Here is a 57,671-nt window from a genome sequence, read left to right on the forward strand (position 1 = left end):
CGGGCTAAATAGCGCCGCTTTTACTTCTCTACCTTTTTAAAGAACTGTGGAAGATACTCTTTATGTGCTTCCAACATTTCATCTAAAATTTGTTTTGCAACTTTATCTGATGGTACAAGTGGATTGATTGTCATAGCAAGCAGCGCCTTATGATAATCCCCTGTAACAGCAGCTTCAATTGTTGTGCGCTCGAATGATTTAATTTGTTGTACTAAACCGCGAACTGGTACTGGAAGGTCTCCAACTGCAATTGGTTTTGGGCCTTCTTTCGTAATAATACAGTTCACTTCAACAGCTGAATCATGTGGTAAGCTTGCAATTGTTCCGTTGTTTCGTGTATTAACAGGCTGGATATCACCTTTATTATTGTAAATAGACGTAATTAAGCTACATGCTGCATCACTATAATAAGCTCCGCCACGTTTTTCTAATTGTGGTGGTTTAATATCTAAGTTCGGGTCTTTATATAACTCAAATAAATCATTTTCTAATTGTTTTACTACTTCTGCACGTGTACCTTTTTCAACAGAAGCTTCTTTCTCTTCTTCTAACATTTCACGTGTTTTGTAGTAATAACGATGGTATGGACATGGAATCGCACGAAGTCCTCGAATAAAGTCTGGCTCCCAGTTAAGCGCTGCGATATTTTCCATCGTAATTTGTTTTTCTGGATCTGTCACAAGCTCTAACACACGGTCCATTACACTTACACCATCTAAGTATACATCTAGTCCGTATACCATATGATTTAAACCTGCGAAATCAACGTGAACACGACTCGCATCTACTTCAAGTAATCTTGCAAGACCCATACGAATTCCGATTGGAACGTTACATAGACCAACTACTCTTTGAATATTTGTATAACGAAGGACAGCCTCTGTTACCATACCAGCTGGATTTGCAAAGTTAATTAACCATGCATTCGGACAGAGCTCCTCCATATCCTTACAAATATCTAAAATAACAGGAATCGTTCTCAACGCTTTGAATAAACCACCAGGACCATTCGTTTCCTGACCGATTACATCATACTTTAACGGAATTGCTTCATCTTTTGCACGTGCTTCTAATAAACCAACGCGAAGTTGTGTTGTTACGAAGTCAGCATCTTTTAATGCTTCACGGCGATCAAGTGTTAAATGTACCTCGATTGGTAAGCCTGATTTTTTCACCATACGTTTCGCTAAGTTACCAACAATTTCTAACTTTTCTTTTCCTGCCTCAATATCTACTAACCAAATTTCACGAACAGGAAGCTCATCATAACGCTTAATAAATCCTTCAATTAACTCTGGTGTATAACTAGATCCACCGCCGATTGTAGCAATTTTAATTCCAGTCATGCTTTATTCCCCTTTCGCTTCAAGCTTTTTATAAAGATCGATAAACTCTGCTGCTAATTCTTTCACTGTAATCGCATTCATTAAATGATCTTGTGCGTGAATTAAAAGAACACTAACCTCTGTTTTTTCTCCTCTTGCTTCTGATTGTATGAGCTCTGTTTGGAAATGATGCGCTTCATTAATCGCTTCTTTTGCCTTTACCATCGCTTCATCTGCTTCTGCCATTTTCCCCTGTTTGGCAAATTGAAGTGCCTCCATCGCAAAGCTTCGTGCGTTACCACTATTTAAAATCAATTGGAATGGAATTTGTTCTGCTGTAGTCATCATAATTACCGCCCTCTCTATAAGGTTCAACCGATTTAAATACCCCTTCAGTTTGAACATGTCTATTAAAGTATGAATTTATTAATGATAGTTTAGTGTTCATATAGATGTTTTTCATCTTTTTGAACATGATATAAAGGTAATTATTCTGACGAGCTATAGGAACTCGCCAGAATAATATTTTTTAAAGTGATACTGAATTGTCGCTTCCTTTTGTTTCAGCTTTTGCAGCCTGTACATAAGTACGGTCACACATTAATACGAATGGATAGTAAATTACTACCGCGATTGCAAAGTTCACCACTTGTAGTGCTGCACCAGCGATGCTTCCGCCCGATACAAGATAACCACTAAAGATTGGTGGCATTGTCCATGGAACTAACGCAACTGTTTTTGGTACCCATCCTAAAGTGATTGCTGTATAAGAAGTAATAACTAATACAACCGGTGTAAGTACGAATGGGATAATTAACGTTGGGTTTAATACAATTGGCGTACCAAAAATAACTGGTTCGTTAATATTAAAGAAACCAGGACCGATAGATACACGGCCTACACCGCGAAGCTGCGCACTTTTCGCTACAAGCATTACTGCCACTAAGAACGCTAACGTTGCACCCGATCCCCCGATATATACGTATACATCAAAGAATGGTTTTGTGAAGATATGCGGTACGTCATATGCAGACATACCATCATTAAATAATTTCATATTTTTCTCTAATGCTGGTAAATAGATTGGGTCAATAATCCCCCCAATAATATTTGGACCATGTAATCCGAAGAACCATAATACGTGAATAAGTAACGCGATAATAATTGCACTTGGTAATGTACCCGCTAAACCTTGTAATGGTAATTGAATTGTTTCAAATACCATTTTATGAATGCTTGTTCCCGCAAGTTTCACAGCTAATTGAATACCTGCTGTTACAATCAAAATAACGAATGCTGGAACTAACGCTGCGAATGATTTCATTACTGCCGGTGGAACACCATCTGGCATTTTAATTGTAATATCCCTTTGAACAAAGAATCTAAACACTTCTGTTACAAGAAGAGCCACTATAATGGAAACGAATAGACCTTGTGCCCCTGTCCACGCTAAATCAATACCGCCTTCTTTTGGCGTTGTCGGAGAAATAATAATTAATGCACCGAATGTAATGATTGCTGCTGACAACGCATCGACGCCGTAAGATTTCGCTAAATTGTAACTTATCCCAACTGCGACTATGAGGGCGAGTATAGCAAAGGAACCAGTCCACATACCGCCACCGACATCTTTCCAAGCGTCACCAAATGTGCCCTTCATAAAGTTTTGGAAAGCATCAATTGGTAAGTTATTTATAAGTACTGCAAATGATCCAACTAAAATAAGAGGCATAACTGCGATAAATCCGTCACGGATTGCAACTAAGTGGCGCTGCGATCCAATTCTACCTGCGACTGGAACTAAATATTTCTCCATAAATGCAATAAACTTTTGCATTTCGCTTCCCCCCTAATTATTTTTTAAGTGTTAATGCGTGATCTAAAACTGCTTCTCCATTCATCATGCCGTAGTGCATTGGATTGATAACGTCGATTCCAACGTTTTTCTCATCAGCAAGCGTTTTCATTGAAGAAAGCATGTAACGAACTTGTGGTCCTAGTAATAATACATCTGCTTGATCGATATTCGTTTTTACTGCATCCCCAGATACAGCCCAAATCTTGCCTTCTAAACCGCGAGCTTTTGCAGCCGCTTCCATTTTTGTAACTAGTAAACTTGTAGACATCCCCGCTGAGCAACATAATAAAATATTCATTTGAAAATCCCCCTTGTGTAGTATAAAAAATTTATATTTATTTATTTTTCTTTACGCTATTTATTAATGCAATTAGCGTGCCAACTTTTTAAAACCACTAAAATCAGTGCTTTTCCGAGCATTTTCTTTGTGTGTTAACGCTTTCAATTAGTGTGTCGTCTAAAAAACACACAGTGTGTTATAAAACAACACGCTTTTAACACATAACTGTATGAAAATAGATTAGTGTTTAGTTGTCTAGTTATGTTTAATATGAAAAAACACTAAAAAAATTTTTTATCGTAAAAATCTAGTAAAAAACAACATTTTCTTGAGCTCAGTCTTCTATCTATTCTATTGTCCAAGCATACTCTACTAGATTACATAAAATAAAATAGAATAAAATAACACAATTCGAAAGGGGATTCCTATGCCAAAACATAGAAAACAAAGCAAAATAAAGATTTATAGAATAACAAGCTATAAAAAAGACAAGCGTTCTGAATTAGACTCTGACAAATTTGAACTAGAACAGCAGGACAAGCATGATATACAGGACAAACAAGATAAACAGGACAAACAAGATAAACAGGACAAACAGGATGAGCAGAATAAGCAAGATAAGCAAGTACAATCGGAAAATGTAATTATAGTACCTACAGATTCACACAGCTTAGATGTGTGGGATGAAATTTCTCTAAAGGAAATACAAGCTGGTGAACATACGAGCCTATTTGAAGAAAAGAGTAATTATCAAAATATTAATTTAGTCCAAGTAAACGATGTTCGCTTATACTTGGACAAGCAACTACAATTCAGTTCCGTTGATGAGCAAATTTATCATGAAGCACTTGTACATCCGATTATGGCAAAAGTAATTGATCCAAAACGTGTTCTCATATTAGGTGGTGGCGATGGCCTTGCCTTACGAGAAGTTTTGAAATATGAAGCTGTGCTACATGTAGACCTTGTTGATTTAGACGAGGCAATGATTAATATGGCACGTAATGTTCCAGAAATAGTATCTTTAAACAAAAATGCTTTTTTTGATAATCGTGTGAACGTGCACGTATGCGATGCAAAAGAATTTCTAAATTCACCTTCATCTTTATACGATGTAATCATTATTGATTTTCCAGACCCAGCGACAGAATTATTAAGTACTTTATATACAAGCGAACTATTTGCTCGTATAGCTACATTCTTAACAGAAGATGGTGCTTTCGTCTGTCAATCTAATTCACCTGCTGATGCACCTCTAGTATATTGGAGTATCGGTAGTACAATTGAACACGCTGGATTAACTGTAAAAAGCTATCATACAATCGTTCCTTCTTTCGGAACTGACTGGGGATTTCATCTTGCTACTAATTCTGCACATGTACTCGATCAAATTGAACAATTATATGTAGTACCAACTCCTCGAACATTGCCTGCTCTTCTTTTTCCTTTATTTCAATTTAAAGAAGAACATCTAGAACAACGTAACCTCGCTCTTTTAAATTCAGAATCAAATCTTATCTTACATCAATGCTACAAACAGGAAATGAAGTTTTGACAATATTATAGTAAGGAGTGCTACCCTATGGAATATTCTACTTTTGGCAAGCATATAATAGTAGATTTGTGGGGAGTGGACTTTTCCCTATTAGATGATATGCAATTTTTAGAATATCATCTAGTTACAGCTGCAGATTACTCTGGTGCCCATGTTTTAAACGTAAGTAAAAAAGAGTTCCAGCCATATGGTGTTACTGTATTAGTGTTATTATCAGAAAGCCATCTTTCCATTCACACTTACCCGGAACAAAATTTTGCAGCTATTGACTGTTTTACTTGCGGTACAACCGTTGAACCACAAATATCGATTGATTATATCGTAAATATATTAAAACCGGAGCGGATGCATATAAAAAGATTAATTCGTGGTATAGGAGAAATTGTTACTGCCGATTAATTATAACTCTTACTCATCCGAAAAAAGGAGGATTGTAAAATACCATCAGTGGGATGAACATTTCGCTGATGGTACAGGCACATACATAAAATGAAATTTTAATTAGTGGGTGTTTTACTGCCCGTTAATTCGAGATAAAAAAACCTTGCATAAGCAAGGTTCATTCATCCACCGACATCTTCCTATATAACTCTACAAACTCACTCGCTAATTCTTTCACCGTAATTGCATTCATTAAATGATCTTGCGCGTGTACCATTAAAAGAGTAACTTCGGTCTTCTCGCCACCAGCTTCTTTCTGGATAAGCTCCGTTTGTACACGGTGCGCCTCTTTTAATTCCTCTAGTGCTTCTTGTAATTTAGCTTCAGCTTCTGTAAACTCCCCACGCTTCGCACAATCAATTGCTTCCATTGAACAACTTCTCGCGTTTCCCCCATGCAAGATTAAATGAAAAGCTTTCGTCTCTATCGTATCCATTTTAGTTCTTTACTCCCCCTTTTCTTCCGCCAGTTTTTGTTTATCCCATATTTTTAAGAACGGTAAATAAATGAAGAATGCTAGCGCAAAGTTAACAAGTTGCAAAATAACACCTGAAATTTTCCCGCCCGATCCTAAATATCCACTAAAAAGAATAGGTGTCGTCCAAGGTACAGCGGCCCCACTCGGACGTGCGACCCATCCCCATTCCATTGCAAAGTAAGAAACAATTGTTAACACAACTGGAACTAATATGAATGGAATTAGTAAAAGTGGGTTCATTACAATCGGCATACCAAAAGTTACCATCTCATTAATATTAAATATACCAGGTGCAATTGACAATCTCCCTAAACTTTTTAATTGTTGACTTCGTGCAAATAGTAACATTCCGACAACTAGAGCAAGCGTTGCACCAGAACCGCCCATATAAATCCATAAGTCAAAAAACTGTGCCGTAATCGTATTTGGTACATCTTGCCCAGCTTGAAAAGCGACTCGGTTTTGATCCATTAACGACAACCAAACGGGGCTCATTACACCACCAACAATAGTAGCACCATGAATTCCACACGACCAAAGAACATGAACGAGAATAACTGCTATTATTGCGCCCCAAAGACTAGCACCAAGTACACTAAGTGGTTCCTGTAAAATTTGTCCTACAATATTATGGATACTGCCAAAAGAAGTATTTTCTATAATTAAGCGTAAAATCCAAATAACTGTTACAACAATAAATCCTGGAACAAGTGCCGCAAATGAACGCGTGACAGCTGGTGGAACTGTCTCTGGCATCTTTATAATTATCTTTTTTTGTACAATAAATCGATACAGTTCAGTAGATATAAGTGCAATAATCATTGCTACAAATAACCCTTGGCTTCCCATTAATGCAGCTGGGATAGCGCCTTCTACAAGTACACTTTCTTTTGTACTTGGTATAATATATGCAACTTGAAATGGCGTCGCAAGTAAAAACGTCACAAGCGACAATGCCCCGGATGCTAAAGCATCCACTTTATAATACTCTCCAAGCCTGTAAGCGATTCCAAAAACAGCTATTAAAGCCATTATATTAAAAGTTGCACTAACTGGATACCCTAAAGCTCTCTGCCAATTCTCACCAAACAAACCTGCCATAAACTCGTTATATCCGGGTATCGGCAGTGCACTAATAATGAGGAAAAACGATCCAATAATTAAGAAAGGCATCGTTAAAATAATTCCATCTCGAATTGCTTGTAAATGCCTCTGCTCTGCAACCTTCCCTGCTACCGGCATCACATACTTCTCTAAAAACCGTATCATCTATCCCACTCTCCTCATGGTTTCATTGACAAAGCTGCTTGCAAGATAGCTTCTCCATTACAAAGTCCGTAATGAACAGATTGAATGACATCAACAGGTATCCCTTTATCCTTACATAATTCTTTCATTTTCGGTAATAAATAACGTACTTGCGGTCCAAGTAAAAGGACATCAGCTTTATCAATATGACTATTCACTTCAGAACCTGATACTGCCCAGATTGTTACTTCTATCCCTCTTGTCTCTGCTGCTTTCTCCATCTTTGTAACAATCAAACTGGAAGACATTCCCGCTGCACAGCAAAGTAAAATATTCATTCTGCTTCCCTCCCCTTTTTTCTCTACCTAAATTATGGTGCACTCCTTGCCACCACTAGGTTACAAATATATATGTCTAGATTTCCTGCTGTATGCCGAGCTTAAAAACAAAAATTTCTTGGTTTTCGCGCTATTCCATCTATCCGTATTCTCCTAGTAAAGAGAACTCTAACTCGCTATAATGATTCAGTATGACTTTTTTTAATTGATAGGAGGATATATTTATGAAGGCATATCGCTTTCCACTTATTTTATTATCTTCTATCCTAATTGGTGGTTTCATTGGTTATTTCATGGGTGCCGATGCAGTTGCTTTAAAGCCGCTTGGTGACATTTTCTTAAACTTAATGTTTACGATTGTTGTACCTCTAGTGTTCTTTAGCATCGCATCGTCTATTGCTAATATGGATGGATTAAAACGTTTCGGTAAAATTATGTCTAGTATGGCTGGGACTTTCTTATTTACAAGTATTTTAGCTGCTATTTTTATGATTATTGTCGTGAAAGTATTCCCGCCAGCACAAGGTGTTGTACTAGAACTAACACAACCTGACAAAGCCGGCAAAGCTGTTAGTGTTGCAGATCAAATCGTCGGTATTTTAACAGTATCTGACTTCTCGAAGTTACTATCTCGTGAAAATATGTTAGCTCTTATTTTCTTCTCTATCTTAATGGGGATTGCAACTTCAGCAGTTGGCGAAAAAGGAAAGCCATTCGCTACATTCCTACAAGCTGGTGCAGAGATTTCAATGAAGGTTGTATCTTTCATTATGTACTACGCTCCAATCGGACTTGCTGCTTACTTCGCAGCATTAGTTGGCGAATTCGGACCACAACTTCTTGGAACTTACTTCCGAGCAGCAATGGTATACTATCCTGCTTCTCTAATTTATTTCTTTGTATTCTTCACATTCTATGCATACCTTGCAGGTCGCAAACAAGGTGTACAAGTATTTTGGAAGAACATGGTCTCTCCTACAGTTACATCACTTGCAACTTGTAGTAGTGCCGCAAGTATTCCAGCGAACTTAGAAGCAACGAAGAAAATGGGTATTTCTTCAGACGTTCGTGAAACAGTTGTCCTTCTTGGTTCTACACTTCATAAAGACGGCTCTGTTTTAGGTGGCGTATTAAAAATTGCTTTCTTATTCGGTATTTTCAACATGGAATTCGAAGGACCGAAAACATTAGCAATCGCACTTGTTGTTTCTCTATTAGTAGGAACAGTAATGGGTGCTATTCCCGGCGGCGGTATGATCGGTGAAATGTTAATTGTATCTCTATACGGTTTCCCGCCAGAAGCACTGCCAATTATCGCAGCAATTAGTACAATCATTGATCCACCTGCAACGATGTTAAACGTAACAGCAGATAACGCTTGTGCGGTAATGACAGCTCGCCTTGTAGAAGGTAAGAATTGGATCAAAAACAAATTTGCTTAATAGAAAGAGGATGCTCGTTTAGAGCATCCTCTTTCTTTCGTTATTTGTTGATAAGTTGATAGCTCCTCTCGCCACAAATTTGTTACAATCTTCACAAATATTCCACATCCATTATCCATTCTCCGTACTATAATCATGTATGGAAAAGGAGATGAACACGATGACACAAAGCGCACCTGAATTTAAAGTTTTGCAAAGCATTGCATTTCTCGCTGTCGTTTTGCAAAGTTCGTTATTATATACAATGAAGCAAGGAAATGTCTTACTTGAGCAATCCCTCATTATGGGCATGCTATTTAATCTTGCAAAATTCTCAGCACCAGCATTCATATTTATCGTTGGATTTCACTTAATTCGTCACTATACGAAGCAATTAGTATATAAAGAATATATTTCTGAAAAAGCGACACACTTACTCATTCCTTATTTCTTTTGGTCTATTCTTTACTTATTAACAACAAATGATCTTATTACGTTACAAAGTGGAATAAAAAGTTTATTACTCGGAACAGCCGCGCCCCATCTTTGGTACGTTATTATGATGTTCCAAATTCACTTATTGTTCCCTTTACTATGCACACTTTTTTATTGGTTTCAAAAACGAACAGAAAATAAAAAAGACATATATAAATATATGACCTTTTTCGCTTGCCTATATTTTCTATTAATGTGGTTCTCTTCTCACTATATTTTTAATGGAGAAAAATTAACAAGTTCAACAATTTTACATTATACAGATCGATCATTTCTATTCTACTCATTCTATTTCGTTATGGGCGGCATCGCCGCTGTAGCACTAAAAACTTGGCGGCTATTCGTCATGAAACATATCCCGCTTATAACAATATTATTTTTCATCTTATTTTTATTCATCAATTATGAGTTGTTTAGTTTTTACGGAGCAAACTCTATTCATTTAACTGTTTCTACCTATTTAAAACCATCTATGTTTTTATATATCGTATGCGAAATTATCATACTGTATGTGTTATCTATTATGATAGTACAGCGTCGTGGTTTCTTATATAAAACGTTACGTTTCATTGGAAATTACACGTATGGTGCTTATTTAGCTCATTTATTCTTCTTGCAACTATGTACAAAACTTCTTTCCTTATTCACGCTGCAAGAAAATACTATATTATATACCCTATTACTATTTGTGTTAACGGCCATTATCTCTATTTCAACAATGGTCATTTGTAGCACAATACCATTTCATATTTGGATTACAGGGCCTTCTCCTACAACAAAGGTGAAATGGACGAAGGTTGTATTCCGAAAAAATCATAAAAAACTATTCAAGCCATATATTTGATATAATAATACGCATATAAAAAGAAAGCGAGAGACACCTATGATTAATCAAGTTGGACAAATTATGCTATATGTAAATAACCAAGACGAAACAGTACAATTTTGGACAGAAAAAGTAGGGTTCCAAATCATTGCGGAAGAAAATAACGGAAACGGATTCCGCTGGATTGAAATTGCACCGGCGAAAGAAGCAGGAACAAGCATCGTCCTTCACGATAAAGCGTTAATCGCGAAGATGCAACCTGAACTAAACCTAAATACACCTTCACTTATGTTCTTCTCAAATGACTTAGACCGTCTATATAAAGATCTTTCTGAGAAAAATGTCACAGTTGGACAGGTTGTAGATTTACCTACTGGTAGAGCATTCAACTTTGCTGATAATGAAAATAATTACTTTGCAGTAATGGAACGTAAATAAAAAATAAGCTATCCGAAAAAATCGGATAGCTTATTTCATCTTAAGAAACTTGTTCTACATTCGTTTCTCTATGCTGTATATGACTCGTAATCCAAGCAATTCCACCGGCAACAACGAGATAACATAACAATATTAAAATTTGCATTTGTAATTGCGACCAATCTCCTAAAGAAATAACATCTTGTAATCCTCTAAGAGAATGAGACATTGGGAGAAATTGTCCAATTTTACTAAGAACAGCTATATTTAATTCTCCTGGGAAAGTACCTCCGCTCGTCGCTAATTGCAGGACAAGAAGGGTTACCGCTAAGAACTTTCCAACAAGACCAAATACTGTTACTAGCATAAGAATAAATGTCATGAACGTAAAGGAAATAACAATACTTGATAAAACAAAAAGTGGCACACTTGCGACTTCTAATTTCATAACACCTAGCACAACTACATCTACGAGTAGCGCTTGAATAAGTCCAATTAAATATACCAATCCTAGTTTATTAATAAAATGTACCGTTCCGCTTACCTTCATATTTTGTCTGCGACCAAGCGGTAAAATATTCGATGCCATAATTCCGCCAACATAAAATGCAAGCGATAAGAAATATGGTGCAATACCTGAACCGTAATTAGGCACGTCAGAAACTGTTGACTTCACTAACTGAACTGGCTCTGAGAACATCGTATTGCGTGCATCATCATTACGAATATCCGCTATCTTCTCTGCGCCCTCTCCTAATTTCCTAGAAAGTTCTTTCGCACCATCATCAAGTTTAACAAGTCCGTTCGTTAACTGATCAGCACCATGATTCAGCTCTGTTCCGCCACTCGCAAGTTGATTTACACCTTCTTGTAATGATGTAAATCCAGCTCCCCATTTCGTAAATCCACTAGCTAAATTTGTAGCACCATCTGCTATTTTTTTCGTTCCAGCAGTAGCTTCATTTAACTTAACTCCGAATGTATTCATACCTTCTTCAACCTTATGCTGACCATTTGCAAGCTTCTGCGCACCTTGTGTTAATTGTTGTTGGCTATTATTTAAAATACTTGTTGCTTTAGCTAGTCCATCAGACGTAGCAACAATTTTTTGAAAAGCGGGATCTTGCTGCACTTCTGGATGATTTTTCACGTACTCTTCTAATTGTTGTTTTATACTATTAGCTGCACCATCCGCTTTTACTTGGCCTTCAGCAAGCTTCTCACTTCCGCTCACCCATTCATTTGTACCAGCACTTAATTCACTAACCCCTGATTGTAACGTTTTTTCACCTTGTGCTAATAACTCCATACCGCTATGAAGTGAAGTTGCTCCTTGACTTAGCTCATTCGCTCCGTCAGTTAAGGCTGATTTGCTAGAAGCAAGTTTTTCACTTCCCTCTTTCACTTTTGATGTCCCGTCACTTAAACGATGAATACCATCTGCAAGCTGATCTGCCCCATTTCTTGCATCTGTCGTTCCTTCATGTAACTTCCCAGCACCATTACTTGCATCACTCAACCCTTGTGCTAAGTCTTGAAACTTTGAAAACACACCTTCTGTATAAGATTTCGTAATACTATTTGAAATTTTTGTTTTCATATTTTCAACAGCTGTCGTTCCAATTTGCGCTGCTACAAAGTTTTTACCCGGATTTACTTTGTACTGCAATTGTGCTGGTTCTGGTTTCTCATCCATAAGTGTACTTACCTTTTTAGAGAAATCAGCTGGAATCGTAACAACCATATAGTACTTATCTTCTTTTAGCCCTTCATCAGCATTTTTTTCTGATACGAAATGAAAAGCCAGTTCTTTATTCTCCTTTAAATTTTTTACAAAATCGTCTCCTGCATGAATTGTTTTCTCATCCATCGCAGCACCTTTATCTAAATTCACAACCGCAACAGGTAATTTATCTAATTTTCCGTACGGATCCCAATATCCAGCTAAAAAGAATCCTGAATAAATTAACGGAACGATTAATAAAAAAATTAAAGCGATACGTCCATGTTTATGGTGCCACATCGCTTTCCAATCTTTAAATACAAGTTGAATTCCCTTCATGAAACATACTCCTTCTCCGAATTTAACACCATTAGAATGGTTTAACAGATTTACTATACACGTCACTTTCCATACTGTATAATACATCTTTAATTATTAATTCATTCCTTTTGGTCTATAGAAAGGAGACTCGAAATGGAACTGCTCCAGTTAAAATACTTTCAGACAGTCGCACGACTAGAACATATGACAAAGGCAGCTGAAGAATTGCATATCGCACAACCTTCACTCAGCAAAACAATAGCTAGACTCGAAAAGGATTTAGGCGTTCCTTTATTTGATCGCCAAGGTCGACAGATTACTTTAAATTCTTTCGGAAAAGTATTTTTAAAACGAGTAGAGCGTATTTTTCATGAATTAAGCGAAGGGGAACGAGAAATTAAAGATTTAGCCGAATTACAACAAAGCTCTATTACACTAGCCGTTTCTATTCCGAGAATATTACCAGAACTACTTGGCTCTTTTTTACTAGAACATCCTAACGTTCGGTTCCAACAATTTCTGGCATCCACTCCTTCTATGAAACGACAACTAGATAATATAGAAATTGACTTTTGTATCTCCTCTGTGCCAATTGAAGGAGAAGAAATTGTTTGGGAACCACTTATTACAGAAGAAATTTTCTTAGTCGTCCCTTCAGGCCATCGTTTATCAGGCCGAGAAAATATCCACCTCCATGAAGTAAAGGACGAACCGTTCATTAGTATGAACACTGGTTATGGATTTCGACACTTAACGGATGAATTTTGTAAAGAAGCTGGTTTCACTCCACATATTGCTTTTGAAGTCGATGAACCGACCGTGATTAGCGACCTCATTAAGCAAGGTCTCGGCATCGCTTTTGTTCCAAGTTTAACTTTATTAAAAAACTCTACTTTAGCATCGAGCAAGTTGCGTATTATTGAACCCACTTGTCAGCGAACCATCGGATTAAGTTGGTCAAAAAAACGCTACTTATCAAAAACAGCTCAGCAATTCCGTGAATTCGTGATTGACTACTTCTCTAATATTAGGACGTAAAATTATATGAACAAATAAAAGGTGCCACCCTCATATGGTGGCACCTCTTATTGTTCACTCTTCTTTAATTCCATTTCAGCTAAAAGTGGTAGTACGTTATCAAAAATATGCGTATTATTATTTTCACCTGTTACATATCCACCGTAATATCTACTAAATACGTTGTCATTTCGGAATGTGGCCATATGATCATACAATTCCTTCGCAAACTTTGTATCACCTGTTTGTAGTACGTACAAAATCGTTAGTCCATACGCGGCCGGCGATTCATAATTCACAGTTTGTTTTCCCGTTTCTAAATTGTAACGACCGTATAGCTTTCCATCCTCCTGGAACTTCTTTTTTATAAATTCCAAATAAGCAGCTGATGAAAGACCACCTAAACTTCGATGATATGCAACGTATGATTGGTCAATAAGATTCACTTCTTTATCGTACGTAAATGTACCATCTTCTTTATACTCTTTTGGGAATGCCCAGCCATGCCTTGGATAATCTGCTAAAAATTGAACGACTTCCTGATATTGCTGAGCAGAAACTTTGCCGTACTTCTTCATATAGGAGAATGCACGCGGATTTATGTATGATGTTGTTACAAAATTATTTTGTTTCCCTGCATCTGCATCATAATAATCAACATAATAATTATCTTTTTTATTATAACGAAGTACAGCATCACTTAATTGATCGGCAAGGTTTTTATAACGCTCTTCCTTATACATTTCATAAGCACGATATAATTGTTCTATAATACGAAGATCATCTATAAGTGCATTTGTAGCTGACTGTCTCTCTCCCTTTTCAGAGAGTTTCCATAAAACGATATGATTCTTATATATGAAATTATCTTGAATAACCTTTACTTGCTCATCAAATAACGCCTGATCATCTTTATCAAGTGTATACTGTAACCATAATCCCGCCGATTCTGATAAAGCTTCACGTCCCTTAGCTTCACCCGTACCTGCCTTAGTATCTACTAAACGATACGTGGCAAGTGTTCCATTGTCATTCACCATATGTCTTAAAATAAAATTTTCTGTACGGTTTCCTTGTAAAGCTGACCAAAATACAATTCCACCTAAAGCGATTAAGAAGATAACTCCAATCCCTATATATAAACGTTTCCGCAATCTTTTCACCTCCCTAGTAAGGCTAACCTTAATTTTATCAGAACATACATAAATTTAAAAAAGACAATCTATTAGATTGTCTCCCCCCATTTCTATCCCTCGCAAACCTCTTTAGAAGGTTTATATAGCGATTGTACAAGTCGATCATATTCACGACGTGTAATTTCTTTATTATATAGCTTCAATAATAAATCTCTATGCTCTTTTGAAAATGCCATCTTTTTAATGACTTCAGGATACATAAAACACCCTCTCCATTTCACATAAACTTCTTCATTCTAAAAACAGAACTTATGTTCGCATAAAAGATTATAAAAGATTCCTGAGCAAAAAACAAACAAAACATGACCAACTATTTATTTCTTTCTATTCAAAATATTACAACATTATATTATCATATTCACTTTTTAAATACATATATATTTTTGGTAGTTTTTTTGAATAAATCTTCCAATTCAATCAGAAAATAATGGCAAAAAAGAAGAGGAGTTTACATATGGATACGGTAACATTAGCAAGAGCATTTTTCGGTTCTTCATTAGCATTCCACATTATCTTTGCAACACTTGGGGTCGGACTTTCATTGATGATTTTTATAAGCGAAATACTCTATCACTGGAAGAAAGACTCCGACTATGCCATTATGGCGAAAAGATGGACAAAGGCGTTTGCTATTCTTCTCGGTGTAGCAATTCCAACTGGAACAATCGTTGGTGTGCAAATCTCACTTCTTTGGCCTGGTTTCGCCAAAATTGTTGGGCAAGTTATTTCTGTTCCCTTCCAAATTGAGATTTTCGCCTTCTTTTTGGAGGCTTTATTCATGTCGATTTACGTATATGCAGCCGATAAACTTCCTCCATTTATGAGATTAATCTCGCTATTTTTCGTCATGCTTGGTGCCACGGCATCCGCCGTGCTTATTACATCAGCAAATACATGGATGAATACACCAGCAGGCTTTTCAATGAATCCAGATGGATCTGTTTTTAACGTTGATCCTTGGAAAGCTTTCTTTAATCCGAGTTTTGGTACAAGTGCATTCCATGTCGTTATTACGGCTTATGCAACTGGTGCGGCTGTCATTGCTTCTATCGCTGGATTTAAATTATTGAAGAAAAATTTAAGTACACGTGAAATTGCTTATCATAAAAAAGGGCTGCTATTAGGGCTTGTCGTTACATTTATTACAGGCGCTACGATGTGGCTTTCAGGACATGAATCAGCGATCGCCTTACATAAACACTCACCTGAAAAACTTGCATCTGCTGAAGCTTTATTTGAAACGACATCACACGCACCGCTATCCATTGGCGGAGTTGTGGATCCCAATACACTTGAACTAAACTATGCACTTGAAATTCCCAACATGCTTAGCTTATTAGTGGGACTAGACCCTAGCACTGTCGTAAAAGGTCTAAAGGAATTTCCCCAAGAAACATGGCCACCATTTTATACACATACACTATTCAACTTAATGGTCGGCACCGCTGCGTTTACCTTTGCAGTTGCAGCAATTGCGCTCTTATATTGGTACTTCGTTTACCGAAAAAAGGGAACAGAACTACCGAAGTGGCTACTTTGGGGGGCTGCCGCATGCGGACCAATTATGATGCTCGGTATTGAATTCGGATGGATTTTCAGTTGTAGCGGTCGTCAACCATGGACAATTTATGGTATGCAACGTACCGTCGATGCATCTACACGCGCCGATTTCGTCGGTCCTTTATTTGTTTTGTTCATCATTTTATATATTGGACTCGCTATTTTAACAGTCATTGTTCTACGGACATTCTTTAGAAGACATCCATTAAAGAATGATTTACAACACCAAGGAGGCGATTCTCATGCATGAGGAAAGTATTGCAATCATCATCTTATGGGCCCTTATTTTCGTATACAGTATACTAGGGTCCATTGATTTTGGAGCTGGTTTTTGGGGCATGGTATACGCAAAACATCCGACGCTCGCTGCTAAACTTGCGAATCGGTACTTATCACCAACTTGGGAGGTAACAAATACGTTTCTCGTCTTCGTCGTTGTCGCATTTCTCGGCTTCTTTCCGAAAGCGGCCTTTACTCTTGCGACAGTAATGTTCGTACCAGTTATGTTAATTTTAGTGCTCGTTGCAGTACGTAGTACGTTTATGGTATTTGCTTACTCCTTGCCAAAATATCAGTACCTTCTTCGGGTTATTTCAGGTATTACTGGTCTCTTAATTCCAGCACTATTAATTACCGTTTTACCCGTTACAGAGGGAGCCTATATTACAATGTCTGAAGGAAAAGAAGTACTCCTGTATGGAAAACTTCTTTCTAGCCCGGTTATCTACTGTTATATGCTTTTCGGACTAACGTCTGAACTATTTCTCTCCTCTCTCTTTCTTGCTGATTTTGCGAGAGAACAAAGTTCAGAAGATACGTATAGAATTTATAGAAGAAATGCTATCATTCTTGGTCCTGCAACGCTCGTTACAGCAATCATCGCCCTCGTTGTAATGGACCCAGAAACACATTGGCTTATGCAAGGATTAATAAAGCAATTCCCGTGGTTTACAGTTTCTATTGTTTTATTCGTTATCGGATACTCGTCCCTTTGGTGGACAAACAAAAAATACAATACACTAGGATACCCTCGCATTGCCGTTTTAGCTGTCGTCGCTCAATATGCATTTGCAAGCTACGCTTACGGTGTCGCGCATTTACCGTATATTATTTATCCTGACGTAACTGTATTTACAAGCTTCACAACGACAGAAACGTTCTATGCACTGCTCATTCTATACGCAATTGGGATTGCAATTTTATTACCAGGATTTATTTTCTTCTGGAATTTATTCTTGAAGGATCGTACTTTTTTGAAGGAAAAATAATATAGTCTTGGAGTCTGTCCCAAAAGGCATTTTGGAATAGACTCCTTTTGTCATGTTTTGTCGATAAGTCGATATATTTTAAAAATCGCTGATATATTTTGAGTTGCGCCGATATATCTCCATAATCGCTGATATATTTTGAGTTGCGCCGATATATCTCCATAATCGCTGATATATTTTAAGTTGCGCCGATATATCTCCATAATCGCTGATATATTTTAAGTTGCGCCGATATATCTCCATAATCGCTGATATATTTTAAGTTGCGTCAATATATCTCCATAATCGCCCATATAAATTTCATTTACTATTTTACTGCCCCAATAATTTATAGACTCCTCTCATAATAGTTATTTCACTATTCGTGACACTTGTCCTTTAGCTTGAAAAACACATATTCGCTTCATCTCGTTATACGTCTAGTTCTTCTTATTTTTTGCTGAATATACTACCAATATAAACTTGAGACAAGCTACATCTGTTCAAGGGAAAATAGAAAGGTAGGCAAAATATGAGCATTGAAATATGGATTACTATTATTGTATTCTTCTTAACGATGATCGTTATCTTTTGGCGGCCTCGAGGTTTGAATGAGGCGTGGCCAGCAGCAATCGGAGCTGGTATCATCATAATTACTGGACTTGTATCAAAACCAGACGTCATGGATATTATAAGTAAAATTGGCGGTGCTTCCATAACAATATTAGCGACCATCGTCATGGCAGTTATATTAGAAAGCTTCGGCTTCTTCCATTGGTCCGCAGCGAAACTGGCAAATCTAGCGAAAGGTTCTGGACGCCGTCTATACTGGTATATTCAATTATTATGTTTTCTTATGACTCTTTTATTTAATAACGACGGTAGTATTTTAATTACAACTCCCATTTTAATTCTTCTTCTAAAAAACCTTCAATTAAAACCACATCAACAAATTCCTTATTTATTAAGCGGAGCTTTAATCGCTACCGCATCTAGTGCACCAATTGGTGTAAGTAATATCGTAAACTTAATTGCATTAAATATCGTTAATATGACTCTTTATATGCATACTGCTATGATGTTTGTACCTGCAACATTAGGCTTATTATTTATGTCATGGCTCATGTATACAGTTTTGAAGAAAAAACTTCCGAAAAAATTACCTGTTTCTTCATATGATATTGAAGAAATTTTCTTCACGAAAAACTTCCATCCACTAAAAGGAAATAATTCTGTTGATACGAAACAAAAACGGACAAGATTCATGTTAAAAGTATTAGGTTTCGTCTTCCTGATGCGCTGTCTTCTATTCGTTGCATCCTTCTTATCCATCCCAATTGAAATCGTTGCAGTACTTGGTTCACTCGTTCTTCTCATTTGGAGATGGTACTACTTACGAACAAACCCTGTCGACATTTTGAAAAAGACACCGTGGCACATTTTAATTTTCGCCTTCTCTATGTACGTCATTATTTACGGACTCCACAACGCAGGATTAACAGCTGCACTTGTACAATGGCTCGAGCCAATTGTGAATCAGCATCTACTCTATGCTAGCTTTGCAATGGGCGGACTTGTATCCATCCTCTCTAACGTCTTCAATAACCATCCTGCCCTTATGATTGGTACAATCACATTAACAGAAATGGGACTAGATCCAGTCACATTAAAAACAATCTATCTTGCAAACATCATTGGTAGTGACATCGGTTCACTATTACTACCAATTGGTACACTAGCTTCACTCATTTGGATGTATATTCTGAAACAAAACAAAATTAAAGTAAAATGGAAAGACTATTTAAGTGTATCCCTTATCGTTATCCCGCTCACAACAGTCGTCACACTATTCCTCTTATTCTACTGGGTACATCTCTTCTTTGCCTTATAAACAACAGAATCCCCATTTGCTACCGTCTTAGCAAATGGGGATTCTTCTATAATAAAGTTAGGTACTACAGTGTGATCAATCAAGTAAAGAGGTGTAACGTGTTATTGATATAAATGACTACCAGCTTCTTTAAATTCTTCTGCTTTCTCTTTCATTCCTTTTTCAATTGCTTCTGTCGTTTCTAAATCATTTTCTTTTGCATATTCACGAATATCATGTGAAATTCTCATACTACAAAACTTCGGTCCACACATTGAACAGAAGTGAGCTGTCTTTGCCCCTTCTGCAGGCAACGTTTCATCGTGATATTCCATCGCACGTTCAGGATCTAAAGATAAATTAAATTGATCGCGCCAACGGAATTCGAAACGTGCTTTTGAAAGTGCATCATCACGCTGATGAGCCGTTTTATGTCCTTTCGCAAGATCAGCCGCATGCGCTGCAATTTTGTACGTAATAACACCCGTGCGTACATCATCTTTGTTTGGCAAACCTAAATGTTCTTTCGGCGTTACATAACAAAGCATCGCCGTTCCAAACCAACCGATCATCGCAGCTCCAATTGCCGATGTAATATGGTCATAACCTGGTGCAATATCTGTCGTTAGTGGCCCAAGTGTATAAAACGGCGCGCCCTGACAAATATCAAGCTCTTTCTCCATATTCTCTTTAATTAAGTGCATCGGTACGTGTCCAGGTCCTTCGATCATAACTTGCACATCATGTTTCCAAGCAATTTTCGTTAATTCACCAAGTGTTTCAAGCTCAGAGAATTGTGCTTCGTCATTTGCATCTGCAATCGATCCTGGACGTAATCCATCTCCAAGAGAGAACGAAACATCGTACTGCTTCATAATTTCACAAATCTCTTCAAAATGAGTATATAGGAAGTTTTCTTTATGATGGAATAAACACCACTGCGCCATAATCGAACCACCACGCGAAACGATACCTGTCGTACGCTTTGCAGTAATTGGAATGTAACGAAGCAATACACCAGCGTGAATCGTAAAGTAATCAACGCCTTGCTCCGCTTGCTCAATTAACGTATCACGGTACACTTCCCATGTTAAATCTTCTGCAATTCCGTTTACTTTTTCCAGCGCTTGATAGATCGGTACAGTTCCAACTGGTACAGGCGCATTACGAATAATCCACTCACGCGTCGTATGAATGTTTTTACCTGTAGATAAATCCATAATCGTATCTGCACCCCAGCGCGTTGCCCACGTCATCTTCTCTACTTCTTCTGCAATAGAAGAAGATACAGCAGAGTTTCCGATATTTGCATTTACCTTCACGTGGAAATTACGCCCGATAATCATCGGTTCTGCTTCTGGATGATTAATATTCGCTGGTAAAATAGCGCGGCCTTCTGCGATTTCCTTACGAACAAACTCCGGCTCTACTCCTTCACGAATTGCAACGTATTCCATCTCAGACGTAATAATGCCATTACGCGCATAATGCATTTGCGTAACATTTGCACCTTGCTTCGCTCTAAGCGGCTGGCGATCCATTTGCGGGAAAACAGGTGTATGTTTCGAAGCCACTTTCACACCATCATCCTCTGGTTTCACCTCGCGCCCTTCATATGCCTCTACATCCCCGCGCTCCATGATCCAAGAATGACGCGGCGTTGGAATTCCCTTTTCCAGCTCCACTTTATACGCCGGATCCGTATAAGGACCGCTCGTATCATACACACGGACTGGAGGATTTGGGATGCCGTTCGTTTCGCTTTGTTCAATCTCACGCATCGGCACTTTCATGCCTGCGCGTGGTCCATCCACATATACTTTCTTACTCCCTGGTAAACTCGATTTCAATTCAATTTGCTCAGCTGAAACAGACTGTTTCATAACCTTTGTTGCCTCCCCTGTTCGTGACAAGGACGAGATATGGCCAGCGCATGCCAAAATAAAAAGAGCCAGGTCCATAAAAAAATAAGGACCTGGCTCATAAAAGACATCATTATGTAAAGCCGTTAACTTCCCTACGCTGGTACGAGCCAGATCAGGTCCAAAGGGTTAAGAAGATCACGCGCTTCTCTCTCAGCCTACGCATACGTTAGGCACCCCTAGTTTATCACTGATTTAATTTTCAATACTTTCCCATCATACACGATAATCTGAAAAATGCAAAGGTTATTTCTTTTTCTCTTTATGGAATCATCCACGTTAAATAATATGCTTGAACATACGTTATAATACCAACAATAATTACGAAGAACACCCTATTGTAAAAATAGTTTATGATTTAACATGGGAGTTTAAAAACATCTTCACCACAAAGAGTGTTGAGAATCTCAACCATTGTATTAAGAAAATTAAGAATACTAATATACAAGAGTTTAAGAGCTTTACGAATGGATTAGCCCGGGATATTGAAGCTGTCAGAAATGCGGTAACTTATGAGAATAATAATGGTCTTACCGAAGGGAGCATAAACAAGTTAAAGCTTATTAAAAGAATCATGTATGATCGATGCAAATTCTCCACATTGCGGACAAAGATTCTACTTTTGGAGAGAATGAGACTTTTCAACTAACTTCGGGAAGAACCATTTTTTACTTGCCAAATACATTCATCAGTCCCGTTTGCCAAAGAGCCTTTGTCTCTGCTGTATTTCGCTACAACTGCTACTGTTACCTGCCATACAACCTGCAATAGAGATAGGTAACAATTTACTATACAAGGAACAAAATTGACCTGCTCCTCCATTTAGTGATTTAACTATCTTTATTATTCAGAGCTAAAACTCAAAGAAAAATCTCTTACATTTATTGTAACGTAATTTCCTTAATATGTTAATTATTTTTTGTTGTCTTGTTAGTTAAAGGGGTACTTAGTACAAAAAATAACCGTAGATAGTAGCACGAACACTATTCTTGTTATAATTATTTTTTTTCAGAACGTCTATAATCCTCTTTTAAAAAATATATGTAAATATAATAAAAAACGAATGATTAATAGAAATATTCTACACCACTCGTTTTTTATCGGACTTCTTTTTACTGTACTTTTATTTTCTTTATGAGTTATTAGAAAAATAATTGTCTATATAAGTCTTTATTTTTTCAAAATTCTTTTCCATAAATAAGATTGCTGGTACTTCAATTATTGGAAGATTATTTTCATTATCAAAAGCTAGACACGGTTTGGGAACTACCAAATAGTCAACTGAGTTTTTATCCCTAATATAATTAATTGAAACATCATAATACTTAGAAAAATATTCCTTCAAATCATCCTGATTCCTTAAAAATGGTAGAGAAAATATTGAACCATAATTTATACCAGCGTCGACAATTAATACAAAGCATATTTTTTTCATGATACACCCTCCTCGTATAATAAGTTTTAAGTTAATAACTGTTCCTTGAAAATTAAATAGTTTTTATCTTCAAGAGCTACATCAAAAAAATGATGTATGGGTAAAATTTAGTCTTGGATACTGGGGGATTTCCCCAGATAATGGAAGTATGGAAATGGATCCATCGGGAATATGCTTACTCCTCCTGTAGTTCGACCACGTTAAAAGACTGTGACCCAGACCAAAATGCACTGCATACGCACAAGCTGTATCGGTTTCCTTCACTTACCTCTCATAATGGTGGGAGGAGTAGCTTAGATGAAGGCAATGCAATCATTGAATACTCATACGCGAGGTTGTGGCTATGTTTTTGACTCTAGGGAGATCCCACAGTATCCAAGCTCATTCCAAATACTATTCAAAGAAAGGAGGTCCTTTCTTTGAGATTATTCGTAGCTATTGATGTAAGCTCTGAAAAACTTGATGTATGTTTTCTTGACAGTCATGACACTGTTTTGAAAGAAATTTGTCTTTCAAACGATGTGAATGGTGCCAACGCCATTAAGGAGGATGTTCTCCATTTTCATCAGTTGTACAACTATAAAAAAATTGTCATTGGTATGGAATCTACTTCCGTCTATAGTTTCCGTCCTTCCATGTTCCTAACGGAAGATAAGGATTTGAGGGCTTTAGACGTGGAAGTGGTCGTACAAAATCCAAAAGCCATCCATCGGTATAAAAAACTCTTTGAAGAAGATAAGACCGATAAAATAGATGCTTTCCGTATTGCCGATTTTTTACGAATCGGACGGTATAATAAGTTTCTTATCAAGGAGGAAAAATACGTTGCCCTTCAACGTTTAACACGATCTAGATATCAACTCGTTCACCAGCAAACAGAATGTAAGCAACACTTTCTGAAGAACCTTTACTACAAATGTAATACGTTATCGAAAGAGTTAAATACCTCTGTTTTTGGTGCGACGATGATGGAAATACTCTCAGATTCCCTTTCGTTGGATGAAATCGCAGAAATGGATCTAGAAGCACTCGCTACTCTTCTTCAGAAAAAGGGGAAAGGACGCTTTAGCGACCCGGAAGATTTAGCGAAAACCATCAAGAAAGCCATACGTGACTCCTACCGACTAGGTAAGGTCGTTCAAGACTCTGTGGACGTTGTATTAGCCACTTATGCACGATTGATTCAAACATTGAAAAAACAAATCAAAGAGATAGAAAAAAGCATTACTGCTTTATTCTAAGCCATTCCAGAAGCGAGATATTTAACAAGTGTTCCAGGCATTGGAGTCGTATACACCGCGGGAATCATTGCGGAAGTTGGACAAATTGAACGCTTTGAGAACGAAGCACAATTGGCCAAATACACCGGTCTTTACTAGAAAAAATCGCAATCTGGAAACTTTGAATCGGAACGAACACCCATGACACGAACGGGAAACCAGTATCTTCGTTATTACATGGTTGAAGCTGCCAACTCTGTACAATTTCGTGAAGCTACTTACCGTGCTTATTATTTAAAGAAATATGATGAAGTTCCGAAATACAAACATAAAAGAGCCCTTGTCTAAAGCCGTAACTAGATTCGCTAAATTGTTTTTCAAATATTGAACCAAACACTTGACTGATTGCTTGTTGAACAACCCTATCCACTACTGTCGGTATTCCCAATTTGCGCATCTTCCATAAAAAGAGCCAGGTCCATAAAAAAATAAGGACCTGGCTCATAAAGACATCATTATGTAAAGCCGTTAACTTCCCTACGCTGGTACGAGCCAGATTAGGTCCAAAGGGTTAAGAAGTTCACGCGCTTCTCTCTCAGCCTACGCATACGTTAGGCACCCCTAGTTTATCACTGATTTAATTTTCAATACCTTTCTATCATACACCATAATTTGGAAAATTAAAAGTTTATTTCTTTTGTTGTTTACGGAATCATCCACGTTAAATAATAAGCCTGAACATAAGTCATAATACCAACAATAATTACGAAGAACAAACTATGCTTCACTGTAAAACGGAACAAATCCGATTCTTTTCCAGCAAGACCAACCGCTGCACAAGCGATCGCAATCGACTGCGGGGAAATCATTTTACCTGTTACACCGCCTGTTGTATTTGCTGCAACGAGAAGCACTTCAGATACGCCGACTTGCTGCGCTGTAATGGCTTGTAAATTCGAGAACAGTGCATTCGCAGACGTATCAGACCCTGTTAAGAATACGCCAATCCAGCCTAAGAATGGTGAGAAGAACGGGAATAGTCCGCCAGTTCCAGCTAATGCTAACGCTAACGTGGAAGATAGACCAGAATAGTTTGCGATAAATGCAAACCCTAGTACGAATCCGATAGATAGAATTGGCATTTTTAATTCGCTTAACGTTTCTTTAAATGTCACTACTGCATCTTTTACATTCATTTTCAAAATAAACATGGAAATGATACAAGCAATTAAAATCGCTGTTCCGGTTGCCGATAATACATCAAACTTCAGAATTGCCTCGTAAGGCGTTGGTTTATTTACAATTGGCTCTGCTTTCATTACTAGATTATGCAGACCTGGAATTTCAAACTTAAATACGAGACTTTCTAAAGCTCCTCCTGGAGTGAATAATGCCTTAAAGAAACTTTGGCTCCAAATGACTACCATAACCGTTAATACGATAAATGGGGACCATGCCTTCACTACTTTTCCAAACGTTAATTTCGGCATCGATGCTACTGTCGTTGTTGCTGCTACTTCACTATTTACTTGCCCGGATTGATAAGTTTCTTTCGGCTGCCAAACTTTTAAGAACAGCGCTAAACTAATTAAACTTACAAGTGCCGATGTAATATCCGGAAGTTCCGGCCCTAAAAATGTCGCTGTAATGAACTGCGTAATCGCAAATGAACTACCCGCTACAAGTAACGCAGGCCACGTTTGTCTTATCCCTTTAAATCCATCCATTAAAAATACGATAAAGAATGGAACAAATAATGATAGGAACGGTAATTGATGCCCAGCCATTTGTCCAATTTTATGTGGATCAATACCTGTTACTTGTCCAGCAACTGTAATCGGAATTCCCATCGCTCCGAACGCCACTGGTGCAGTATTTGCAATCAAACAAAGACCTGCTGCGTATAAAGGATTTAACCCAAGACCCGCAAGAAGCGCTGCTGTAATCGCTACTGGTGCCCCAAATCCTGCCGCCCCTTCTAAAAATGCTCCAAATGAAAATCCAATTAAAATAACGAGTAGACGATGATCGTTCGTAATCGATAATACCGATGCACGAATCACATCGAATTGACCTGTTTTCACAGAAATTTTATATAAAAATACCGACATAATGATAATCCAAGCAATTGGCCATAATCCGTATAAGAAACCATATCCGGTCGCTGCCATTGCCATCGTGAACGGCATTTTATAAGCAAATAACGCTACTAAAACTGTAAGTACAACTGTAATAAACCCTGCCACATACCCTTTCATGCGGAAAACTGCTAAAGCTAAGAAAAAAAAGATAATCGGAATAAGTGCGACCGCTGCCGAAATCCAAATGTTTCCGAATGGATCATAAACTTGTGTCCATGTGTTCATTGTTCTCTCCCCCTAAAGAATCCCCTTTTGAATAGAATAACCCCATCAATAGACTATCAGGTCATCATACCTTTAAGTCTAAAATAAAAAACGTTTAAGAAAACGTTTTCAACAACTTTCATTTATACTGTACCATAACAATTTCTATTAAAAAAGATTTTTTTGAAAATTTTATTATTTAACAGAAAATCTTACAAAATCGTCACGTTCTTGTAATGTTCATCGATAGGAAGTTTGCCAAAATTATTGCATAATAATAGTATAACAACAGAAATTATTTATGAGGTGATATATATGAACGGAAATAAAATATTAGCTGCGTTATCATACTTTAGTGTACTATTTGCCCCTATCTTATTCCCTATTATCGTTTGGATTGTAGGAGACGCTGAAACAAAACCACATGCAAAACGTGCTCTATGGACACACATCATTCCAAGTATCGCTACATTCATTGGCGTAACTATTTTAGGAATTATGGGTCTTGGATCTGATCAACCAGATGTAACACTTGGAATTGGATCAATGATTGTCTTAGCTATTTGCGGAATCATCAGCTTATACTACTTCATCTGGAACATTGTAAAAGGAATTAAAGTGCTGAAAGCTTAATTTTAAACAAATGTTTGTTTAAAAAGGGCCCCTTGCAAATTGCAAGGGGCCCTTTTCCTAATTCGTTCACTTTATCTTCTGCGTTTCTTCTTTTTTCTCATCATTTTCTTTCGGCGTGTATTCACTTTATCCGCTATAATGTGGAGCGTACTTGCCACAACAATTCCCATTAAGAATGTTACAATTTCAACCTCATGTTTCTGCGCAATTTCTATTAAATTACCATCCAATGCGATTACATTTAATAGTAATAAAAATGGAGAAAAGACAATTAACATGTACGCAATACGAATCACATCACCAAGTATAATCGTATGCGTAAAGAAAGATCGATGTGGCATTACTTTCTTATAAGGATACCAAAATATACGTAAGAAACCCCATTTGTTATAAGCATTACTGTACGTATCTAAATCTGGTGTTAAAAATGAAGTACCTACTAAAAAACCAATTGCAAAAGTTAATAAAAAATCAAAATTTGTTAATCCATACGAAAAGAGCAAAAACAAAACAACCGGAAGGGATATTAAGTTTATTTTCGTATGCGTTCTTCCTGATGGCATAATGCACTTCCTCGCTTACGTTCGTCCTGTCACCTCATGACAGATTTCACCTATTGACCTAATTTCTGATCGATAAATGTTGTGTCTATATCCGAACCAAACCATTCTGCCAACTTCACTCGTGCCTTATCTTTCACATCTTCATTGACGTATAACGACACCTGTATTAGTGCGGCCGTTAACGCCCCTAAATCATCCGTATAGCCAATTCCAGCAATGAAATCTGGAATCGCATCAATCGGTGCAATAAAATAAGCAAGTGCTCCAATTACAATAATTTTCACTCGTTTTGGAACATCGGGTCTTTGCAAAACGTAAAACAGTAATAAACTTGCATAAATGACCGACTGCCCTGCTTGCTTTGCAACATGTTTTACTTTCTTCCAAAACGCTTCAACTGAAAATTTTTGTTTCATGTAAAAAGCCTCCCTATTTTTAAAAAGAAATAAGCTACAATATGTTATCAGTAAAAGTTCATGGAAATTACACAAAACCTATCAATGAACTTCCATTGTAACAAACAAACCAAAAAAGAACAAGTGTTCGTTAATTTTCACACGATTTCCTTCATATAATAGATTTCTAGATAACCCTTACCCATCTTCGTTTCTTATTTCTCAACAAAGAAAATTTTCACTTCCACTTAACATTCTGCTCTACCTTTGTTATATTTTCTAGTTGACGGACATATAAACGAATGTTAAAGTTTTCTCTGGTAGTGACAAATCTTATACAAAAAATGTAAAATGTTATAGTGTTTCTCAGAAATGAATTTTGTTGTATAATACAGAAATGACGTTATGCTTATGAGCAACAAAAGAAACCAAAAGGGTATGCATAGTTATAGTCGTATATGGGTGAATATAGAACCTTTAATTATGGCCAAGAAAACTATGTATTTTTTATTTTAGCATTTTTCGCTCCAAAATCGACCAAGCCTGATAGAGAAAGGGTGGAAATGAATGAAAGAAACCTTGAAATCACAATTTCAAAATGTGCGTTTCACTTTATTCGTAGCTTTAGCCTTATGGCTGAAAACTTACCTTATTACACGCACAAGCTTTGATTTAAAACTTGAATCTTTCATGCAAGAATTCATTTTATTCCTTAGCCCATTAGCAGCATCATTACTGCTTGTTGGTCTTGCATTATTTGCAAAAGGGAAAAAACGTAACTATATAGCACTTGGAATTAATTTTGTCTTAACAATCGTTCTTGTTGGTAACGTAATGTTCTACGGATTCTACAATGACTTCGTTACATTACCGGTGCTAGGACAAACATCTAACTTCGGAAGTTTAGGTTCTAGTGTGAAAGAATTATTTAACTACAAAATTATCCTTGCATTTGCAGACATTATCGTTTTCTTCGTTCTATTAAAGAAAATGAAGAACTTTGCACCTACAGAGCGTGTAGCACGCCCGATGCGTTCTCTATACTTCGTATCAACAGTTGCTATTTTCTTCGCAAACTTAGGACTTGCAGAAGCTGAACGCCCAGAACTATTAACACGTTCATTCGACCGCGTTATGCTTGTTAAAAACTTAGGATTATATGTACACCAAGTATACGATCTTGGCTTACAAGCAAAATCAAGTTCACAAAAAGCGTTCGCTGACGGTAGTAAATTACAAGAAACAGAAAACTACGTAAAAACAACACAAAGTAAACCAGATCCAAATATGTTCGGTACTGCAAAAGGGAAAAACGTAATTGTTGTCTCTCTTGAGTCATTACAAACATTCTTAATTGGTGCAACAGTTAACGGACAAGAAGTTACACCATTCTTAAACCAATTTACGAAAGAAAGTTATTACTTTGATAACTTCTTCCATCAAACTGGTCAAGGTAAAACATCTGATGCTGAATTCCTAGTAGATACTTCGTTATATCCACTAGACCGCGGTGCTGTATTCTTCACACACGGTAACAATGAATATACAGCAACTCCAGAAATTTTACGTCAGCAAGGGTATCACACGTCGGTATTCCACGCAAACAACGCAACATTCTGGAACCGTAACATTATGTATCCAGCACTTGGTTATGATCGTTACTACAACGAACTTGACTACAAGATTACGCCAGAAACAAAATTAAACTGGGGATTAAAAGATATCGAGTACTTCGATCAATCTATTGATATGTTAAAACAAGTGAAGCAACCATTCTATACTCGCTTCCTTACTTTAACGAATCATTACCCATTCACTTACGATGACAGTACAAAATTAATCGACGAATACAATTCTGGTGATGGCGTATTTGACCGTTACATGGTAACTGCTCGTTACTTAGACGAAGCAATGAAACACTTTATTGAGCGTCTAAAAGCAGAAGGTATTTACGACAACTCAGTAATCGTATTCTACGGTGACCACTACGGTATTTCTGAAAACCATAACCGTGCAATGGCACAGTTCTTAGGAAAAGAAGAAATCACTGCATTTGACCATATGAACTTACAAAAAACACCGATGTTTATTCACGTTCCAGGTCAAAAAGAAGGTAAAACAATTTCGAAACCAACTGGTGAAATTGACATTAAACCAACTATTCTAAACTTACTTGGTGTAGATTCTACAAATGACGTTCGATTCGGTCATGATGTATTCTCACCTGATAATAAAGGATTCGTTGTTCTTCGTGACGGTAGCTTCGTTACAGATAAATACATGTACACAAACAGTACATTCTATGACCGTGCTACTGGCGAAGTTGTACAATTACCGAAAGAAGAATCTCAACCACTAATTGATCGCGCCCAAAATGAATTGAACATGTCTGATAAAATCATTGAAGGTGACTTACTTCGCTTCTCTGAAAGTAATAAGATCAAAACTGGTGAAGTAAAAACAGTTATTAAAGAAGAAAAGAAGAGTGCTGAGTAATCTCAGCCTCTTTTTTTATTTTCTTCCATACAACTACTTATATTCATTAACTTTAAAATTACATAACCTTTACCAAATATTCACATAGTGTTAATGAAGAATCTCTATAATAAAATATGTAAACGAGGTTCTACATATTTCTTATCTCTCATCTTTCGTAAGATCCCTTAAAGAAGTGTGTAAATCTTTTGTTTCTACTTTCTTATAATTGTCTTTCAACATGTTTTGTTTCCATACACAAAACATTCAACGAGACAATGTCCCTATGAAAGATAGCTACCCTCCTTGTGCAGCATTCCATAAGAATGTTGCTTTTTTTTATTTAAAAGCAGGATTCTCATTCTTATTTTCGAATTTGTATATACAAAATGCTGTAAAGTGAAACTTTAATCAGCCCTCACCAATCGGGCAGCTACGGGCAGTTATTCGCCCAATTCACTTCTTTGCTCCACCCTAATTTTTAAGTGAAAGTTTTACTGCCCGTGAATGCGGGGTAAATCATCCTTACTTCTCTATGATTTACAAATACATATACGGTCATATGTAGAGAATTGCTTACATAAAAATTACTATAGTGATTTTTATGTCGCATGAATGAAAGTTTCACGTTACTTACGTACTTACGAAAGGATGGGACGGAAATTGGCATACGAAAAATTTGTACTTTGGAATGATGAAGTTATTGATACAACAAAACAACAAACGTACATAGAACTTGAAGAGAGAGGTTCGCAGTTCGGAGATGGTGTCTACGAGGTTATTCGCCTATATAAAGGGAACTTTCATTTATTAGATCCGCACATAACGAGATTATATCGATCCATGGAAGAAATAGAATTATCGCTCCCTTTCTCAAAAGCTGAGCTCATCACTTTACTTTACAAATTAATTGAACGAAATCATTTCCATGAAGATGGCACAATTTATTTGCAAGTATCTCGTGGTGTACAAGCTCGCACACATATATTTTCATATGACAACCCTCCAACAATTTATGCCTATATTACAAAAAAAGAAAGACCAGCGTTATGGATTGAATATGGTATACGCGCTATATCAGAACCCGATACTCGATGGCTACGCTGTGACATTAAATCATTAAATTTATTACCAAACGTACTAGCTGCTACGAAAGCTGAACGAAAAGGCTGTAAAGAGGCACTTCTCGTAAGGAATGGTATTATAACGGAAGGAAGCCATTCCAACTTCTTTTTAATTAAAAACGGAACTCTTTACACACATCCAGCCAATCACCTTATTTTAAATGGCATTATTCGTCAATATGTCCTTTCTTTAGCGAATACTCTTCACATACCTGTACAGGAAGAACTTTTCAGCGTTCGTGACGTTTATCAAGCAGATGAATGCTTTTTTACAGGCACAACGATTGAAATTTTACCAATGACCCACCTTGATGGAACCGCGATTCAAGATGGGCAAGTTGGGCCTATCACCAAAAAACTGCAAAAATCATTTAATCAAATCTTGTTACAATCCAATATGGCATCTTCTTAAACCCGAATAATTTCTGTCCTTTCACATTCAATATATGCATTTAAATGGAAATCAAGGTGTAAATTTATGCCTTGATTTTTTCTTGTAATCTTTTTGTCATATTCAGATTCCCACATAAGCCTTGACAGTAATCGACATGCTCTTTAGAATTTTTAACAGTTGGTAAATATTTCTTCACTACATTACAGACAGAAAGGAATCGACAAATTATGAAAAAGTATCTTGCCGGTCTTGCGGCAGTGTCTGTAGCAGGAGGAGCAGCACCTACACTTGATAGTGTTCAAGCTGCACCTGAACAAAATACACAAAAGGCTGCTACAACTGTCCAAGCTTCTGCGTCAAACAACTCATCTTATACGGTAAACGCGAGCGTCTTACATGTTCGTGCGGGATCAAGCACTTCTCACGACATCATCTCACGCGTTTATAACGGTCAATCACTAAACGTGATTGGCGAAGAAAATGGTTGGTTCAAAATTAACATTAACGGAAGAACAGGCTTTGTTAGTGGCGAATTTGTATCAAAAAGTGGAGCAGCAAACAACAATGTAAGCACAGGTGGAAATAATAAAGTTACCGCTGATGTATTACGTGTACGTACAGCTCCTAACACTTCTAGTTCTGTTTCTGGACGTGTATATGAAGGACAAACATTAAACGTAATTGGACAAGAAAATGGTTGGGTGAAAATTAACCATAATGGACAAGTAGGTTATGTAAGTGGCGAATTCGTATCTGGCGTTTCTTCTAATGCAGGTTCTTCAAACAACAATACGAATAATAACAACCAAGAAGTAAAACCAGCAAGCGGAAACTATACAGTAAATGTATCTTCCCTTCGCGTTCGTACAGGTCCTAGCACTTCTCACACAACTGTAGGTTCTGTCAAAAAAGGACAAGTAGTACAAGTTGTTGGCGAAGTTCAAGATTGGTTCAAAATCAATTACGCAGGACAAACTGCTTATATAAGCAAAGACTACGTAACAAAAGGCGGTTCTAACGAAAACGTTACAGAAGGCAACAAACAAGAGCAAAACAATAATGGAACTATTCAAACTGGCGGTTCTTATGTAGTTAACGCTACATCTTTACGTGTTCGTACAGGCCCTGCTGCTTATCATAGTGTAATTGGTGGCGTTTTAAACGGTACAACATTAAACGTAGTTGGATCTGAAAACGGTTGGTTTAAAGTAAATTACCAAGGAAAAACAGGCTTTGTTAGCAGCGAATTTGTAAAATTCGTTAAAGGTGGCACTACTACTCCTGAGCAACCAAAACAACCTGAAAAACCTAACCAAGGTGCAATTGGTGACTACTACATTAATGCTTCTGCACTAAATGTACGTAGCGGCGAAGGTACAAATTATAGAATCATAGGCGCACTTCCACAAGGTCAGAAGGTTCAAGTAATCTCTGAAAACTCTGGATGGAGCAAAATTAACTACAACGGTCAAACTGGTTATATCGGAACACGTTACCTATCTAAAACACCAGTTGGAGGCGCAGTAGATAATAAGCCTAACAATAACCAAAATAACAATCAAAACAATAACAACAACAATAATAATACAGGTAATAATAGCGGCGACAGTTCTTCCGTACTTGCATACGCAAAATCAATGCAAGGTGTACCATACGTTTGGGGCGGAACTTCTGCTAACGGTGTTGACTGCAGTGGTTACATCTACCACGTATTTAAGAAATTTGGTCATAACATTAGCCGCCAAAGTGTTGCAGGATATTGGAGTAGCCTACCAAAAACTTCAAGTCCACAACCTGGTGACTTAATTTATTTCCAAAACACTTATAAATCTGGTCCTTCTCACATGGGTATCTACCTTGGGGGCGGATCATTTATCCAAGCTGGAGATAAAGGTGTAGCAATCGCTTCATTAAGTAACTCTTATTGGAAGAGCCACTTCTTAGGATACACGAAAGCACCTTAATTAATAGTTTCAAAGCCTTCTAGTTTACTAGAAGGCTTTTTTGCTATGAGTTCAACATATTACTCCCTTTCTCCTACCTTCTCTCTACAAAAATAATGTATCCATTCTTCCATTTCATACACTTTATTCTGCAAAAACAATGCATAACGTTATCATAATGTATATATTCCCATAAAAAACATAACCTATTTCATGTCTATTTATTTCATATGTGTTTTTTTGAAGAATTTTCTTTTTATTTAAACTTTTCATTAGACGTTTGACCTCCGATGTCCATTATGATAAGTTACTTAAGATGTTATATTCGTAAACGTATAGACAACTGGTTTATACACTGTTTTTACTATGAGGAAGGAGCATACACTGCATGAATCTTTTATGGGGAATTGGCGGCGTGATTGGAGTATTAGCAATTGCATTCTTACTATCTTCCAACCGCAAAGCTATTAATTGGCGCACAATTTTAATCGCGCTAGCATTACAAATGTCATTTTCATTTATCGTATTACGATGGGATGCTGGTAAAGCAGGTTTAAAACACGCTGCTGACGGTGTTCAAGGATTAATTAATTTTTCTTACGAGGGAATTAAGTTCGTTGCTGGGGATTTAGTCAACGCAAAAGGACCTTGGGGATTTGTATTCTTTATTCAAGCACTACTTCCAATCGTATTTATTAGTTCATTAGTAGCAATCTTATATCATTTTGGTATTATGCAGAAATTTGTTAGCGTCGTTGGTGGTGCATTAAGTAAACTTCTTGGAACTTCTAAAGCAGAAAGCTTAAACTCAGTAACGACTGTATTTTTAGGACAAACTGAAGCTCCAATCTTAATTAAACCTTACTTAGCACGCTTAACAAATAGTGAATTCTTCACTATTATGGTAAGCGGTATGACAGCTGTTGCTGGATCAGTTCTTGTCGGCTATGCAGCAATGGGTATTCCGTTAGAGCACTTATTAGCAGCTGCAATAATGGCAGCTCCATCAAGCTTATTAATTGCGAAACTCATTATGCCAGAGACAGAAAAAGTAGATAATAACGTTGAACTTTCTACAGAACGTGAAGACGCAAACGTTATCGATGCAGCTGCACGCGGTGCATCTGAAGGTATGCAACTTGTTATTAACGTAGCAGCAATGTTAATGGCTTTCATCGCATTAATCGCTTTATTAAATGGATTATTAGGATGGGTTGGTTCTTGGTTCGATATTAAACTTAGCCTTGATTTAATCTTCGGTTACTTATTATCACCATTTGCAATCTTAATCGGGGTTTCTCCTGGTGAAGCTGTACAAGCAGCAAGCTTTATCGGTCAAAAACTTGCAATCAACGAATTCGTTGCATACGCAAACTTAGGACCACACATGGCAGAGTTCTCTGACAAAACAAATCTAATTTTAACATTTGCAATCTGTGGATTCGCAAACTTCTCTTCTATCGCAATTCAATTAGGTGTAACAGGAACGTTAGCTCCTACTCGCCGTAAACAAATTGCACAATTAGGGATTAAAGCAGTTATCGCTGGTACATTAGCGAACTTCTTAAATGCAGCAGTTGCAGGTATGATGTTCCTATAAACTTATATAGAGTCTTCTCTTTCTACAAGAGGAGACTTTTTTCATGCAATCCAAATGTCTTTTATGCATCTATTAATCACTTTATGCCAAATATAAGAACATTATGATACAATAATGTTTAAGTCTTTTTATTTTTCTAATGAAAATAGAAATACTACTTGTTGTTGCCCTTCAAAAGAATGTAACGACATGGTCAATTTCTTAATAATTGCGCATACTACAAGTATCTATTGATGAAATAGCTTTAAGGAGGAAAGTTTTGTGAAAGATAAGTTCTATAAAATCCTCTCTATGTGGATTTTACAAATTGTATTTTATTTTACTACTGTACATGTGACGAAATATGAGCATGCTCTTATTTTTACAATAATATACGTAATCGTAAATGTGCTATTCTTATTTTTAGCTGACAAAACAGCATTTGTTTTCTTCATACTAGGAACCATTATTTCCGTATTTTATTTGTTCTATCAAGCATGGCTTCATTTATGGAGTACATCAGATCAATGGCAATATATGATTATCCACTTCCTGATGGCAGCTAACTTCTTCATTGTATATATAACAACTCACCTATTGAAAAAAGTGATTCATGAAAATAAAACTTTAACTGAGCGTGTGAGAACGTTAGAACAATATATTGGAGAATCAAAATTACTAACAAGACAAGAATTCGAGAGACGCCAAGCATTATTAACAACTGCAATGAATCGTCGTAATGAAACAGGCGTTATCATTTACTTTGATTTCACTCCCTTTAGTAAATATACGAAGGAAAGTGTTATGGACCGTGTAGCTTCCTTATTAGTTGAAACGGTAAGGAATGATTTTGACCTTGCTGCTGAATATAATAATAATACGCTAGTTATTTTATTACAAAACACAAATGAAGCTGGTGCTGACATTGTAATGAACCGCCTAAAGCCAAAAATGGAGCAATGGCTTGCTGCTGAAGCAATCCGAGATATAAAAATTTCACGCGAGCACATTGGAAACAAAGGACAGACACTGTTATGATGACTCTCGTTATACTTCTTTTATTCCTTCTGTTTTGCGTACTCGTTTTTTGGATTAGTATCACATTTTCAATTAAATATGTACTTATTTTTACGGCCTTTCTATTCTCTGGTTTACTCGTTTACTACTCTTTCTTAACAATTGCGGGCTTAATTCATCGAAATAGCAAACGAAAAGATCGTACGCTAGAACATTATCCGAGCGTCGATATTTTCATACCTGCCCATAATGAAGGCGTCGTTATTAAAGATACTTTAGAGGCGATGGCGAAGATTGAATATCCTGGAAAGCTAACTATTTATTTATTAAATGATAACTCTCAAGATGAAACACCTGAAATCGGCGATGATTTCGACAAAGCTTATGCTCATATTCGTCATATTCGTGTTCCCCCCGGTGAACCGAAGGGTAAATCACGTGTACTAAACTATGGGCTTAGTATTTCAGATGGTGAATACTTCTGTGTGTACGATGCAGATAACCAACCTGAACCACACGCACTGCGAATGCTTGTAGAGCACGCTGAAACAACTGAAGATGCTGTTGGAGCTGTTGGACATGTTCGTACAGTAAACGAAAAGCGAAACTGGCTGACGCGAATGATTTCACTGGAATTTCAAATCTTCCAGCTCCTTATGCAATCTGGACGCTGGTTACTATTCCAAACAGGCTCACTGACAGGAACAAATATGCTTCTTCGTCGCTCCGCACTAGAAGAGCTTGGTGGCTATGACCCTTATGCAATTGCAGAAGATGCTGAATTAACATTAAGAATTACACAAAAAGGTTATCTCTTACCAATCGTCCCAGAATCAGTTACTTGGGAACAAGAACCAGAGCATTTAAAAATTCTTATTAAACAACGTACACGTTGGCTCCAAGGGAATTTATACATTTTAGAAAAAATGTTCTCGTCATTAAGTTTCTTTAAAGGAAAGCTGCTTGTTCATTCCTTACAACAAGTTCTAGTGTATGTTGTATTTTGGCTATTCCTAATCATTTCAAACGTTTGGTTTGTAATTGGGCTACTCGGGATATTCCAAATTCAATATAGCATCCCGCTACTATTTATGTGGTATGTCGCATATATTACATATGTTTCTCAATTATTTAGTGCCCAGAGTGTCGAACGAACCTTTACACCGACTAATATTTTTATTAGCGTTATTATGTACTTTACGTACGCACAGCTCTTTACGTACTTATTTATTCGTAGCTTAATCCTATACTTACGTGCAAAGAGTAAGAAACAAGTCATTGGCTGGGATAAAACAGTTCGATTCAAAAAAGATAAATAATAACAATAAGCACAGAGCGCCGTATGCTCTGTGCTTATTTATTGCCGTATAAATTATATATCAGACAATACCCCTTAGCTGAAAGTAATTTCACGTCCATCCCCCAACGAACGATCGACCTTCATTTATATACGAAAAAGTGATTGCTATTTTTGTAGAACCAATTGCTTCTCTTGCTGTTCTTTGCGCGTTTCAGTCTTAGGTTCCGTGCTTTCTTGGACACTACGATGTGCCACACGTTTCAAACAAATATGCTTCCACTTTCTTTCGTAACGTTTCATTATTCTAGATGTCCCCCTTGAATGCGCTTTAAAACTATTTGAAATCGCTTACAGGAAATAATATAGCACATATATAGAAACGTGACAACACATTTCCGACATATTTTTGACAAAAATACGAATAGAATTCGTAAGGTATCGAATATTGTCGAAACTTATCGTTTTTTCTTCATATAAAAGGCATACTACTTATATGGTAAAGTATTTTATTTCCCCTACCCGCATTTCAAATTCCTTCTATATAAAGTGAAACTTTCATTAACCATCACCAATCGTACTTTTACAGGCAAATAGAGAAATAAAAAAGAGCTGATATGAAATCAGCTCTTTTCCTTCTATTATTAATGACGCTTCATACGTCCTTCTTTTTGTAACTCTTTAAATAATGCTGCCATCATAAAGAAAATAACAAAGACGAACGGGAATGCTGCAATGATAGCTGCCGTTTGTAAGGCTTCTAATCCGCCAATATATAATAGCGTAGAAGCTATCGCGGCTAGAACGATACCCCAAATCATTTTAATACGATTTGGTGGGTTTAAACTACCATGTGTCGTTAACATCCCTAAAACGAATGTTGCAGAGTCTGCAGATGTAATAAAGAATGTTGCAATAAGTAAAATACCTAAAACTGATAAAGCTGATCCAAAGCTGCCCATCTGATCGAACATAGCGAATAATCCTACTTCTGTTCCCATTTCTTTCACTTTGTCGAAGATATGTGCATCACCAAACAGCTCCATATGAATACCAGTACCGCCGAACACAGAGAACCAAAGTGCACCAATTACGGTCGGCACAAGTAACACACCGATAACAAACTCACGAATTGTACGACCTCGTGAAACACGAGCAATAAACGTACCTACGAACGGTGACCACGCAATCCACCATGCCCAATAGAAAATTGTCCATGACTGAATCCATTGATTCCCACCTTCGTCTAATGGACTTAAACGGAAACTCATACTTGGCAATTCCTGAATATAAGAACCGATTGTTGAAGTGAAGTAATTCATAATAAAGTTTGTTGGACCTGCAAATAATACAATGATCATAAGTGCAAATGCAAAAATAATATTCGTATTACTTAAATATTTAATTCCTTTATCAAGACCTGTTTGCGCAGATAACATAAATAATACTGTTACGATTGCAATAATAACTAACTGAGTCGTTAATGAGTTCGGGATAGATGTTAAATAACTAACACCACCTGCAATTTGTTTCGCACCAAGACCTAATGACGTTGCAACACCAAATACAGTTGCGAAAACAGCTAACACATCAAATGAATGAGCAATACGCCCGTGTTCCCCGCCCTTAAATAACGGACCTACTGTCGCACTAATCGTACTTGCTTTTCCTTTTCTAAAAGTAAAGTAAGCAATACATAACGCTACAAACGCATATAGTCCCCAAGGATGTAATCCCCAATGGAAAAACGAAAAACGCAGTGCAAGGCGCGCACTTTCCTCAGTTGCACTATCTCCAAACGGAGGTGCGTATAAATGGTTTAATGGTTCGGCAACGCCCCAGAAAACTAAGCCAATACCCATACCAGCACTAAATAACATAGCAAACCATGTCATATAACTATAATCAGGTTCATCATCATCTTTACCTAAACGAATAGAACCATATTTCGAAACAATTAAAAAGATAGACACACCTAAAATAATAGACACGGAAATAATATAAAACCACCCGAACTTACTAACTAATGCAGTTTGAATTGCGGTTGTTACATTTCCTAAGCTACCTTTTCCAATAATAGATTCGGGAATAATCCCCCAAATTGTAAATGCAATACATAATGTTAATGAAACGATGAATGTTTTTGTCAGTTTCCTCATCAAATCCCCCTTCGTAGGTTTCGCTTTTGTAAATAACATAAATTCCGATATGTAAAATCGGATAGAAAACTATAATTTTGCGGTGATTTTCTTACTTTCACCTTCACCAATTCGAATTCTTATGGACAGCCTTACCTTTCGTATAACCTTTTCACTCTGCAAGAGCTACAAGTTAGAAATACTGCTGTCAAATTGTGTGAGAAAAACGCGGATAGGAATGTATTTTCCTAAAAAAGGATGTGTTACATATGTAAAAAAGGGCAAAGTTCTTCCTTGCAACCCTTTCGTTTTGTAACAATTATGCGGTTTTTTTGCTAGTATATAGCACGTGTTTATAGCTTCACAAACAAAATGTTTATGTTTATATAACTATATTACCCATAAAACGGTAAAATACTCAAGGAATGTAATCGTTTAGTAAACATCATGTAACATTCCTGTAATATTTTTATTTACGTCGAAAAAAACATGTTGTATTAAATATTTTGAATATAACTAGAAACCTATGAGTAATATAGAATGAAAAACGCTTTCCTATATTTTTTGTTATATTACAGGATGTTAACGACTTATTACGAATGGTTTGTAATTGTGTGTTTTCCCCAAATCCGAAAAAATCTGTTGCTATAATGAGGACACGAAAACAAACGCAATGGAGGCTATCATGAAAAAATTAATTGGTATAGCAACAGCAGCAGTTTTTGGTCTTGGGATTTTCACATCATCTGCTAATGCAGAAACTGTTGTAACAACAGATGTACTAAACGTACGCGAAAACCCTACTACGGAATCAAAAGTTGTCGGTAAATTACTAAACGGTAATAAAATAGATGTACAAAATACAGAGAACGGATGGTCAAAAGTTACTTTAGACGGTAAAGACGCATTCGTAAGTGCAGAGTTCACAAAAAGCATCTACTACGTAACAGCTAACGTATTAAACGTACGTGCTGAAGCGAACACAAACTCAGAGGTTCTTGGAAAGTTGAAGAAAGACGATGTAATCGAAACAACGAACCAAGTACAAAATGAGTGGTTACAATTTGAATATAACGGGAAAACAGCTTATGTTCATGTTCCTTTCTTAACAGGTACAGCACCTGTAATTGAGAAACAAGAAACAACGGCTCCCGCTAAAGCTGAAGCACCAGCTAAGGCTCAAACACCTGTAGCACAAGCAAAACCAGCTGCTAAGCCTGCTGTGAAAGCTGCTGAAACTAGCGAACCATCTGGTGGTCGTGAGTTAACAGTTGTAGCTACAGCATATACAGCTCACCCGAGCGAAAACGGTGGCACATATGGCGGCCGTGTATTAACTGCAATGGGTCATGATTTAACTGCGAATCCAAACATGAAAATGATCGCTGTTGACCCGAAAGTAATCCCATTAGGATCTAAAGTATGGGTAGAAGGTTACGGAGAAGCTATCGCTGGAGATACTGGTGGTGCAATTAAAGGTAACCGTATCGATATCTTACTTGGATCAGATAGCGCTGCTCAAAAATGGGGACGCAAAACTGTTAAAGTGAAAATTTTAAAATAACCAATAACTGCTAAATTACAAGCCGGTTCTCTTTATTGAGAGCTGGCTTGTATTTATTTATAATACATATAAGGAGGCTATGCCCATGAATGTACAAGCAAAAGTAGACTGGATTGGTACGCCAAAACCGTACATATATAAAGATGAAGTGACATATAACGCTACTTCTATTGATTTTTCACTCGCTGGCGATGATAACCGCTATAAGTTAATTGTGCTCAAGTCTGAAAACAATACACATTACAAAATTGTGCAATATGGAATAAAACCAGGCTCTCAAAAGCCATTTCCTATCGACATTCCATTTGAACAAAACATGTTACCAATTATAGAGCAAATATTACATGATCCATATGTACAAGAAATATTAAAGGAAACACACTCATAATTGTAAAAAAATATATCAACGATTTTTCAATTATATCTATCATAAATCGCAATATATCAACGATTTTTCGATTATATCTATCATAACTTACGATATATCAACGGTTCGACACGAAATATCGATTTAGCTACAAAAAAGAAGCTGTTCAAATATTGAACAGCTTCTCACATATTAACGAGTTGGACCAGATACATCTTCTGATTTCAACGTATTATTTGCACCAAGAGAATGATACAACATCTTTCCATTTCCATTCACAGTTACAATATGTTCGTTATTAAAACTTTTGAACTTCACAGATCCATCACCGTAACGAATATGGTACTCTTCATATGTCGTTACTTTATATTTCGTAGCACTTTGACGCTCTACATTACGAACTTCCATTGTTAATAAGTCTTCTGTAATTCCTTTTTTGTGTAAATACTGTATATAATCACGGTCTTCCTTATACGATTTTCCGCTCTTATCATAATTATTTTCAATTAAACTAAAATCATTTAATGAAATTGCACGTACGTTATCATAAATATGATTTCTTACAAATTCGCCCACTGCTGAACTTGATGTTTCTTTCGGGAATTTTAAGTAATATGTGCTTTGGTCTCCAATTTTAACACTTTCAGATTTCATCACACCAAGATCAGTAGTTTTCTCTAAATGTACTTCTACTGTTTCATCTGTGGATACAGGGCCAAGCTTATAACTTCCATAATTTAATTTTCCACGTTTTTTCCCATTCACAAATACAGTTGCATCACTTTCATCAGAAGAAATGCTTACATACTTGCCTTCAAGCGATAAATCCACTTTCACCTTCTCGCTCTGTTCATCCGCTAAATCTACTTCTTTCTCTGTTTCTAATTCAGTAAGTTCTGTCTTCGCCGTTGCCTTTACAACATATGTACCTGGGAAGTATGGCCCCAACTCTTTCGAAGTTTTATCACTAGAAAACTCTGCTTCTTTTTTGTCATTCACATATATTTCTGCATTTTTTGCAGTTGTACTAACGCTCATATAATAAGATTTCATGCTGAACTTATACTTTGGATATAAGAACCACTCTTTTCCCTCTTCTACTATTTCCCCGTCCTTAAATGAAGATTTATCTTTTGTTAACTTTTGATCTACTGTCTCTTTCTGTAAATAAGACAGTAATTGTTTGTTGTAAGAAGGATTCTCTTTTAAATAACGCATGTACGCTTTAAGATCCTCTGTCTTAATCTTTAAGCTTGAATCATTTGCTTTTACAAACTCATCAATTGCATTAATATCTTTCTTTTGGAATGCTTCAATCATTACATTTACTTGCTTTTCTTTTGAAAACTTATATGCTCCAAATTTATATGCCCCAAATAATAATGCAGCAATAATGGCAAAACCAATGATTAAAAATAAATTTTTCTTACTTTTCACTGGTTTTGTCTCGCTTTGTAATTCTGTATATGAAGCAGCAGTGTTATCAACGATTACTTCTACTTTACTCCCACACTCAGGACAAAAGTTCAAATGGTCTGCAACATTCTTTTTACATGTTCCACAAAACTTCAACGTGCTCTCCTCCTATTTTTTAGCTAATTTCATTCCAGCAAATGCCGCTACATATGTCACAATAAAACTAAACAAAATTAAATATGTAAATGAATTTTGCATAGATAGTACTGTTCCGCTTGTTCCAAATAAACTTGTTACAGTTCCTGAAACATTAATTTGGAACTTAGAAATCATATTCATTACAATCATCATAATTGTGTAAGAACCACTGCATACCGCTAATGTAATATATATATTGGCAGTCGGTAATTTAGCTAACTTTCTTCCCGCTCTAAACATAAAGAACAATGGAATAATAAGCAGTAATAAACCGTAATGGAATACGTTATTCACTTTATCAAATTCTGCAAGGCTTCCCTCATTTGCTCCTTTTGAAATCAATATCTCTCTAAGCTCTACGCCATTTACAGAGACGCCTGATATAAATGAAAACGATAGTGTGCTCTCATATGCATTTGATTTCTTACCAATTCTAGTAAATTCCTTACTAAGTGCTGGACTTGATACTTCTAACGGCGCAAAATGAGCCATACTCCATAATTGAGGTGTTAACTCTAATGCTAATAATGTACTTTCAGATTTTAAAGTTGTTATTTCTTTTAATGGTTCAATACCGTCTTCCTTACTTACTAACGCCATAATACAAACCGCTACTGCTGTTACTAAAAGTCCTTTTATCATAGCCGAAACACCGTAATAAACAGACGCTCCATATGGCATTAACTCTTGAAATGCTGCTGCCATATTGTTTTTGCTTGTATGAGCAATAAATCCTAATAAGGTAAATAATGTCCCACATACAAAACCACTCAATAAACTCTTAATCGCTGAATAGCCAACCGTAATCTTACCTGCTTCTGAGAATGGAATTGCAAAAGATTGTGATGCTATAAAACTTATAATGAATAAAAAGACGCCATAAATAATACCAACTGTTGCTGTTTCCCTAACCAAATTCCTGTACCAGCGAAAATAATAAATGGAATGATTAATAATAATGTAAATGGAGTATGCTAAGATAAAGAAAATATCAACCCACTATCATCGTTAGCTGTAAAACCAAGTAAATGGTAACTTAACATCGTAGAAGTTGCACTCGAATAAAAACTTGGCAACATTTCTAATTCTTTCGCAAATTTGCTAAACATCTCACTTAACATAGAAGCAAATAATAAACTACCAATCCAACCAGCAATTAAAATGAGAATACTTGCAACAGCCCCACCAATAAAACCTTTTTGTAAAACGGCTTTATCTGCTTTAAATTCAACTTTAGGAGCACCATCCATTGTAGGCAATTTTACAGATTGTTCTTTTTTCTTCACAACAGATAAAGAGTACCCACACTTTTGACGATATAAATTTTTTTGAGCATTTTCACTGCCACAACCTTTGCAGTATTTTGCAGTATCTTTTTCTAATGTTACTGCATCTATACTCCTGCAATCTCCATACTACCTTCATTTGGGCAATAATTTACTTCTTCACCATGTTGTTTTCCACATGTGCGACAATACATTTAATTCACTCCCCACTTTGCTTAATTCCACAAACTGGACAGTAAGTAGAGTTTTTATCAATATGCTCATTACATGAAATACAATTTACCGTTTCACCTTCATTTTCTACTGCTAACATCGGGTTAGGTTTTCCACACGAACCACAAAACTTATCATTTATTGATAAAGGTCCACCACATTCACATGTAGCTTTTTCACCTTGTTGTTTTTGCAATTCAACAATGCGCTTTCTTGCTTGATGAATAGCTACATCAAATTCTTGAACTGGAGCAATCATTTCTTTTAAGCTCGCTTCATTTACTCTACTTCCTCTTAATTGAACATACACTTGCTGCCCAACCTCTAATAGAACCTCTGCTTTTTTCTGCATTTGCACTTGCATCCCCTTTTTCAATTGAGCAATTTCTTGTGCAACTTCATTTTCCCTTGTTCTATTCCTTCTTGTAACTTATTCATTCTACTACCCAACTTCGTCTGTAAATCTGACAAATCACCCCTCTTTTCATACGTATATATTCATATATGAAATTAACATTTTGTATATTACCATGATTTTCAAGTTATGTAATCCAAATTTCATTTTTTCTGTTTTGAGCATTTTTTGTTTATAATGGTAAAGGAAAGAAATATGTGTACGGAGGAATATTATGCTGCAACACTCAATTACGAAAGATGAAATTATGATGATTGCGAATGAGTTCGTTCAAGGACTAGATCCGCAGCAAACAGCTGATCAGGAACATGTCGCTACAGCTCGGCACCTATATCGTAGTGGTGTTGTCTACAACGTTGACTTTGATGGTTATACACTATCAGGAACTGTAGATGCGGAAGGCAACGTATATAGCGTTCATATTCCGATTCGTAATGTCGCTGAAAGTTATTGTGATTGCTTCGCACCAACACAATGTGAGCATATGCTCGCTGTATTACTATCTGCAGCGTCTAGTTTCGGGCAAGTAGGAGATGTATTAACTTTATTTAAAAATAATACGAAACCTTCCCTTCCTCCTATTCGAACTGCAAGACAAGTATTGCAATCATCAGCTTTTGAAGAAACGGATTATAAAAGTTGGGAATCATATTTTGAAAAAGAATATGAATCATTTAAAAAAGAACAAGCTCGCCTTACTTATAAACAAATGTATTTTCTTATGAGTATCTTTACAGATTTCTATACGAAGCTTGAGCGGAAAGCTCCGCGCGTCATCGCCATACATGAATTATTCAGGTTACATGCAGCACTTTACTGCTTTCAAAAATTATTAGAAGAAATCCAGGCATTCGAAGCAAACAAAACGTATTCTTATCACCAACCTGTTAATGTCGTTCGCCTATTTGTAGACAAAGTGGAATCCATCGTTCGGGACTTACAATCAGAAGCGATTCCTTCAGAGTCTGAAATAATTTTGCAAGAAACAGCTCGTCTTGTTCATGAAGTATTCTTCTCTACCGACGCTTATACACAAGAGCGATTTTTCATTTATCGCCACATATGGAGTGAACTTTTAAACAATAAAGAGAAAATACAAGAGGAAGAAAAACGAATCGATACGAAAATCAATCCACTATCTAAAGCATTAGCGTCTTCCCACCTTCTCTTTTTAAATGAAGATGATCTACTAGCGATGGACTTACTAAAAAAACAGCCTGCTTCTGTTGTGAGTCTATACTTCTATTGGTTAGAAGAACTATTAAGTGCCATGCAGTGGGATCGTGCAAAAAACTGGCTTTCCTTTACGTATAAACAAGTAAAGAAAACGATCCAAGATCACGAAAATACGATTTTCATAAAAGATATCGTTCGGCTATTTGTAATCATGTATGAAACATATGCAACACATACAAATGAACAAGCTGGTTTTGAAATGATTTTACAAGAACTATTACCGTATAGTTTCACAAACTATGAACAGTACGTACTCGCGAAAAAACAGTATCACACATGGGCAGAGCTTCATCTCTTATATGGGTTTGAAGCAATTGAACTGTTAAAAGAACCACTGAAAGATATTGAGAAAGAAGCACCAGAAGCAGCACTTCCTCTTTATCATCTTGCTGCTGTAGAGGCAATTGAAGAACGAAATCGTAAATCATATAGACGCGCAGTTCGTTACTTAAAGAAATTACGTACATTATATAAACGATTAAAACGCACCGATGAATGGGATGCTTTCATTATTCACATCGCCAATCTCCATTCACGTCTGCGTGCACTACAAGAGGAATTACGGAAAGGAAAATTAATCGATGATCAATCAAACTGAAGTAACAATTAGGCTCCAGCATGTTAGTCAAGGTTGGTTCCTTTGGGGAGAAGATGACAGCGGTACTCCATTATCCGTAACAAGTTGGAAACGAAATGCATTCACATGGCACTCCACTTCTTTCTACGGTACGTTTCTAAAAGAAGCAACCTTCGAAGGAAAACAAGGTGTGCTACTAACAAATGCACAAGCCTTTGAATACATTGCAAACAAACCGATGAATTCCTTTGCACATATTCAACTGAACGGCCCTATTACAGCACTTACAAAAGATGCAAATGAATTATGGGATGCCTTTACGAGTGGTAGCTTCGTACCAGATATGGAGCACTGGCCCAAGCAACCATCTTGGAAAGTTCAAAATACGCCAATTGAAGATGACACATTAGCATCTCTTTTCTCAGCAGCAGTTAATGAAAGCATATTACAAGATAATCGCTCAAATGACGGCTGGGAAGATGCTAAAAGACTATATGAACATTACGACTTTACGAAAAGACAATTGGAAACAGCACTACATGAAGAAGATTGGCTTCGAAAAATTGGTTATATTGAAGATGATCTTCCGTTTACAATCGGACTAAGACTGCAAGAACCACAAGAAGAATTTGAAATGTGGAAGCTTGAAACAATCGTGACACCAAAGCGCGGGGCGCATCGCATATATGTATACGAAAACATCGATTCCTTACCGAAAAGATGGCACGATTACGAAGAACGTATTACAGAAACACAAGAAGGTTTTAGTAAGCTCATACCGTGGTTAAAAGAAGGAGATACGTTCCGAAATGAGCTCTTTGAAACAGAAGCTTGGAACTTCTTAACAGAAGCAAGCAATGAATTACTTGCAGCCGGCATTACAATTTTACTACCATCATGGTGGCAAAATTTAAAAGCAACAAAACCGAAATTACGTGTCCAGCTGAAGCAAAATACAGTACAAACACAATCGTTCTTCGGTATGAATACGCTCGTTAATTTTGACTGGCGCATTTCGACGAACGGCATTGATTTATCAGAAAGCGAGTTTTTTGAACTCGTTGAACAAAACAAACGTCTATTTAATATAAACGGTCAATGGATGCGACTAGATCCAGCCTTTATCGAAGAAGTAAGGAAACTCATGAACCGTGCCGATAAATACGGACTAGAGATGAAAGATGTCCTGCAACAACATTTATCAAATACGGCTGAAACAGAAATTGTAGAAGATGATAGTCCGTTTACTGATATTGAAATCGAACTAGATGGATATTATGAGGAACTATTCCAAAAGCTGCTTCATATTGGAGATATTCCAAAAGTAGATGTCCCTACTTCACTAAACGCAACACTTCGTCCGTATCAACAACACGGCATTGAATGGTTATTATATTTACGAAAGCTTGGATTTGGAGCATTGCTAGCTGACGATATGGGACTCGGGAAAAGTATTCAAACAATCTCTTACTTACTATATATAAAAGAAAACAATCTCAAAACAGGCCCTGCATTAATCGTTGCGCCGACATCTGTTCTTGGAAATTGGCAAAAAGAATTTGAGCGTTTCGCACCGAATTTACGTGTTCAATTACATTACGGAAGTAATAGAGATAAAGGCAATTCATTTGAAGATTTCCTTCAATCAGCAGATGTTGTATTAACATCTTATGCATTGGCTCAACTCGATGAGGAAGAACTAACTTCATTATGCTGGGATGCTGTTATTTTGGATGAAGCACAAAATATTAAGAACCCACATACGAAACAGTCGAAAGCAGTACGAAACTTACAAGCAAATCACAAAATCGCTTTAACTGGTACGCCGATGGAAAATCGCCTCGCTGAACTTTGGTCCATTTTCGACTTTATTAATCATGGATATCTCGGAAGCTTAGGGCAATTCCAACGTCGCTTCGTCACACCGATTGAAAAAGATCGTGATGAAGGAAAAATCCAGCAAGTTCAACGGTTTATCTCACCATTTTTACTGCGCCGAACGAAGAAAGATCAAACAGTCGCATTAAATTTACCAGATAAACAAGAACAAAAAGCTTACTGTCCTCTTACTGGTGAACAAGCTTCCTTATATGAACAACTTGTTCAAGATACACTGCAAAATGTCGAAGGATTAAGTGGAATTGAAAGACGCGGCTTTATATTACTTATGCTGAACAAGCTAAAACAAATTTGTAATCATCCAGCTCTTTATTTAAAAGAAGAAGAGCCACAAAATGTCGTTGAACGCTCTATGAAAACAAAAACGTTAATGGAGCTCATCGAAAATATAAAAGATCAAAATGAAAGTTGCCTCATCTTCACTCAATATATCGGCATGGGGAACATGCTAAAACGTGTGCTAGAAGAAAAATTCGGCCAGCGTGTCCTCTTCTTAAACGGTAGTGTGCCGAAAAAAGATCGCGACAAGATGATTGAGGAGTTCCAAAACGGAACGTATGACATTTTCATCTTATCCTTAAAAGCTGGCGGAACAGGATTAAACTTAACCGCTGCCAACCATGTCATTCACTACGATCGTTGGTGGAACCCAGCTGTGGAAAATCAAGCAACAGACCGCGCATATCGCATTGGTCAAAAACGATTTGTTCATGTTCACAAACTCATTACAACAGGAACATTAGAAGAAAAAATTGATGAAATGCTAGAAAGAAAACAATCTCTAAACAATGCGGTCATCACAAGCGATAGCTGGATGACTGAACTATCAACAGACGAACTAAAAGAATTACTTGGTGTATAAAGTGAAACTTTAATCAGTGGAGGTTTTACTCCCCGCAAAAAAAAGCGCTAATCTCGAAATGAGATTAGCGCTTTTTTCTATTCCAAAACCAATTACTTATTATAATCCCCGTTAACCCGCCGCACGTATCAAGCAATGAATCTTGCCACATTGGTGTACGCTCCCCCGTATACCATTGGTGAATCTCATCAAATGTTGCATAACCCGCAACGAAAAGAAGGGCATATATAAAACATCTTTTCCTCGAATAACCTGATCGATGAAAAGCGTAATAAATCAATGAACCTAGCATAAAGAACACCATAAAATGAGCACCTTTACGAAGGAAAAACTCAATAAATCCGCCTACACCTTTATTCGCAATACTAACAGGGGTTCCTCCACCATAATCGATAGATACCCATGAAAAATGCTCTTTCACAAATTCAACATTTACATATTGTTCAATATCTGAACGCATATCCTGCTTTTTATATGGTTGTGCCGAAGAATAGAAAATCAGCCCCATCCATAGTAATACAGGAATCCAAAATAACCATTTACGATTCATTATCCAGAATTCTCCTCTCTTAATCTTTTAAGGGTACCAAAAAAAAGAAAAAATTTCACGCCAAAACATGACATTTGTACCCTATTTATAAAGTGAAAGGAGGTGATACACATGGCAATTGAAACAATCGTAATGGATTTAACTTTACGTCTTGTCTTAAACAACGGATTAGATAAGAACGGAAAAACAGTTTTCAAGAGCAAACAATTTAAACGTGTTAAAACAAATGCGAGCTTAGATCAAGTACACAATGTAGCTCATGCTCTAGCTTCCTTACAAGCATCACCACTTCACGCTGTACAACTTGTAAGCACATCAGATCTTTCTAAACTATAAAGTAAAACTCGGATCAGTGGGGATTTTATTCATCCCCGCTGATTATTAGACCGCAATTTAACCGGCAGACCCGAATCCCATAAATAGCTTGATAAATACAAAGGAGGGAATAACACATGCAAGTACTAGAGTTGATTTTCACAAAAGAAGATGGAAAAACAGTCGTTTTTTCTATCGATACGCCCATCACACCAATCGATGCACAAGTCGTAAATCAAGTAATGGATACAATCCTTGCCTCATCTGTATTTTCATCCATTGATGAAAATACAAGAAAAAAGGGAGCTCGCCTTATAGAAAAAAATGTATCTGAAGTTCAAATTACTTTATAAAATAAAAAAGACGAATCTGCATCATTTTGCAGATTCGTCTTTTTTCTTCGGCATTTCAATCGGGATAAAAATCTTTGAAAAACCGACGCATACATACTTATAATGTTCTTCCCCTATATCAAACTCAGTCGTATATGTTGAGAAGAATATATAATCATTTCGCTTCGTATAATGATCGATTAATAACCCAACTTGTGGCTCAACATACTTTTTCGCTAACTTTTTACCGGCCGATGCCAAGTCGCCAAGGAGACCCTCTTCATTCTCTTTTTGAACTTCATCTAGCTTCTTACTCACATCATTACGCTTCATAAACTGCTTCGCTGCCCATTCTGTATATTCTCCTTTACTCGGATTACTGTTTGCTAAATATACTAGGAGAACGACAACTAAAGCCATAATAATATACTTTTTCTTCATACTATATCACCGCCTACTCTTTTCTATTTTCATATATATGTACAAGCGATGCAAATTAGAAAGACTATCACCTATTGATTGTAAACGAATAGCCAAAATTTACAATACAAAACAAAATATTAACACCAAGTTTACTTATTCCGTATATAATTATATTCGAAATATTAATTTCATAAGGGAGGACTTAAAATCATGAATGATGAAAATAACATTATTATTTCTAGTTCTACTATGATGCTTGTTCCATACAATCACCCTTATTATCGTACAAAACTTATCGACAGTAGCGGAAATGATCTTCGTTCCTGCCAAACCGCATTACAACTCATCAAAAAATCTTGCTTAACCCATATTCACTCTACTTATCAAGGCAGGCGTAATGCAGTCCAAACAAATTTTAGATTCAAACAAAACGTTCCAATTCCAATTAATCATCGGGAATACATTTGTACTTTCCCAACAGAATCTCCTTCATCTCCAAACTGTATATGGCTATTTTATAACCACATACACGATATAGACTTTTGCCAAAAGATTAAAAAGGCTAAAATACATTTTTCAAATGGCACTACAACAACAATATCTATCAGTCCCCATAAATTGCAGCAACAATTATTAAAAGCTGGATACATACTATCTCGTATGAACATGCAAGATTCACTACAATTTAAAAACCCCTTGTTACATTTACTACATTAAACTAACAAATAGAATGGAAAGCAACATCTCTTGCCTTCCATTCTTATATTAATATTTATCCTCTTACACTATCTCGCATTTTCTCAAGTGCTTGCCGATACATCCATCTTACTTGATAATATGTCATTTCCGTCTCTAAAGCGATTTCTCCCATCGTCTTCCCTACAAAAAAACGTTCAAAAATAATATACTTCTCCTTCTCATCTAACACGCTCATAAAATCCTTCACTCTTATTTCAACATCCTCAAAATGAAAGATATCCTCATACTCACCTACACATACACATCTCTCCTGCACTGCGAACTCTTTCTTCAATCTCTCTAATATATAACCACGCACCGTTACAACTGCATATGCAGGGAAATACCCCTTCTTTGCATCAAATCTTTCATACGCATGCCAAAGACCAATTAAACCACATTGATAATACTCTTCATAATCTTTACGAATACCTAATTTCTTTATTTGATTTACAATCATCCCTTCATACAAAACAACTGCCTCTGTAAAAGTCGCTGGCTTCACACAGTACCCGTTTCTAAAAGGTATACCTTTCTAGTATTCCGCGGTACCTTCACAATATAAAAATAAAGAAAAGATTTCACTGTGAGTAATTTCAAATACTACCGACAGAATTTGAAATTACACTAGATAGTATTTGAAATAGGGGTAAAAATAAAAAAGGTGACTCTCTTGAAGAGTCACCTTTTTAAAATAATATGTTATGCACCAAAGCCGCTTACTAAACCTCTTACAACGCCTAATGCAATTGTTAGGATAAAGAAGATTACAATTAAAATCGTAGCTTGTTTCTTACTTAAACCAGCTACAATGTGTAAGCCTAGTCCTGTTAGAATGAGGCTCCAAATATTAAAAATTTCAATTGAAGAGGCAATTCCATGTGCTACTGTCCCTTGTTCAAATAAAGGAGCTAAACTTGTATAAACATCAGTGCCATTTCCATCAAAAATAAAGCCTAATCCTGCATTTAACAATCCGCCGATATAATAAACAAGATTAGCATATAAGTAAATCGATAATATTTTCATGTATGGTGTATCATTGCTCATAAACATCATAATAATTTTATAAAAACCTGCCGCAATAAAGAGACCTATAGGTGTTCCTAATAGACCAACAAGTGCGCCTCCACCAAGGGTAAATCCTTTTACCATTGCCCCTGCTTCACCATTTAATTCTTTTGCCAATTCTGGAGTACTAATTAATGTTAAGTAAGACACTGCTGTTGCTATAATCGTTCCTAATATAACAAATAAGACAAATGCCCCCCAAACCGGACTTTTCGTCTTCATTCTCTCAAACTGCTCACCTGGAGAAGTAATCATTCCTAATAATGATGGCTTCTTCGCACCTACATCTTGCGTATTAATATTTGCTTCCATTATAACGCCTCCTTCTATTTATATAACCCGTTCTAGTGGGCGGTTCACTTCCTCATATAGAGGCTACGAACCGCCCACTAGAACGGTAATGTGTAGTTCTACTACACTATTAATTACTCATAACGCAATGCTTCAATTGGATCTAATTTCGCAGCTTTATTTGCTGGAATTAATCCAAAAATAATACCGAGTGTCATCGAGAACAGTACGCCTCCAACGACAACTTCCCATGAAACGAGTGGCGGCCATTTTGCGAATGTAGAAACGATATATGCTCCGCCATACCCAAGACCAATTCCGATTAAACCACCTAGAAGTGTTAACATAACGGCTTCAATTAAAAACTGTAATAAAATTTTACTACGTGTTGCTCCAAGTGCTTTACGTATCCCAATTTCGCGTGTACGCTCCGTTACAGATACAAGCATAATATTCATAACACCAATACCACCAACGACTAATGAAATACCCGCGATACCACCAATGATCATCGTCATAATGTTAGTAACTTTAGAAACACCTTCTTGGAATTCTTTTAAATTCACCAATTCATATTTACCTGGAATATCGCTTGGTTTACGACTATTTAATACATCAACAGCTTTTTTCCCTGCCGTTTCTAAATTATCTACGTTTTTAGATTGAATGGCGATACTTTGAATTTCATCCGTTCCGTATAAAACAGGCCATAAAGTAAGAGGAATTAACATTTCCTCAGCCTCGAACCCCATAAATTCATTATCTGATTTATAGACACCAATAATTTGCATCGGTTGTCCTTTCATTTCAATAATTTTCCCTACTGGATTTTCATCTTTAAATAACGTCTCTTCTGATTTCGTACTAATCATAACAACGTTATTTCCTTGTGAAATATCAGATTCATTTAATGAACGACCTTTAACCACTTTCACTTTATTTACTTCAAAATATTCACTATCAAGTCCAATAACATTAATCATTGATTTTTTATCATTAATATCCATTGTTTCCATCGTATTATTCGTCGTAATAACATGAGAAACATCTTTAACTTGCTTTACTTCCATAATATCTTCTTCTGTTAATTTCGGTACTTGATGCCCCCCCATACTGAACTCATCATTAATATCCGGTTTAAATTGAATTGGCATAAGATTATTACCAGAACCAGCGATTTTCGACTTCAGCATCGCTTCCCCGCCTTGCCCAATTGCAACGACAGTAATAATCGAACCTACCCCGATAATAATACCGAGCATCGTAAGAGCTGAACGCAGTTTATGAGCTAAAATAGAAGACAGGGCAATTTTTATACTATCTAGTAAACTCATACCGCACACCTTCTATCTTCTGTAACTTTCCCGTCTCGCAGTACAATGCGGCGGGAAGAATAAGCTGCTACTTCCTCTTCATGCGTAACCATAACAATCGTCGTACCTTCTGCATTAAGCTTCGTGAAAATATCCATAACTTGCTCACCAGACTTCGTATCAAGTGCACCAGTCGGTTCATCGGCCATAATGAACGTTGGATTATTCGCAATCGCTCTTGCAATCGCTACACGCTGCTTCTGTCCACCTGATAACTCATTTGGTAAATGATGCACGCGATCTGCCAATCCAACTTTACCTAGTGCCTCCAAAGCACGCTTGCGACGCTCCGCTTTCTTCACGCCACCATATACGAGCGGAAGCTCAACATTTTCCACTGCCGAAAGACGCGGAAGCAAATTAAAGTGCTGGAATACAAAACCAATATATTCATTACGAATTAAAGCAAGCTTTGACTCGTCTGCTGTTAAGATATTCACATCGTTCAGCATATATTCGCCTTCTGTTGGACGATCTAAACAACCGATAATATTCATAAGCGTTGATTTACCAGAACCAGACGGTCCCATAATCGAAACGAACTCACCGCTCTGAATTGTTAAACTAATACCATGCAAAATCGGCACTGCCAATTTTCCTTGATAATACGTTTTAGCAATATGGTTTAACGTAATCATTTCTCTTTCACTTCCATTCCGTCATACACATCGTCGGAAGGATTTTTAACCACCTTTTGCCCCACTGTTACGCCTTCAGTAATCTCTGTCCAGTCTCCATCAGTAGAACCTTTTTTCACATTTTGTTTACGAAGCTTTCCTTTTTCCTCAACATAAACAAATGCATCATCGCCTTTTTCTACAATGCTTTTACTTGGAACAGCAACCATCGTCTTATTCTCTAAGTTTACTTGCAGAGAAACGTGATAACCTGGAGATAAACCATCTTGACTATCAAGGCTAGCTTTATATGTATACTGAGACATATTTTGAGTTGCTTCACCCATGCCGCCAGCTTGCGCCATCTCTGCACTTGTTGGGAACTCGCTTACCTCTGTAATCTTACCTGTCCACTTCTTCTTATTATTTGCTTTTGCAGTTACAGTGAATGTTTGATCCTTTTGGATTTGTGACTTTTGAAGCTCAGTTAACGTACCTTGAACTTGGAATGGATCTTTAGAAGCTACTTGTAAAAACGCTTTTCCTTGACCACCTAACGCTTGAGATGAACTTTGTGCCGCATCTTTATCTAACTTTTGAACAACACCAGCAAAATTGCTATAAATCGTAAGTTCTTTCTGCTTCTTACTTAACTCTTCTTTCTGCAACTTTCCTTTTTCTTTCTCAAGGTCAATTGTTTTTTGTCCTATCTCTAACTCGTTTACTTGCTCGTCCATCGGATCTGTTACTTCTTTCCCAGCTCCGCTATCTTTCGCCTTCTTAATTTCTTTCTTCAACGAATCAATCTTCTTTTTCCCTTGATCATAACGCATATCCGCCATCTTCTGATCAAGCTCAGCTTGCTTCATTTGAAGGTTAATCTCTTCATTATCATAAGAGAATAACTTCGTGCCTTTCTCTACCTCTTGCCCTTCTTTTACCTCAATATCTTTCACTTTCCCTTTGGCCGGATCTGCATAGAAGCTTTCAATATTACCAGGCTTCACCTGACCAGAAATTAACTTCGTATTATTCAGCTTACGCTCTGTCACTTTCTCAAAACTTACAGCATCAGCATTTGTTGATGCACCCTTCTTCTTACCTTGCATAACAAAAATATTAATTGCCGCTACAATAACAATTAGTGCAATAACCCCAATAATAATCCATTTCTTCTTCTTGTTTGGAGTACGAACCGTATTTGGTAACATAGTCTCTCTCCTTTTTACAACTTAATAGTTTAATATAAAATTGTATAAAACTTTCTGAAAATATATTACATATTATTACATTATTTTTACAAAGTTTTACACATCTAATTATATTGTAACAAAAATTCCAATGATTAGAAATATGACATTATATCTTTTAAGATAGATTTAAGGAAAGGAAAAAGGATAATTTAAATTGAATTTTCAAGTACTTTTTATATGAATGTAAGCCATCTTTTATTAATAAACTTCTTACCAAGATAAATTATTAAAATCATTTTCCTAATTGTACTACTATCATTTTTGTCATATATATTTGACATTTCATTTATTCAATTATAAAATGTCACATATAAATGACATTTTGGTACACGAGGTCTACAACCATAAATGGGAGGGTTATATTTGAATAACGTTAAACAATATCGAAAATCTGAAGGGCTATCGCAGCTAGAGTTAGCTAAAAAAGTTAACGTGGCGAGACAGACAATAAATTTAATTGAAAATAATAAATATAACCCTTCTTTAGCCTTATGTATCGAATTAGCAAAAGCACTAAAAACAGATTTAAACAGTCTATTTTGGGAGGGAGATTAAATGATGAAAATTGAATGGAAAGAA

The 57,671-nt window shown here is 36.6% G+C and carries 52 protein-coding genes, 4 pseudogenes and 2 riboswitches (1 of these 58 cut by a window edge); of the genes and pseudogenes, 28 read left to right on the forward strand and 28 right to left on the reverse strand.

Annotated elements, in window-relative coordinates; genetic code table 11:
- Nucleotides 1-20 precede the first annotated feature (20 nt).
- The 4 genes from celF to DN399_RS25630 all read right to left on the reverse strand — a co-directional run bounded on the left by celF (nt 21) and on the right by DN399_RS25630 (nt 3,481).
- Entirely contained in the window at nt 21-1,346 is a 1,326-nt protein-coding gene (celF, locus tag DN399_RS25615; RefSeq protein WP_000145762.1) for a 6-phospho-beta-glucosidase, read from the reverse strand.
- Between the two features lie 3 nt (nt 1,347-1,349).
- Nucleotides 1,350-1,673, reverse strand: coding sequence for a PTS lactose/cellobiose transporter subunit IIA (locus DN399_RS25620; protein WP_000989055.1), 324 nt, complete (start codon nt 1,671-1,673; stop codon nt 1,350-1,352).
- Between the two features lie 181 nt (nt 1,674-1,854).
- Nucleotides 1,855-3,162, reverse strand: a complete 1,308-nt coding sequence (gene celB / locus DN399_RS25625) for a PTS cellobiose transporter subunit IIC (protein ID WP_001168848.1) — start codon at nt 3,160-3,162, stop codon at nt 1,855-1,857.
- Between the two features lie 16 nt (nt 3,163-3,178).
- A complete protein-coding gene (locus DN399_RS25630) occupies nt 3,179-3,481 on the reverse strand; it encodes a PTS sugar transporter subunit IIB (protein ID WP_001023567.1) in 303 nt (100 codons plus the stop codon).
- Nucleotides 3,482-3,890: 409 nt separating this feature from the next.
- Between DN399_RS25630 and DN399_RS25635 the strand changes: the two genes are divergently transcribed.
- Both DN399_RS25635 and speD read left to right on the forward strand, forming a co-directional pair.
- A complete protein-coding gene (locus DN399_RS25635) occupies nt 3,891-5,018 on the forward strand; it encodes a polyamine aminopropyltransferase (RefSeq protein ID WP_149150050.1) in 1,128 nt (375 codons plus the stop codon).
- Between the two features lie 27 nt (nt 5,019-5,045).
- On the forward strand, nt 5,046-5,417 hold the full coding sequence (gene speD, locus DN399_RS25640; protein WP_088361723.1) for an adenosylmethionine decarboxylase: 372 nt from the start codon (nt 5,046-5,048) through the stop codon (nt 5,415-5,417).
- A gap of 160 nt (nt 5,418-5,577) precedes the next feature.
- Here speD and DN399_RS25645 read toward each other — a convergent pair whose 3' ends face one another.
- The 3 genes from DN399_RS25645 to DN399_RS25655 are packed head-to-tail and all read right to left on the reverse strand — an operon-like array spanning nt 5,578 to nt 7,523.
- Nucleotides 5,578-5,895 (reverse strand): PTS sugar transporter subunit IIA, encoded by a 318-nt coding sequence (locus DN399_RS25645; protein ID WP_000379645.1) that lies wholly within the window; start codon nt 5,893-5,895, stop codon nt 5,578-5,580.
- 9 nt (nt 5,896-5,904) lie between these two features.
- Complete coding sequence (gene celB, locus DN399_RS25650) at nt 5,905-7,206, reverse strand: PTS cellobiose transporter subunit IIC (protein ID WP_000617789.1); 1,302 nt, start codon at nt 7,204-7,206, stop codon at nt 5,905-5,907.
- Nucleotides 7,207-7,220: 14 nt separating this feature from the next.
- Entirely contained in the window at nt 7,221-7,523 is a 303-nt protein-coding gene (locus tag DN399_RS25655) for a PTS sugar transporter subunit IIB (protein ID WP_001023557.1), read from the reverse strand.
- Nucleotides 7,524-7,747: 224 nt separating this feature from the next.
- Between DN399_RS25655 and DN399_RS25660 the strand changes: the two genes are divergently transcribed.
- From DN399_RS25660 to DN399_RS25670, 3 genes are all read left to right on the forward strand, one after another.
- Nucleotides 7,748-8,965 (forward strand): dicarboxylate/amino acid:cation symporter, encoded by a 1,218-nt coding sequence (locus DN399_RS25660; protein ID WP_000649376.1) that lies wholly within the window; start codon nt 7,748-7,750, stop codon nt 8,963-8,965.
- A 160-nt stretch (nt 8,966-9,125) separates the two neighbouring features.
- Nucleotides 9,126-10,283 (forward strand): acyltransferase, encoded by a 1,158-nt coding sequence (locus DN399_RS25665; RefSeq protein ID WP_000194290.1) that lies wholly within the window; start codon nt 9,126-9,128, stop codon nt 10,281-10,283.
- A gap of 39 nt (nt 10,284-10,322) precedes the next feature.
- The gene (locus tag DN399_RS25670; RefSeq protein WP_000610162.1) at nt 10,323-10,703 is read left to right on the forward strand and encodes a VOC family protein; all 381 of its coding nucleotides are present in this window, start codon (nt 10,323-10,325) and stop codon (nt 10,701-10,703) included.
- A 40-nt stretch (nt 10,704-10,743) separates the two neighbouring features.
- Here the strand turns inward: DN399_RS25670 and DN399_RS25675 are convergent, their stop codons facing one another.
- Nucleotides 10,744-12,744 carry a YhgE/Pip domain-containing protein gene (locus tag DN399_RS25675; protein WP_000676364.1) on the reverse strand — a complete coding sequence of 667 codons (2,001 nt, stop codon included), beginning with the start codon at nt 12,742-12,744 and terminating at the stop codon, nt 10,744-10,746.
- Nucleotides 12,745-12,879: 135 nt separating this feature from the next.
- Between DN399_RS25675 and DN399_RS25680 the strand changes: the two genes are divergently transcribed.
- Entirely contained in the window at nt 12,880-13,764 is an 885-nt protein-coding gene (locus DN399_RS25680; RefSeq protein WP_000421926.1) for a LysR family transcriptional regulator, read from the forward strand.
- Nucleotides 13,765-13,811: 47 nt separating this feature from the next.
- Here the strand turns inward: DN399_RS25680 and DN399_RS25685 are convergent, their stop codons facing one another.
- Both DN399_RS25685 and DN399_RS28200 read right to left on the reverse strand, forming a co-directional pair.
- Nucleotides 13,812-14,897: a hypothetical protein gene (locus DN399_RS25685; protein WP_001231662.1), complete on the reverse strand. Its 1,086-nt coding sequence runs from the start codon at nt 14,895-14,897 to the stop codon at nt 13,812-13,814.
- A gap of 92 nt (nt 14,898-14,989) precedes the next feature.
- The gene (locus DN399_RS28200; protein WP_000283179.1) at nt 14,990-15,139 is read right to left on the reverse strand and encodes a hypothetical protein; all 150 of its coding nucleotides are present in this window, start codon (nt 15,137-15,139) and stop codon (nt 14,990-14,992) included.
- Between the two features lie 254 nt (nt 15,140-15,393).
- Between DN399_RS28200 and cydA the strand changes: the two genes are divergently transcribed.
- The 3 genes from cydA to DN399_RS25700 all read left to right on the forward strand — a co-directional run bounded on the left by cydA (nt 15,394) and on the right by DN399_RS25700 (nt 19,637).
- Entirely contained in the window at nt 15,394-16,749 is a 1,356-nt protein-coding gene (gene cydA, locus DN399_RS25690; RefSeq protein WP_000381978.1) for a cytochrome ubiquinol oxidase subunit I, read from the forward strand.
- Entirely contained in the window at nt 16,742-17,767 is a 1,026-nt protein-coding gene (locus tag DN399_RS25695; RefSeq protein WP_000544187.1) for a cytochrome d ubiquinol oxidase subunit II, read from the forward strand. Before cydA ends, DN399_RS25695 begins: the two co-directional genes overlap by 8 nt.
- Before the next feature lie 511 nt (nt 17,768-18,278).
- Nucleotides 18,279-19,637: an arsenic transporter gene (locus tag DN399_RS25700; RefSeq protein ID WP_000021123.1), complete on the forward strand. Its 1,359-nt coding sequence runs from the start codon at nt 18,279-18,281 to the stop codon at nt 19,635-19,637.
- A gap of 101 nt (nt 19,638-19,738) precedes the next feature.
- Here DN399_RS25700 and thiC read toward each other — a convergent pair whose 3' ends face one another.
- Complete coding sequence (gene thiC, locus DN399_RS25705) at nt 19,739-21,499, reverse strand: phosphomethylpyrimidine synthase ThiC (RefSeq protein WP_000814450.1); 1,761 nt, start codon at nt 21,497-21,499, stop codon at nt 19,739-19,741.
- Between the two features lie 114 nt (nt 21,500-21,613).
- A riboswitch (TPP riboswitch) is annotated at nt 21,614-21,729 on the reverse strand.
- 71 nt (nt 21,730-21,800) lie between these two features.
- A pseudogene (locus tag DN399_RS28775) lies at nt 21,801-21,872 on the reverse strand (L-lactate permease); the annotation flags it as partial.
- A gap of 45 nt (nt 21,873-21,917) precedes the next feature.
- Here DN399_RS28775 and DN399_RS28780 point away from each other — a divergent pair.
- On the forward strand, nt 21,918-22,187 hold the full coding sequence (locus DN399_RS28780; RefSeq protein ID WP_367946495.1) for a transposase: 270 nt from the start codon (nt 21,918-21,920) through the stop codon (nt 22,185-22,187).
- A gap of 483 nt (nt 22,188-22,670) precedes the next feature.
- Here the strand turns inward: DN399_RS28780 and DN399_RS25715 are convergent, their stop codons facing one another.
- Nucleotides 22,671-22,973, reverse strand: a complete 303-nt coding sequence (locus DN399_RS25715; protein ID WP_086388899.1) for a hypothetical protein — start codon at nt 22,971-22,973, stop codon at nt 22,671-22,673.
- A 419-nt stretch (nt 22,974-23,392) separates the two neighbouring features.
- Between DN399_RS25715 and DN399_RS25720 the strand changes: the two genes are divergently transcribed.
- Both DN399_RS25720 and DN399_RS28785 read left to right on the forward strand, forming a co-directional pair.
- On the forward strand, nt 23,393-24,214 hold the full coding sequence (locus DN399_RS25720) for an IS110 family transposase (protein ID WP_074553754.1): 822 nt from the start codon (nt 23,393-23,395) through the stop codon (nt 24,212-24,214).
- Nucleotides 24,215-24,280: 66 nt separating this feature from the next.
- Nucleotides 24,281-24,541 (forward strand): annotated as a pseudogene (locus DN399_RS28785) (transposase).
- On the opposite strand, the gene DN399_RS28790 reads toward DN399_RS28785, so the two are convergent.
- The gene (locus DN399_RS28790) at nt 24,468-24,641 is read right to left on the reverse strand and encodes a reverse transcriptase family protein (RefSeq protein ID WP_033695279.1); all 174 of its coding nucleotides are present in this window, start codon (nt 24,639-24,641) and stop codon (nt 24,468-24,470) included. The pseudogene DN399_RS28785 and the gene DN399_RS28790 overlap by 74 nt on opposite strands.
- 69 nt (nt 24,642-24,710) lie before the next feature.
- Nucleotides 24,711-24,826: riboswitch (TPP riboswitch) on the reverse strand.
- Nucleotides 24,827-24,897: 71 nt separating this feature from the next.
- Entirely contained in the window at nt 24,898-26,559 is a 1,662-nt protein-coding gene (gene lldP, locus DN399_RS25730; protein WP_046393082.1) for an L-lactate permease, read from the reverse strand.
- Between the two features lie 294 nt (nt 26,560-26,853).
- On the opposite strand from lldP, the gene DN399_RS25735 reads away from it, so the two are divergent.
- Nucleotides 26,854-27,171, forward strand: a complete 318-nt coding sequence (locus tag DN399_RS25735) for a magnetosome magnetite crystal formation protein family (protein ID WP_001014099.1) — start codon at nt 26,854-26,856, stop codon at nt 27,169-27,171.
- A gap of 71 nt (nt 27,172-27,242) precedes the next feature.
- On the opposite strand, the gene DN399_RS25740 is transcribed toward DN399_RS25735, so the two are convergent.
- A complete protein-coding gene (locus DN399_RS25740; RefSeq protein ID WP_001139061.1) occupies nt 27,243-27,734 on the reverse strand; it encodes a metal-binding protein in 492 nt (163 codons plus the stop codon).
- 50 nt (nt 27,735-27,784) lie between these two features.
- Nucleotides 27,785-28,150, reverse strand: a complete 366-nt coding sequence (locus DN399_RS25745) for a YkvA family protein (RefSeq protein WP_000810369.1) — start codon at nt 28,148-28,150, stop codon at nt 27,785-27,787.
- A gap of 546 nt (nt 28,151-28,696) precedes the next feature.
- Between DN399_RS25745 and DN399_RS25755 the strand changes: the two genes are divergently transcribed.
- From DN399_RS25755 to DN399_RS25780, 6 genes are all read left to right on the forward strand, one after another.
- Nucleotides 28,697-30,625, forward strand: a complete 1,929-nt coding sequence (locus tag DN399_RS25755; protein ID WP_000665335.1) for an LTA synthase family protein — start codon at nt 28,697-28,699, stop codon at nt 30,623-30,625.
- 630 nt (nt 30,626-31,255) lie between these two features.
- A complete protein-coding gene (locus tag DN399_RS25760; protein WP_080342281.1) occupies nt 31,256-32,140 on the forward strand; it encodes a D-amino-acid transaminase in 885 nt (294 codons plus the stop codon).
- Nucleotides 32,141-32,349: 209 nt separating this feature from the next.
- Nucleotides 32,350-34,086, forward strand: a complete 1,737-nt coding sequence (locus tag DN399_RS25765) for a C40 family peptidase (RefSeq protein ID WP_149150051.1) — start codon at nt 32,350-32,352, stop codon at nt 34,084-34,086.
- Nucleotides 34,087-34,453: 367 nt separating this feature from the next.
- Complete coding sequence (locus tag DN399_RS25770; RefSeq protein WP_001051020.1) at nt 34,454-35,665, forward strand: NupC/NupG family nucleoside CNT transporter; 1,212 nt, start codon at nt 34,454-34,456, stop codon at nt 35,663-35,665.
- A gap of 261 nt (nt 35,666-35,926) precedes the next feature.
- Nucleotides 35,927-36,682: a diguanylate cyclase gene (locus DN399_RS25775; RefSeq protein ID WP_049108189.1), complete on the forward strand. Its 756-nt coding sequence runs from the start codon at nt 35,927-35,929 to the stop codon at nt 36,680-36,682.
- Entirely contained in the window at nt 36,679-37,980 is a 1,302-nt protein-coding gene (locus DN399_RS25780; protein WP_000988751.1) for a glycosyltransferase family 2 protein, read from the forward strand. Before DN399_RS25775 ends, DN399_RS25780 begins: the two co-directional genes overlap by 4 nt.
- A gap of 622 nt (nt 37,981-38,602) precedes the next feature.
- On the opposite strand, the gene opuD is transcribed toward DN399_RS25780, so the two are convergent.
- Nucleotides 38,603-40,117 carry a glycine betaine transporter OpuD gene (gene opuD / locus DN399_RS25785; protein ID WP_001229103.1) on the reverse strand — a complete coding sequence of 505 codons (1,515 nt, stop codon included), beginning with the start codon at nt 40,115-40,117 and terminating at the stop codon, nt 38,603-38,605.
- 664 nt (nt 40,118-40,781) lie between these two features.
- Between opuD and DN399_RS25795 the strand changes: the two genes are divergently transcribed.
- Nucleotides 40,782-41,660: a cell wall-binding protein EntA gene (locus DN399_RS25795; protein WP_000733346.1), complete on the forward strand. Its 879-nt coding sequence runs from the start codon at nt 40,782-40,784 to the stop codon at nt 41,658-41,660.
- 85 nt (nt 41,661-41,745) lie between these two features.
- Nucleotides 41,746-42,048: a DUF3910 family protein gene (locus DN399_RS25800; protein ID WP_001102540.1), complete on the forward strand. Its 303-nt coding sequence runs from the start codon at nt 41,746-41,748 to the stop codon at nt 42,046-42,048.
- A gap of 171 nt (nt 42,049-42,219) precedes the next feature.
- Here DN399_RS25800 and DN399_RS25810 read toward each other — a convergent pair whose 3' ends face one another.
- The 3 genes and pseudogenes from DN399_RS25810 to DN399_RS25820 all read right to left on the reverse strand — a co-directional run bounded on the left by DN399_RS25810 (nt 42,220) and on the right by DN399_RS25820 (nt 45,611).
- The gene (locus DN399_RS25810; protein WP_149150052.1) at nt 42,220-43,599 is read right to left on the reverse strand and encodes a zinc ribbon domain-containing protein; all 1,380 of its coding nucleotides are present in this window, start codon (nt 43,597-43,599) and stop codon (nt 42,220-42,222) included.
- A gap of 12 nt (nt 43,600-43,611) precedes the next feature.
- Nucleotides 43,612-45,121: pseudogene (locus tag DN399_RS25815) on the reverse strand (zinc ribbon domain-containing protein).
- 5 nt (nt 45,122-45,126) lie between these two features.
- A pseudogene (locus DN399_RS25820) lies at nt 45,127-45,611 on the reverse strand (zinc ribbon domain-containing protein).
- 158 nt (nt 45,612-45,769) lie between these two features.
- Between DN399_RS25820 and DN399_RS25825 the strand changes: the two are divergent.
- Both DN399_RS25825 and DN399_RS25830 read left to right on the forward strand, forming a co-directional pair.
- A complete protein-coding gene (locus DN399_RS25825) occupies nt 45,770-47,389 on the forward strand; it encodes an SWIM zinc finger family protein (protein ID WP_088361731.1) in 1,620 nt (539 codons plus the stop codon).
- Nucleotides 47,373-50,129, forward strand: coding sequence for a DEAD/DEAH box helicase (locus tag DN399_RS25830; protein WP_000610119.1), 2,757 nt, complete (start codon nt 47,373-47,375; stop codon nt 50,127-50,129). The genes DN399_RS25825 and DN399_RS25830 overlap by 17 nt, the downstream gene beginning before the upstream one ends.
- Nucleotides 50,130-50,193: 64 nt before the next feature.
- Here the strand turns inward: DN399_RS25830 and DN399_RS25835 are convergent, their stop codons facing one another.
- Nucleotides 50,194-50,679, reverse strand: coding sequence for a VanZ family protein (locus tag DN399_RS25835; RefSeq protein ID WP_149150053.1), 486 nt, complete (start codon nt 50,677-50,679; stop codon nt 50,194-50,196).
- Nucleotides 50,680-50,790: 111 nt separating this feature from the next.
- Between DN399_RS25835 and DN399_RS25840 the strand changes: the two genes are divergently transcribed.
- Nucleotides 50,791-51,015 carry a DUF1659 domain-containing protein gene (locus DN399_RS25840; protein ID WP_000963861.1) on the forward strand — a complete coding sequence of 75 codons (225 nt, stop codon included), beginning with the start codon at nt 50,791-50,793 and terminating at the stop codon, nt 51,013-51,015.
- Between the two features lie 116 nt (nt 51,016-51,131).
- A complete protein-coding gene (locus DN399_RS25845) occupies nt 51,132-51,347 on the forward strand; it encodes a DUF2922 domain-containing protein (RefSeq protein WP_149150054.1) in 216 nt (71 codons plus the stop codon).
- Nucleotides 51,348-51,368: 21 nt separating this feature from the next.
- Here the strand turns inward: DN399_RS25845 and DN399_RS25850 are convergent, their stop codons facing one another.
- Nucleotides 51,369-51,767, reverse strand: a complete 399-nt coding sequence (locus tag DN399_RS25850; protein ID WP_000731405.1) for a DUF4359 domain-containing protein — start codon at nt 51,765-51,767, stop codon at nt 51,369-51,371.
- Nucleotides 51,768-51,959: 192 nt separating this feature from the next.
- Here DN399_RS25850 and DN399_RS25855 point away from each other — a divergent pair, with 192 nt between their 5' ends.
- Entirely contained in the window at nt 51,960-52,466 is a 507-nt protein-coding gene (locus DN399_RS25855; RefSeq protein ID WP_000997459.1) for a competence protein ComK, read from the forward strand.
- A 55-nt stretch (nt 52,467-52,521) separates the two neighbouring features.
- Here DN399_RS25855 and DN399_RS25860 read toward each other — a convergent pair whose 3' ends face one another.
- From DN399_RS25860 to DN399_RS25880, 5 genes are all read right to left on the reverse strand, one after another.
- On the reverse strand, nt 52,522-52,992 hold the full coding sequence (locus DN399_RS25860; protein WP_098771218.1) for a sigma-70 family RNA polymerase sigma factor: 471 nt from the start codon (nt 52,990-52,992) through the stop codon (nt 52,522-52,524).
- A gap of 197 nt (nt 52,993-53,189) precedes the next feature.
- Nucleotides 53,190-53,870 (reverse strand): YknW family membrane protein, encoded by a 681-nt coding sequence (gene yknW / locus DN399_RS25865; protein WP_000387924.1) that lies wholly within the window; start codon nt 53,868-53,870, stop codon nt 53,190-53,192.
- A 113-nt stretch (nt 53,871-53,983) separates the two neighbouring features.
- The gene (locus DN399_RS25870; protein WP_000054380.1) at nt 53,984-55,183 is read right to left on the reverse strand and encodes an ABC transporter permease; all 1,200 of its coding nucleotides are present in this window, start codon (nt 55,181-55,183) and stop codon (nt 53,984-53,986) included.
- Nucleotides 55,180-55,860 carry an ABC transporter ATP-binding protein gene (locus DN399_RS25875; protein ID WP_000631603.1) on the reverse strand — a complete coding sequence of 227 codons (681 nt, stop codon included), beginning with the start codon at nt 55,858-55,860 and terminating at the stop codon, nt 55,180-55,182. Before DN399_RS25875 ends, DN399_RS25870 begins: the two co-directional genes overlap by 4 nt.
- A complete protein-coding gene (locus DN399_RS25880) occupies nt 55,857-57,050 on the reverse strand; it encodes an efflux RND transporter periplasmic adaptor subunit (RefSeq protein ID WP_089607743.1) in 1,194 nt (397 codons plus the stop codon). The genes DN399_RS25875 and DN399_RS25880 overlap by 4 nt, the downstream gene beginning before the upstream one ends.
- A 405-nt stretch (nt 57,051-57,455) precedes the next feature.
- On the opposite strand from DN399_RS25880, the gene DN399_RS25885 reads away from it, so the two are divergent.
- Both DN399_RS25885 and DN399_RS25890 read left to right on the forward strand, forming a co-directional pair.
- Entirely contained in the window at nt 57,456-57,647 is a 192-nt protein-coding gene (locus tag DN399_RS25885) for a helix-turn-helix transcriptional regulator (protein WP_001067016.1), read from the forward strand.
- Nucleotides 57,648-57,671: the start of a DUF3278 domain-containing protein gene (locus DN399_RS25890; RefSeq protein ID WP_149150055.1), read on the forward strand. It continues 489 nt past the right edge of the window; 24 of the gene's 513 nt are visible here — the first part of the coding sequence; the start codon lies at nt 57,648-57,650; the stop codon falls past the right edge of the window.

It is taken from the genome of Bacillus sp. AR4-2, from assembly GCF_008274865.1.
Classification (GTDB): domain Bacteria; phylum Bacillota; class Bacilli; order Bacillales; family Bacillaceae_G; genus Bacillus_A; species Bacillus_A cereus.

Excerpts from the sequence above, each read along its gene's own strand:
- yknW (WP_000387924.1), bottom strand. The coding sequence starts at position 53,870 with ATGGAAGCAAATATTAATACGCAAGATGTAGGTGCGAAGAAGCCATCA.
- DN399_RS25620 (WP_000989055.1), bottom strand. The coding sequence starts at position 1,673 with ATGATGACTACAGCAGAACAAATTCCATTCCAATTGATTTTAAATAGT.
- DN399_RS25660 (WP_000649376.1), top strand. The coding sequence starts at position 7,748 with ATGAAGGCATATCGCTTTCCACTTATTTTATTATCTTCTATCCTAATT.
- DN399_RS25670 (WP_000610162.1), top strand. The coding sequence starts at position 10,323 with ATGATTAATCAAGTTGGACAAATTATGCTATATGTAAATAACCAAGAC.
- DN399_RS25875 (WP_000631603.1), bottom strand. The coding sequence starts at position 55,860 with ATGATTACGTTAAACCATATTGCTAAAACGTATTATCAAGGAAAATTG.
- speD (WP_088361723.1), top strand. The coding sequence starts at position 5,046 with ATGGAATATTCTACTTTTGGCAAGCATATAATAGTAGATTTGTGGGGA.
- DN399_RS25760 (WP_080342281.1), top strand. The coding sequence starts at position 31,256 with ATGGGACGGAAATTGGCATACGAAAAATTTGTACTTTGGAATGATGAA.
- DN399_RS25655 (WP_001023557.1), bottom strand. The coding sequence starts at position 7,523 with ATGAATATTTTACTTTGCTGTGCAGCGGGAATGTCTTCCAGTTTGATT.
- DN399_RS25695 (WP_000544187.1), top strand. The coding sequence starts at position 16,742 with ATGCATGAGGAAAGTATTGCAATCATCATCTTATGGGCCCTTATTTTC.
- DN399_RS25770 (WP_001051020.1), top strand. The coding sequence starts at position 34,454 with ATGAATCTTTTATGGGGAATTGGCGGCGTGATTGGAGTATTAGCAATT.
- celB (WP_001168848.1), bottom strand. The coding sequence starts at position 3,162 with ATGCAAAAGTTTATTGCATTTATGGAGAAATATTTAGTTCCAGTCGCA.
- DN399_RS25635 (WP_149150050.1), top strand. The coding sequence starts at position 3,891 with ATGCCAAAACATAGAAAACAAAGCAAAATAAAGATTTATAGAATAACA.
- thiC (WP_000814450.1), bottom strand. The coding sequence starts at position 21,499 with ATGAAACAGTCTGTTTCAGCTGAGCAAATTGAATTGAAATCGAGTTTA.
- DN399_RS25845 (WP_149150054.1), top strand. The coding sequence starts at position 51,132 with ATGCAAGTACTAGAGTTGATTTTCACAAAAGAAGATGGAAAAACAGTC.
- DN399_RS25870 (WP_000054380.1), bottom strand. The coding sequence starts at position 55,183 with ATGAGTTTACTAGATAGTATAAAAATTGCCCTGTCTTCTATTTTAGCT.
- DN399_RS25735 (WP_001014099.1), top strand. The coding sequence starts at position 26,854 with ATGAACGGAAATAAAATATTAGCTGCGTTATCATACTTTAGTGTACTA.
- DN399_RS25665 (WP_000194290.1), top strand. The coding sequence starts at position 9,126 with ATGACACAAAGCGCACCTGAATTTAAAGTTTTGCAAAGCATTGCATTT.
- celB (WP_000617789.1), bottom strand. The coding sequence starts at position 7,206 with ATGATACGGTTTTTAGAGAAGTATGTGATGCCGGTAGCAGGGAAGGTT.
- DN399_RS25880 (WP_089607743.1), bottom strand. The coding sequence starts at position 57,050 with ATGTTACCAAATACGGTTCGTACTCCAAACAAGAAGAAGAAATGGATT.
- DN399_RS25700 (WP_000021123.1), top strand. The coding sequence starts at position 18,279 with ATGAGCATTGAAATATGGATTACTATTATTGTATTCTTCTTAACGATG.
- DN399_RS28200 (WP_000283179.1), bottom strand. The coding sequence starts at position 15,139 with ATGTATCCTGAAGTCATTAAAAAGATGGCATTTTCAAAAGAGCATAGA.
- celF (WP_000145762.1), bottom strand. The coding sequence starts at position 1,346 with ATGACTGGAATTAAAATTGCTACAATCGGCGGTGGATCTAGTTATACA.
- DN399_RS25835 (WP_149150053.1), bottom strand. The coding sequence starts at position 50,679 with ATGAATCGTAAATGGTTATTTTGGATTCCTGTATTACTATGGATGGGG.
- DN399_RS25740 (WP_001139061.1), bottom strand. The coding sequence starts at position 27,734 with ATGCCATCAGGAAGAACGCATACGAAAATAAACTTAATATCCCTTCCG.
- DN399_RS25765 (WP_149150051.1), top strand. The coding sequence starts at position 32,350 with ATGAAAAAGTATCTTGCCGGTCTTGCGGCAGTGTCTGTAGCAGGAGGA.
- DN399_RS25680 (WP_000421926.1), top strand. The coding sequence starts at position 12,880 with ATGGAACTGCTCCAGTTAAAATACTTTCAGACAGTCGCACGACTAGAA.
- DN399_RS25755 (WP_000665335.1), top strand. The coding sequence starts at position 28,697 with ATGAAAGAAACCTTGAAATCACAATTTCAAAATGTGCGTTTCACTTTA.
- DN399_RS25630 (WP_001023567.1), bottom strand. The coding sequence starts at position 3,481 with ATGAATATTTTATTATGTTGCTCAGCGGGGATGTCTACAAGTTTACTA.
- DN399_RS25850 (WP_000731405.1), bottom strand. The coding sequence starts at position 51,767 with ATGAAGAAAAAGTATATTATTATGGCTTTAGTTGTCGTTCTCCTAGTA.
- DN399_RS25800 (WP_001102540.1), top strand. The coding sequence starts at position 41,746 with ATGAATGTACAAGCAAAAGTAGACTGGATTGGTACGCCAAAACCGTAC.
- DN399_RS25795 (WP_000733346.1), top strand. The coding sequence starts at position 40,782 with ATGAAAAAATTAATTGGTATAGCAACAGCAGCAGTTTTTGGTCTTGGG.
- cydA (WP_000381978.1), top strand. The coding sequence starts at position 15,394 with ATGGATACGGTAACATTAGCAAGAGCATTTTTCGGTTCTTCATTAGCA.
- DN399_RS25840 (WP_000963861.1), top strand. The coding sequence starts at position 50,791 with ATGGCAATTGAAACAATCGTAATGGATTTAACTTTACGTCTTGTCTTA.
- DN399_RS25745 (WP_000810369.1), bottom strand. The coding sequence starts at position 28,150 with ATGAAACAAAAATTTTCAGTTGAAGCGTTTTGGAAGAAAGTAAAACAT.
- DN399_RS25645 (WP_000379645.1), bottom strand. The coding sequence starts at position 5,895 with ATGGATACGATAGAGACGAAAGCTTTTCATTTAATCTTGCATGGGGGA.
- DN399_RS25830 (WP_000610119.1), top strand. The coding sequence starts at position 47,373 with ATGATCAATCAAACTGAAGTAACAATTAGGCTCCAGCATGTTAGTCAA.
- DN399_RS25675 (WP_000676364.1), bottom strand. The coding sequence starts at position 12,744 with ATGAAGGGAATTCAACTTGTATTTAAAGATTGGAAAGCGATGTGGCAC.
- DN399_RS25715 (WP_086388899.1), bottom strand. The coding sequence starts at position 22,973 with ATGAAAAAAATATGCTTTGTATTAATTGTCGACGCTGGTATAAATTAT.
- DN399_RS25825 (WP_088361731.1), top strand. The coding sequence starts at position 45,770 with ATGCTGCAACACTCAATTACGAAAGATGAAATTATGATGATTGCGAAT.
- lldP (WP_046393082.1), bottom strand. The coding sequence starts at position 26,559 with ATGAACACATGGACACAAGTTTATGATCCATTCGGAAACATTTGGATT.
- opuD (WP_001229103.1), bottom strand. The coding sequence starts at position 40,117 with ATGAGGAAACTGACAAAAACATTCATCGTTTCATTAACATTATGTATT.
- DN399_RS25780 (WP_000988751.1), top strand. The coding sequence starts at position 36,679 with ATGATGACTCTCGTTATACTTCTTTTATTCCTTCTGTTTTGCGTACTC.
- DN399_RS25855 (WP_000997459.1), top strand. The coding sequence starts at position 51,960 with ATGAATGATGAAAATAACATTATTATTTCTAGTTCTACTATGATGCTT.